Consider the following 49,592-nt stretch of genomic DNA (forward strand, 5'->3'; position numbering starts at 1 on the left):
GGTCGCGGCTGGCGGCCGTCATCAACTCCAGCAGCACCGGCTGGCCGATCAGCGACTTGAGCGAAATGGCGGCGTCGGTCGAGAGCGCGGCGATCCTGAAGCTGAAGCCGGTGCCGATACCTTCCTCGCCGCGCACGCACTCGGCCAGCAGCACGTCGGCGCCAAGCGGTGTCGTCAGCTTGAGCAGCCGCGTGCTTTGCGAGAAACCGGCGAGCAAAGCGAGCGGGTCGGACTCGCCTGACTGTGATGGAATCGATTCTGACATGTGACTCACACTCCGATGCATGGCGCTGGGAAACAGCGACTGACGTGATGCAATCCAAGCAAGATTACACCTTAGAATTTGCATCTTTACAAGTATGATTTGAATCGTGCTCAGCTGTACTTGTGCCGAAAACCGGTCGCCTCGGCTTGATATGGCGCAAGCCGCTTAGCGAACAGGATCGTTCAACCGAACGATCCACACGAGCGTGTTGCGTTTCCCGCCGTTGACTCCGGCACCTTGCGTCACCTCAAAAACACCCACCTTCCGGCGTGACATGATCGACATCCTGCGCAGTCCGTTCGTTGCCTTCAGGCATCGAAGTTGCGCACTCTGCGATGGATGCCGCGATGGAAAAACTACTGCCGTACTTCGAACGAGAACTGAGCCAACTGCGCCGCATGGGCGCCGAGTTCGCCGGCAGGTATCCCCAACTGGCCGGCAACCTGCAGATACGCGGCGAAACCTGCGCCGACCACCACGTCGAACGCCTGATCCAGTCCTGCGCCTTCCTCAACGCCAGCGTCGCCAAGCGGCTGGACGACGGCCACTCCGGCTTCACCGAAGCGCTGCTCGGCATGCTGTACCCGCACCATTTGCGGCCGATGCCATCGTGCTCGATCGCCCGCATCGACTACAGCGAAGCGCCGAAAAACTCGGTCAGCAGCGTCACCGTGCTGCCGCGCGGCGCCTCCCTGAAATCGCTGGCGCCCAACACTGTCAGCTGCGGCTTCCGCACCGTCTACGACGCCACGGTCGCCCCGGTCGCCATCGGTGCCGCGTGGTTCGAGCCGCACATCCAGGTGCCGTCGACGATCGCGCTGCCGCCCGACGCCAGCGCCGCGATCTGCATCACGATCGAAAGCACCGGCGTCGCGCGCGGCTTGGAGCTCCAGGGCCTGGGCACCATGCGCGTCTTCATCAACGCCGACGCCACGCTGCGCGCCACCTTGCGCGACGTGCTCTTCATGCGCACCGCCTGCGCCTGCGTGGAGGCCGGCGGCCAATGGCGCATGCTGGCCAAGCCACCGATCGCGCCGGTGGGCTTTGCCGACGACGAAGCGCTGCTGCCGGCCGCCCCGTCCGAACACCGCGCGTATCGCCTGCTGAGCGAATACTTCGCCTTCCCGGAAAAATTCGACTTCTTCGACATCGACCTGGGCGCGCTGATCGCCGCCAGTCCGGTCGACTGCACGCGGCTGACACTTCGCCTCGCGCTGGCCGATGTCCGTCCCGCCACGCCCGCCGCGCGCTTGCTGCGCACACTCACCGAAGCGAATCTGGTGCTCGGCTGCACACCCATCATCAACCTGTTCGAAAAAGCGGCCAAGCCCATGTTGATCCGCGCGGCTGCTGCGTGCCGCAGCTACCCGGTGGTGCTGGACGCGCTGCCACCCGGCGACTGCGAGATCTATAGCGTCGACGCGGTGCAGCTGGTGAGAAAGCAGCAGCAGGGCAGCAGCATCCAGGACTTCGCGCCTTATTACTCGCTGCGCCAGGGATCGTCCAGCGGGAAAGGCCACTACTGGCTTGAACACCGTGACGATCTTGGCGGCGCCACCGACCACGGAGTAGTGCTGACGCTAGTCGACCAGGAGCTATCGCCGCTGCGGATGGAGGACGGCACGGCATCGGTGCAGGTCACCTGCATCAACCGCAACCTGCCGCAAAACCTGCAGTACGGACGTCCCGACGGCGACCTGCGCGCGGTCAAATCCACCGGCAACTTCCCGATCCGCATGCTTCGCCGGCCGACCATGTCGCACCCGCAGGCGTTGCACGGCAACAGCCAATGGGGACTGATCGCCCATCTCGCGCCGAATCACCGCACGCTCACCCAGGAAGGCCTGCCCGCGCTGGCCGCGACGCTGCGGCTGTACGCGCAGCACGACAACGCCACCGCACAGCACCTGATCGAAGGCATCACCGGCTTGTCGCACCGCCCCGCCACGGCCTGGATGCGAACCGCCAGCGACAGCGCCTACCTGCGGGGGATCGAAGTGACAGTCACCCTGGACGAAGCGGCATACGCCGACACCGGCGTTCACGTCTTCGCCCAGGTGCTGGATCACCTGTTTAGCCTGACCGTCCACTTGAACAGCTACACCCAGGTGGTGATCGTCTCCCAAGCCAGCGGCAAGGAAGTGCTGCGATGCGCACCGCGCGGCGGCGCTTTGCCGCTGGCTTGACGATCCGCCACATCCGCCGCATACCAGAGGAGCAAACGTGGAAAGCGATAGCGATTTTTTCAGTTTCATGAGCATGCCCAAGGAGCTGGTCACCTTCAACCGGCCGATCCGGCTCAAGCTCGACCTGCCGGGTGGCATGAGTGACGACATGCTGCTGCCGCAGCGTGTATTCGGCACCGAGACGCTCTGCGGCGGCATCGACTACCGCGTTCTGTGCGTCTCGTCCAACGCCACGCTGCCATTGAAGCAGCTGATCGCCGTGCCGGCCGCGCTGCAATTCGTCACCGACCAGGGGGATTTGCGCAGCGTCTGCGGCATCGTCACCGAAGCCAGCTCCGGCGACAGCGACGGCGGACTGGCCAGCTACCAGCTGGTGCTGCGCGACGCCCTGGCGATCCTGGAAAAACGCATCAACACACGCGTGTTCCGCCAGATGGACGAAGTGGAGATCGTGCGGCAGATCCTGCTGGAATGGCGACACAAGAGCTCCACGCTCGGCGTCTGCTTCACGGACGAAGTGGACGAGGCGTTCCATCTGCAGGAATATCCCAAGCGCGAATTCACCATGCAGCACAACGAATCGGACGCCGCCTTCATCCGCCGCCTGCTCAAGCGCAGCGGCATCGGCTGGTACGTGCGCGCCGAGGCCAACGGCGACGTGCCGACGCACACGCTGGTGCTGTTCAATAGCGCCGACAGCCTGCGCCAGAACGTCGCCGGCACCATCCGCTACCACCGCGACGCCGGCACCGAGCAGCGCGACACCATCACCTCCTGGGGCGCGGTGCGCAGCCTGCAACCGGGCATGGTGACGCGGCACAGCTGGGACTACCGCTACTCGCAGGGGCCGGACTACATGATGGCGCAGGCCAGCAGCGGCGTCGATCAAGGCGTGAGCGGCAACGAGCTTGCCGCCAGCCTGGACGACTACCAGGTGATGATGCCGCACGCCGGCGACGACGTCGACGACTTGTGCCGCCTCGGCAAACTGCACATGACGCGCCACGATTTCGAATCGAAGTGCTTCCATGGGGAGGGCAGCGTGCGCGATCTGTGCGCCGGCGAATACTTCACCTTGAGCGGGCATCCGGAGGTGGACCAGCACCCGCGCGAGGAACGTGACTTCGTCGTCACGGCTTTGCAGGTGAACGCGCAGAACAACCTGCCCAAGGCGCTGGCCGAGCGCGTGGAGCGCCTGTTCTCGCGCAGCCGCTGGACGCAGGGCGCGCATGAGCCGCAAACGCAAAAGGAGGTCGCGGACAGGATGGCGTCGGGCGCGCTGCGGATGCATTTCCAGTTCACGGCGGTGCGGCGCGGCGTGAAGATCGTACCGGCGTACGACCCGTGCACCGACCTGCCGCAGGCGCTGATGCAAAGCGCGATCGTCGTCGGGCCGAAGGGCGAGGAGGTGTATTGCGATCAGATGGGGAGGGTGAAGATTCGCTTTCCGGGTACGCGGGCGGCGGATCACAAACATGCGGAAGGCTCCGGGGCGTCCAATGACGACAGCGACTCGGCCTGGGTGCGTGTGGCGTCGAACTGGGCGGGGAACGGGCCGGGTAGTGTGGATCAATGCGGAACTATCGGCCTGCCGCGCGTAGGGACTGAGGTGCTGGTCAATTTCTTGGGCGGTGATCCAGACAAGCCTGTGATCGTGGGGCAGCTATACAACCAGCAGGCGCAGCCGCCGGCGTTGGGCGATCAAGATGACTTGCCTGCCAACCGGTATCTCTCTGGGATCAAGAGCCGCGAGATAAAGGGTGATCGCGCCAATCAGCTACGGCTTGATGATACCAATGGAGAGATTAGCGCACAGCTTCGAAGTGATCATGGACGGAGCGAGCTGAATCTGGGTTTTCTGACTGAGCCGAGAAAGCACGGAGTTGGCGAAGCGCGGGGCGAGGGCGCAGAACTGCGGAGTGACGAGTCGATCGCTATCCGGGGCGCGAAAGGCTTGTTGTTAAGCGCTTGGAAGCGACTGAGCGGACCGGAACAACAGCTTGGTCGGGACGAATTCCTATCATTGTTGAATCAATGCGTCGAGCTAGCCCGCGCGCTTGGGGATTACGCAGAGACCCATCAAGCGCTCCCGACAGACACAGACGAACAATCCAAACTCGGCGATGCTTTCTATAAATGGAATAGCTCATCGACGGAAATAAAAGCGGCCGCGATAGCGATCACTGCCCCTACAGGGATCAGTTTCGCCACGCCGAAGGCTTGCGTTACTTACGCAGGTACCAGCTTAGACATGTTTGCGCGGAAGCATCTACATCTTGGTAGTGGAGAGAGAGTGGTCGTCAATGCAGGCAAAGGTGTATCGCTGTTTGCTGAAGACGGTGGGGTACGTGCGATCGCACATCGTGGACAACTTCTTCTGCAGAGCCAGCATGGCGCGACGGCTATCAATGCTTCCACAAATATAACCTTTACGGCGACCGAGGGGCGTCTCACCGGAATGGCAAAAGAGATTGTGCTTATTTCGGAGGACGGCTCGTACTTAAAGATTGGCGGCGGTATCGAGTTGGGTACGCGGGGGAAGATCAACTTTCATGGCGCGTCCTTCGAGTTCGCTGGTGGGAAGACATTAAGTACTTCGCTTCCGATTTTTTCGCAATCGGAGCGGAGGCAGAAAAAAGTAATGCAGATCGAAATGGTGGATGCGGATGGACAAGCTCCCAATCATGAACCACTTAGCATTATTTCACACGCCGATGCTTCACAGCAATCCGTGGTCTTGGAACGGGGGGCGTGCGCTATAAAAGATCTTCCGCCCGGGGGGGTCACGATATTTCAAGCTAAACGTCGAAATTAAATCTATTGGGTGAGGTATGGAAAGAAATAAGGTAAATAAAGATGGCACTGCTGCCGCAGCTGAAACAACGAAATCGGCTAAGCACTTAACTGTTCAGATTGACCTTCCAGGACAGCCAATACAGTGCTGGGGGCAAGATATTGACAAGGTCACTGTTTTACTTCGAAAGCACCGAGATGTCGTTTTTGACATCGACCTATGTGCAGGTAAAACCTATACCGTTTGGGCTGATAGAAGCGAAATGTATGATGCAAAAAACAAAAAACTGATACATCCGCGAGAAACACTAAATTTTAAGGACGGTGAGTTATTGCATATTTGGGTGTCGCGTGATTTTAAAGGAAAAATATTTCTTTATGAGAGCGCAAAATTAATTGGATCTTATAGTCTTCCAAAGGTGGATGTCGGCCTGGAAAGCTCGGATCCTGCCTATAAACCGCCACCAATAAATATTGCTTTAAAAGCAGAAGGTATTTGGTCAGATCAAAAAGCATTTAAGGTAATGCAGCCAGATGGAAGCTATTCCGTGCCTCGAGAATTGAAAAATAGCGAAGGCGATAAGTTTCTACATATAGTCGAGTTAAACGAAAAATCAGCCGACATACCAAAAGAAATACTGGATTTTTTCAAACACGGCGGCGAAAAAGAGGCATTTTTATCGGGCGGCGTGGCTACTCGCAACTGGATAATGAACCAGATAGCGTCGTTGGCTGGGTACGGGTTCGATAATCGATCGTGGATGAAAGAGCTGTTGGGTGAGAGCGTGACGCTAAAGGTAATTGATCATCAGGGCGGGCGGAAGATGTACGCATTTATTTCTGGCTCCGCACGTTTAAGACAGAATCTTACCGCACACAAATACAGTGCAATGAGTACAAAAGTTTTGGCTTTTACTTTTGGCGCGGGTTCTGTAACGGGGCTTCGCCACGCCGGTTGGGCGGCACTAAAAGGAAACTTTACGGGTGGCGGCCGCGCTGCAATTATTTTCACTATTGCTGTAGATGTAGCGGAGTGGTTAGGCGACTACTCTAATATCGATCCACTTACCGGAAAACCGAAACAAGATTTAACAGATTTATTTGTGAAGATCGGGATCGACGTCGGTAAGAATCTTCTTAACGGTCAGATAGTTAGCTGGCTGATAGGACTGACCCTCTTCACAGGAGGAACATTTGCGATCGCGTTTATTGTTGTTGGAACAGTAACGGTAACTTTAGCTGTGAATTTTGGCGTCGATTTCTTGGATAAAGAATTTGGTATTTCTGAAAAACTGGCGTCATCGATTCGAAGAGCGCCTGCATTATTGGAGGAAACATTAAGTAAAGATTACCAAGGATTTACTAATGCAATCTCACAGGCAATAAAATTTGGAGAGCGAAGCTATGATTCTTCATTGCGGCCCGTTAAGTAATCCATGGACTAGGGGCGCCATAATTTTTTTTATATATAACTCTTTCTCAATTTTTTTAACTTGGATGGTTTTTGATATAGCTGAAAAACCACAAAATTTCACTGGCCTGCTTTGGCTAGTTGTTGTAGGGATCTCAATTCTGCTCTATTTTCTAGGAGTGTTTTTTGAAGTTCGGGGGTTGAGATGCTCAATTCTGATTCTCGGGATCTTTGTTGCGCTTCCGGGTCTTATATTTTGCACTGTACCTTTATTTCTTTTTATGGAATTGGCTAAAATTCGGTCGGAAATAAAGATATCCATCCTTTTTTCATACACATTTTTATTGTGTGCATGGTGTTTATTTCAGGCGCGAAAGATAATTTATCTTGAAGGAAAGCACGAATATTTAAAAAAAAATGTGCGAGTAAGGGGGGCAATAGGATTTTTTTATCCATATTCTGCCGGAATGCTTTGTGAAGAAGGCGGTGGTAAAAGTGTAGGGAAGCGCAGAATCTTGCCGATTATTGTACCAATTATATTTTTTGGTTATCCGGCGCAGAGGTTAATAGCTGATGTGGGTGGGTCTGTCGGTTTCTTCGGGGTTATTGCAGTTCTAACCATACCCATGGCATTGTATCTTGCAGGGAAAATTTCTGCTGGTTACTTTCTATGGGTTTATTTAGTTGGAAATTTTGAGAAGAAGAGCAGCATAAAAATATTTTTGAGATACCGTTTTGCATTTCTGTGTGAGTGAAATCATGGGCGCATAGGTTGGTGAGTGCCCAATTGGATAGCCTTATAAGCTATCGAAACAGTTGAGAAACAGCCTAGAACAAAGGAAAGTAGATGCCTAACGTCATCCGCGTCGGCGACGAAACGTCACATGGGGGAAAGGTCCTTACCAGCGGCGCTGAGCATTTTGTTGTCGGAGGAAAGCCTGTAGTCGTGGTTGGAGACAAGTGCATGTGCCCCGTCAACGGTCATCAGAATTGTACTGTCGCCAGTGGAAGTGCAACCCACACTGTCAACGGTAAGGCCGTTGCCTACGATGGCGACAAAACATCTTGTGGGGCGACGCTAATCTCGTCGCTCGAAACCTTTTCAGAGAGCTGACAGGAGATCCCGATGGACGAACGAGTTTTTCTTGCAGAAGTCGGTGATCCGGTTCCTCCATGGGATGCTAAACACAGGCTTCCGATAAGCGGGGCGGTTGGCCCAGAAATCGCTGATAGTGGAACCATTTTTAGAGTCAATTCCACGTATATGGATGTCAGCGATCAACCCCACTTGATCAGGCAGTGGCATGTAGGAAGAACGATGGTAGGGTGTCTTTTGGGTCTCCTGTGCTCAGTTGTTGTATTTATCTTCTTCGCTTATCCACCTCCACGCATCGGAGCGTTGGGGGCTGTAGCGATAGGCGGAAGTCTGCTATGCGCGTTCTACGCTTTTGAGCTAGCCATACGTTTCGGTGGAGAAGAATTTTTCTGGCTACGACGTCGTCCGATTCGTTTCAATCGTGAGGCGGGTAAAATTTATGCAATTCGTCATCGGCGCTATCGAAATTCGGCCGTCGCCGGCGATATTTGCTGGGAAATTCCCTGGGATGAGAACTCGATATTTTGCGTGCACAAGAGCCCGTTGAAGTTTGAGGGAGGTGAGCGCTTCCATATTCGTTGCTACCAACTGGGTCCGAAAGGAAATGTTGCCCGGGCTTTTGCAATTGGCCGTACGTGGCAGGGGGGCGACGGCATGCGAGACTTGTTGGCGCAATGGAACTACTGGTGCGCCTACATGAACAGCGGTCCCAAGGACTTGCCCAAGCCTATGCTTTACTTGCCGGAACGCGAAACAGTTACCGAGAGCTTCTTATGTTGCATGTACGAGTTGGGCTTCTATCTCAAGCTGGGTCCATCGACACGGACCATCTTAAGTCCATTTGTTCTGCTGTTAGCGAGCTATCGTTTGATGTCGATGTGGACTTGCCGCGATCCGGTTTGGCCGCCGGAGGTTTTAGCCGTCAGTGAAATTACCCCATGGGATATCCATACTCAGCCTAGCTATGACACGCCGATTGGTTGGGCTGAAACTGAACGCGCGAGAGTTGAAGGCCGCTACCCACTGGCACCGCGCTGTAGCAATCCTGATTGGTCCGGGGAGGCCGATCCGATCGTCAACGCCAAGCGATGGATCGGAACGGGTGACCGCAAAGGATCTAGTCGTAATTCTTGAAAAGCGGCATCAACACCTAGCCACCGCGTATAACTTGCTGCCCAAGCGCACGCGATAGTAAGATCTCGAGAGAGGTCAGCAACTAACCGCTGATCAAACTCTCGATTCCATCGAGCCAGACGACCAAGCCCAAGGCACCCGATGGCAGCAAACAAGAAACAACCCTCCCCACTAGCCTCCCTGCTCGCCGAGCTGCGTACGCTCACCGACCGCATCGCCGCCGCCGAAGCCGGCGAAGACCCCCGCGCCGTCAAGAAACTGCGCCTCGGCCTCGAGCAAGTCACCGCCCAGCTGAAAAACGTCACACATAAGCTCGACCCGGTGCTGCGTCCTGAATCCATCTTCGACCCCACCGACCCCAACACCTCCGGCCGCGTTGTCGCGCTGACACTGGTCGCCCAAACCAAGCACCCGCTATCGAAGATCCCCGAATTCTACGGCGCCGGCGTCTACGCCATTTACTACCGCGGCAACTTCGGCCCCTACGCGTCGCTAAAGGGCATGGACCACCCGATCTACGTCGGCAAGGCCGATCCCGACAACCAAGCCGCCAAGGACGCGGTCAGCCAGGGCACCAAACTATCCGCCCGCCTCAACGAGCACGCAAAAAGCATCCGCAGCGCCGGCACCACCCTCGACATCAACGATTTCGACTGCCGCTTCCTGATCGTGCAAACGGGCTTCCAGAAATCGGCAGAGGACTACCTGATTAACTTCTTTAAGCCGATCTGGAATTCGGAAACGAAGATATGCTTCGGCCTGGGCAAGCACGGCGACAGCTCGGAAACCCGGGTCAACAAGCGCTCCCCGTGGGACACGATGCATCCCGGCCGGAAGTGGGCCGACGCCACCACGGAAAATCAAAAGGCGCCGGAAACGATCGTCGAACAGATCGGCGCCCACCTGGCCAAGCACCGGCCTTACGCCGACATCCACGAAATCTTTGAACGGTTCACCGAAGACATGCATCAGCTGAACTTGGACCACTTCTACACCCCGGCCCACGGCTCCGTCGAGCTGGAGGAGGCTGCGGCGCCGGCCGGCGACGCTACTTCCTGAGCAGCTCGCACACGCTCTCGGCGATCACCGACGCCAGCCGCACCGGCACGGCGTTGCCGAGCTGGCGCATGACCTCCGACCAGGTGCCCTCGAACAGGAACGTGTCCGGGAAGGTCTGGATGCGGGCCGACTCGCGCACGGTGAAATAGCGCATCGAGCCATCCGTGCGCCGCAGCATGTTCTCGCCGCCCGGCACGCCGTGGTCGCCCGCCTTCAACGCCTTCGCCGGCTCGTCCAGCGGACTGCCGGTGTGGCCGACATAGGCGCGCGCGCCCGGCTGGAAACGATGCGCCTGCACCTTGTTGGGGTGACGCTCCGGATCGGGCAGATCGCAAATGGCGTCGCGCACGGTTTTCCACGCCAGCAGGTTGGCACCGTAGTCGGCGTCGACAAGCGTGCGGATCTTCTTCTCGACGCCCTCGGGCCGGGGCGGCCGGTGACGCGTGGCCACCTTGTGCCGCTCCCAATATTCCCCGGACGCCCATTGCGACAACAACAGCGCGTCGGCGCTGTGCGTCTCGGCGGGCGGCGTCCATAGCTTGTCCTGGTCCGCGCGGAAGCCGACAAAGAACACGCGCATGCGCTTCTGCGGCACGCCGTAGTTGGCCGCGTTCACCAGCTTGAACGTCACCCGGTACTCGCTGACGGCGCCCGGCTTGTTCTTCCACTTGCGCAAGCGGGCCAGGTGGTCGCCCCACTGCTCCTTCGGCTTCGCGGTCAGTGACGGAAACTCCAGCTGCAGCAGGATATAGTCGAAGTAGTCGGCGAAGGCGGCGCGCGTGAGGCCCTGCACGTTCTCGAAGACGAACGCGCGCGGACGGGCCTCGCGCACGGCGCGCACCGCCTGCGGAAACATGTCGCGCTCGTCCAGGAAGCCGCCGTGCTTGCCGCCCATGGAAAAGGGCTGGCAAGGCGGACCGCCGGTGATCAGGTCGATGCCGTCGAAGGCGTCGTACTTGAAGTGCTTGACGTCGCCTTCCGTCACGTCCGGCCAATGGCTGATCGGCGCGACCTGGTGTTGCTTGTTGTGCCGGATAGTGTTGCAGGCGTGCGTGTTCCACTCGACCACCGCGCGATGGCGCACGTCGTTGCTGGAAAACCCGAGCGCCAGTCCGCCCGCGCCCGCGAACAGTTCGATCGATTCGAGGGGGCGCGGCGCCAGCACCAATGGTGGTTCCTGAAGCGCGGAGGTGAGAGGCTGCTTGTACATGGTTTTGAGAACGTCGGGTTGAATCGGTGCGGCAGCGGCCGGGCGCGTCACGGAGGCGGATTTCGCTACGTCGAGCGGCGAGACCTGTGTGAGCGTGCGGTCGGGTGGCGCGGTGCTGCTAAAACTGGCCGTAGATGCCGGCGGCGTGACTCGGCAGTATAAAGCAACGGGATGACTGCGGCCATATCAGCTTTCTTTGATTGACGGGTATGTCGCCTGTTTCCAATGCCCAGCAACTGCAAACACTATGCTGATTATACTGTGAATTCATACAGTATCCAATGCGCGTTCTTTGCTTATCCTCAAAATGCTCTTGAATATTTTGTGGCAGGTGCAATCCTCTTCTTGTTGTTGAAAAGGAGGTGAGCAGATGGTTGACTCGCTGGATCAAGCGGCGCGCAGTGCTGTCATGGCACGGGTGCGAGGTAAAAACACCAAGCCCGAGATGATTGTCAGAAAATTGGTGTTTGCTGCCGGCTATCGCTACCGGCTCCATGTGCGCAAGCTGCCGGGCTCGCCGGATCTGGTTTTCCCCTCTCGCAAGAAGGTGATTTTTGTTCATGGCTGCTTTTGGCATCGCCATGATAACTGCGCGGCGTCAAGAATACCGAAGTCGCGCGTGGACTTCTGGAGCGACAAGCTCAACGGCAATAAAGCTCGGGATCAGAGAAACCAGGAGGCGCTAATCCACGCGGGATGGCGGGTGCTAGTGGTTTGGGAATGCGAACTGGGCGATCTCATAGTGTTAGAGGATAGACTGAGGCTGTTTCTGGGACCGATCACAATGAAATCCGTGATCAACGGGCATTCGAAGTATTAGCGTTGGCGACGTGGCTAATTTATTATTAGATGACGAGAGTGACAGCCTCAAAGGATCAGAAAATCTCTGCTCTTCTCTAAGTTTTTCGAGGCAATAATAAAAGCCGATGTGCGGCACTGAACCAATAATTATAGTGCCGCTGACAGATTATCTTTCTAGCTCAAGTTATCGTGCTCATCGAGCTTGCCTGGCTTTTATTCCTGGTGAATTGAAGACTGCCCTTATATTTATAAAAAAGCTTTGCTTTTCCATCTGAGTTATGCAATATCTTAATATGATGAACCGCGTCCGGAAATTTACTTTTCTCGAGCTGATTATTGCCGATAAAACCCTTCGAACGAGAAATATTAACTTTGTCCGCAGAATTGTAGCCGTCTATAGATGCCGCCGTGTGGATCGCAAGCGTGCCTGCGTCATACGAAGATACGGTTTCAATAGAATTAATCAAAAATCTCGGCAAAGATTTTATGCCGATAATTTTTTGCAATTTTCGTAAAACTTTAATACTTTGTTGATCCTTTAGAACTAAAGTATCCAGATCATTAGAAAACTCAAACATTCCAAACGACATCTCTCCCCGGTCGATTGCCACGGTTGCCTTTTCAATGCTAGCGGATACAGCGATTGATATCCGTTTATCGCCTATCCATACTGGTGAGCCGATTTCTTCTACAGTCGCTAACGCCAATTTGTGAAAAACAAAACACCGGTGCCAGTCGGAATAAAGCTGTGACGGTATTGTTAATTCAAAATGTTCGAGATATTCCCCGCGCGCCCCAAACATACGAGCCCGCTGAATATAAGTGTCTTGCTGCAATCGATGGCGCACATTTCGTGTGAAAAACATTGACAATAAATTGGGGAATGTAACTCCACGGGAAATAATATTCCCACCAATAATTATGGAAAACGGCGAACTGGGCTCTGTGGCATTTTCTCCCGCAGCGATTCGATCTCGTTCGCTGTTAATCACAGTAAGGGTGGCACGAGAGGCATTTTCAACTACGTATGTCGTAATCTCGTCCGTATTTTTCGGAAATATCTTCTTTGCTGCAAGATAGATCTTTTTGACTAACTCGTCGAACTCCGTACTGTCGCTGTCGATTAAAGTATTAATTGAATGCTCTATGGCGACTCTATCTGTTTCATGGTGTTGATTTGCACCGAAAATTGACCCACTTTCCCCAGTAATTTGCAACTGAAACTGACCCACGTGAAGAGCACAATTCGACCTGTCTCATCGGCAGGAGAACGGAGTGATCGACGTGGCTTTACTAGGCATAATTCGACGCTGGCACATTCGTGACCAGATTCCCCTACGGGAGATTGCCCGACGCCTTGGCATCTCGCGCAATACCGTCCGACGTTATCTACGATCGGAAATGACTGAGCCCAGCTATGCCGAGCGGCGTATAGCTAGTGGGCTAGACAAATATTCTTTGCAATTATCAGGATGGCTTAAGGCCGAAGCGAGCAAGCCGCGCAAGCAGCGGCGCAGTTTGAAACAGATCCACGCGGACCTGAAAGAGCTGGGTTATGAGGGATCGTATGACCGCGTGGCAGCGTTTGCCAGGCAGTGGAAGGCGGGTCAAACTGAGTGGGTCAATTCATCGAGCAAACGAACACCCACAACCGGCCGCCCATACTGGAGCGGCAGATCTCTTTTTGGGGAAAATGCGATGTGCCACAGAGCTTTTAAGCCAGCCTCATCCATGGAGGCGCCATTATCCAGAATACACATGGAGGCATTTGGGCTTGTTAAGTTAGACGAGATTCTGACGTCTACATAGTCTGCTCCAGCATCCCAGCTATTAGAAATCAGCTCTTCGAAAGCTTTCTGCGGGGACGAATATAATTGTTCGCTAAAATGCTCTAGAAATCGGGTGCTGAGTTCAACTTTGATCGTACTTGACAGCTTCCCGATAGTCTCTAATGGAAGATTCGGAAAATTCACAGGGCTCCCGGAGAGATCTGTATTTGTACCAGAGATATCTTTGTCAATTTTCATGATGAGTCTTTCACACCTTAGCAAGATCTAGCATGGGGGAAATTAGCTTCTGATAATTATTTTACACGCAGTATTTCGGCCAAAAAATTTATTTATGCAGCTGTTTCTAAAATTTTTCAAGATGCGCGCGATCTTTTCATCGCAAGATGATAGTTACCAAATAAAAGGGCCAGCCTTATAAGGCTGGCCCTGCTGTCGTCAGGGAGGTTGGTACGCTGCGTTAAACGTCAATATTCCCCGCCCGCAGCGCATTATTCTCAATAAACGCCCGGCGCGGCTCCACGTCATCCCCCATCAGCGTTGTAAAGATCTGATCCGCAGCAATCGCGTCCTCGATCTGCACCTTCAGCAAGCGCCGCACGGTCGGATCCATGGTGGTCTCCCACAGCTGATCCGGATTCATCTCACCCAGACCTTTGTAGCGCTGCTTCGACACCACCCGTTCCGCCTCGTCGCGCAGCCACTGCATCGCGTGGTGGAAGTCGACCACGGCCGATTCCTTGGTCCGCTCGCCTTCGCCACGGCGCACGATCGCGCCTTCGCCGATCAAGCCCTTGAACGTGGCGGCGGCGCTGGCCAGCACGTTGTAGTCCGCGCCCTGCACGAAGTCGGCGTCGATCGCGCTGACCTTGACGTTACCGTGATGCATGCGCTCGATGCGCAGCGCGTGCTTCTCCGACAGCTCGTCCGAAATCACCGTCACCTTGACGGCGATGTCGTTGATCTCCTTCGACAGCGCGGCGGCCGACGCTTCCGCCAGCTCCTGCGTGCTCAGGTCCAGGGTCACGCCGGTCATGATGGCGGTCAGCGCGGCGCGGTCGATCACGCGCGTCAGGCGCATCATGATGACGTTGGCCAGGTTGAACTGACGCACCAGCTCGCCCAGCGGTTCGCCGACGATCGGGTCTGCGCCTTCGCGCGGGATCAGCACGGCGGTGTTGAGCGCGACGTTCATCATGTAGGTCGCTTCCTCGGCGTCATCCTTCAGATAACGCTCGTCGCGGCCGGCCTTGACCTTGTACAGCGGCGGTTGCGCGATGTAGATGTGGCCGCGCTCGACCAGTTGCGGCATCTGGCGGTAGAACAGGGTCAGCAGCAGCGTGCGGATGTGGGCGCCGTCGACGTCCGCATCGGTCATGATGATGATGCGGTGGTAGCGCAGCTTGTCGACGTTGAATTCGTCCGGGCCGATCGAGGTGCCCAGGGTGGCGATCAGCGTGGTGATCTGCTCCGACGACAGCATCTTTTCGAAGCGCGCCTTTTCCACGTTCAACACCTTACCGCGCAGCGGCAGGATCGCCTGGAACTTGCGGTCGCGGCCCTGCTTGGCGGAGCCGCCTGCGGAGTCACCCTCGACGATGTACAGTTCGCACAGCGCCGGGTCTTTTTCCTGGCAGTCGGCCAGCTTGGCCGACAGGCCCAGGCCGTCCATGATGCCTTTGCGGCGGGTCAGGTCGCGGGCCTTGCGGGCCGCTTCGCGCGCGCGCGCCGCTTCGACGATCTTGCCGCAGATGATTTTGGCGTCGTTCGGTTTTTCCTGCAGGTAGTCCGACAGGGTCTTGGCGACGATCTCCTCGACCGGGCCGCGCACTTCCGACGACACCAGCTTGTCCTTGGTCTGCGACGAGAATTTCGGCTCGGGCACCTTGACCGACAGCACGCAGGTCAGGCCTTCGCGCATGTCGTCGCCGGAGATTTCAACCTTGGCCTTCTTGGCGAATTCCTGCTCGTCGATGTATTTGTTGATGACGCGGGTCATCGCCGCGCGCAGGCCGGTCAGGTGGGTGCCGCCGTCGCGCTGCGGGATGTTGTTGGTGAAGCACAGCACCTGTTCGTTGTAGGCGTCGTTCCATTGCATCGAGACGTCGACCGAGATGTTGGTGTTCTGGTCCGACATGCGTTCGCCGGTGGCCTGGAACACGGTCGGGTGCAGCACCGTCTTGGCTTTGTTGATGTATTCGACGAAGCCTCGCGTGCCGCCTTCGAAGGCGAAGATTTCTTCCTTGCCGTTGCGCTGGTCGCTCAGGCGGATGTTGACGCCGTTATTGAGGAACGACAGCTCGCGGATGCGCTTGGCCAGGATTTCGTAGTGGAATTCGACGTTGCCGAAGATGGTTTCGTCGGCCCAGAAGTGGACGTCGGTGCCGCGCTTGTCGGTTTCGCCGATGACCTTGATCGGGGAGACGGCGAAGCCGTCCTTCATTTCCAGTTCGCGGTTGACCGGCACGCCGCGGGCGAATTCCATGAAGTGGACCTTGCCGTCGCGGCGGATGGTCAGCTTCAAGGTTTTCGACAGCGCGTTGACGCAGGACACGCCCACGCCGTGCAGGCCGCCGGAGACCTTGTACGAGTTCTGGTCGAACTTGCCGCCGGCGTGCAGTTCGGTCATGACGATCTCGGCGGCGGAGCGCTTCGGATCGTGCTTGTCGTCCATCTTCAGGCCGGTCGGCACGCCGCGGCCGTTGTCGGTGATCGAGATCGAGTTGTCCGAGTGGATGGTGACGTGGATTTCCGTGCAGTGCCCGGCCAGCGATTCGTCGATCGAGTTGTCCAGCACTTCGAACACCAGGTGGTGCAGGCCCGTGCCGTCCGAGGTGTCGCCGATGTACATGCCGGGACGTTTGCGTACTGCTTCCAGACCTTCGAGGATCTGGATCGATGCTGCGCCGTATTCTTCGGTCGGTACCACTGGGGCTGGTTTCTCTGCTGGGATGGCGGACATGTGCTGCTTTCTCTGATTATCGATTACTGGTGTTGACTGGCTGCTGCTGGAACTTAGATCCGCATCGGCATAACGACGTACTTGAAGTCGGTGTTATCCGGAATCGAGATCAGCGCCGACGAGTTCGAGTCGCCCAAGGCGACGTTGATCTGGTCGCACTTCAGGTTGTTCAGCACGTCGAGCAAATAGGTGACGTTGAAGCCGATGTCGACGCTGTCGCCGCCGTAGTCGATCTCCAGTTCCTCGACCGCTTCTTCCTGGTCGGCGTTGGTCGAGCTGATCTTCATGCTGCCTGGCGTGATAATGCAGCGCACGCCCTTGAACTTGTCGCTGGTCATGATCGCGGCGCGCTGCAGCGAACGCAGCAGCTCATCGCGGCCGATCGTGAACTCGTTCTTGTAACCCTTCGGGATCACGCGCGTGTAGTCGGGGAACTTGCCCTCGACCAGCTTCGAGATCAGCTCGATGTCGGCGAAGGTCAGCTTGACCTGGTTGGCGGCGATGTCCAGTTGAACGGTCTCGTCGTTTTCTTCCAGCAGGCGCTGCAGTTCGATGATGGTCTTGCGCGGGATGATCACTTCCTGGCGCTCGAACGTTTGCTCGGTCTCCACCTGGCAGAACGCCAGGCGGTGGCCGTCGGTGGCCACGGCGATGACGTTGTTGCCGTCGAGGACCAGCAGCAGGCCGTTCAGATAGTAGCGGATGTCCTGCTGCGCCATCGAGAAGTGCACCATGTTGAACAGGTGCTTCAGGGTTTTTTGCGGCAGGGTCACGCTGGCGCTGTAGCTGTCGGCTTGCTGGACGGTCGGGAATTCCTCGGCGGCCAGCGTTTGCAGCGCGAAGCGCGATTTGCCCGTTTGTACGGTCAGGCGCTTGTTCAGCAAGGTCATCGTGACGTCGCCCGATTCCGGCAGCGCGCGCAGGATGTCGAGCAGCTTGCGCGCGGCGACGGTGGTGCCGGCCACTTCGGCGCCGGAGCCGATCGCGGCGTTCGTGGTGATCTGCACTTCGGTGTCGGTCGACAGGAAGGATACGTTCTCGCCGTCTTTGCGGATGAGGATATTGGCCAGAATCGGCATAGTGTGCCGACGCTCGACAATACCACTCACGATCTGCAGTGGCCGGAGAAGGGTATCTCGGGTGGTTTTGACCAATTGCATAGATTATCCTCAGTAGTAAAGATTAACGGTATTTCAAGATTAACTTATGTGCAGCTCTGCAGTTCGACCAATCATAATGGCAAAACTAGCGTCCCGCTAGCCCTTCAGTGTTTGTTCCAGCACGTGCAGTTCGTGGTTGCATTCCGGGTTCTTGGTGCGGTCCAACGCGATCTTGCGCACCGCGTGCAGCACCGTCGTGTGGTCCCTTCCGCCGAACAGTTCGCCGATCTCCGGCAAGCTCTTTTGCGTCAGTTCCTTGGCCAGGTACATGGCGATCTGGCGCGGCCGGGCGATGTTGGCCGGGCGGCGCTTGGAGTACATGTCGGCGACCTTGATGTTGAAGAAGTCGGCCACGGTCTTCTGGATGTTTTCCACCGAGATCTGGCGGTTCTGCACCGACAGCAAGTCCTTCAGCGCTTCCTTGACGATGTCGATCGTGATGTCCTTGCCGTGGAAGCGCGAGTACGCCAGGATCTTGCGCAGCGCGCCTTCCAGCTCGCGCACGTTCGAGCGCAAATGCTTGGCGACGAAGAAGGCGACGTCGTCCGAGAAGGTCACGCCTTCCTGCTTGGCCTTCTTCAACAGAATGGCGACCCGCATTTCCAGCTCGGGCGGCTCGATCGCGACCGTCAGGCCGGAGTCGAAGCGCGAGATCAGGCGGTCGTCCATGCCGGTGATTTCCTTCGGATATGTGTCCGAGGTGATGATGATCTGTTTCTTGGCGGCGATCAGCGCTTCGAACGCGTAGAAGAACTCTTCCTGCGTGCGGCTTTTGCCGCCGAAGAATTGAATATCATCGATCAGCAGCATGTCGAGCGAGTGATAGTAATGCTTGAAGTCGTCGAAGCCCTTGCGCTGATAGGCGGTGACGACGTCGCGCACGTACTGCTCGGCGTGGATGTAGCGGATCTTGGCGCCCGGCTGGTCGGCCATGACCTGGTTGCCGATGGCGTGGATCAAGTGGGTCTTACCCAGGCCGACGCCGCCGTAGAAGAACAGCGGGTTGTACGACACGCCCGGGTTGTTGGCGACCTGGATGGCGGCGGCGCGCGCCAGCTGGTTGGCCTTACCGGTGACGAAACTGTCGAACGTCAGATCGGTGTTGATGCGGCTTTGCTCGCGGCGCGGCGCGGCCGAGGCCGGCAGCTCGGGCACCGAAGGCACCGGATCGGAATTGCGCGGGTGGTTGTTCGGGTTGCCGTCGTTGTAGTCCGGCGCCGGCACCACGGCGGCCGGCTTGCGCGGCATCGACAGGCGCGGGTCGAGCACGAACTGCACTTCGGTCGGCGCTTCCCAGTACTGGCTGGCCAGCGCGGTGATGCGGCTGGCGAATTGCGACTTGACCCAGTCCAGCTTGAAGCGGTTCGGTGCGGCCACACGCAACTTGCCCGCCTCGTAATCGAGTGGGATGAGCGGTTTTATCCACGCGCTAAATTGTTGCGGCGTCAGTTCCAACTCCAACTGTGCGGAGCAGGTCTGCCAGAAATTTTCCATGAATCTTATCTATTCTTTACTGCTGATGAGGGTGTGGACCGGGGCTGTTGCGCCGCGGGTTCGCCACACGTAACGCGCTATTCTACTCTCGCTCGCTAAAGTTATCCACAGGCACGCCGCTTATTTTCATACTTTCGGTGGGGCCGGAATCGCCGCCAAACCGGATCTGTTGTTGACAAGCAGGGCCGAAATGCTGATAATTCAGGGTTCCCCGCCCGTATTCCGTGTTTATTCACTTGAACGTCAATATGGAGTAAGCGTGGATTAGCGGGCGATGAGATGGACCCAGCTGTGCCGGTAGCGTTGGCATGGGTGCGCGAAGTGTCATTGGCACCAAAAATTGACGGGCGCTGGCCCGATTTTGTATTTTTTTCTGCTTTTAGCGAGACCAACATGAAACGTACTTACCAACCTTCCGTCGTGCGTCGTAAGCGCACCCACGGCTTCCGCGCTCGTATGGCTACCCGTGGTGGCCGTGATGTGCTCAACGCACGTCGCGCAAAAGGCCGCAAGCGTCTGGCTGTATAAGCCACCTGCTTGTTAGCTGATCGCGTGGAAAGCTGTATTTCAAGCGGCTCGACAGGCGAAGGTTCCCACGACTTCGCGCGCGTTCGGCGTATCGTTAAAACGGATGAATTTTCATCCGTTTTTCGTTTGCGCCCCACGCAAAAAAGCGCGCATTTCGTGCTCTACACCCGTCTGAACGAATTGCCGCATGCGCGGCTGGGCGTCGTGGTGGCCAAGCGCTTCGCGCCCAGGGCCGTCACGCGCAACACGATCAAGCGCGTCACCCGCGAGCTGTTCCGCGTGACCGGCCTGCCCGCCATCGATTGCGTGGTGCGCCTGGCCAAGCCGGTCAACAGCAAGGACGGTCCCGCCACCACCGCGACGCTCAAACGGACGCTGCGGGTGGAATTGGCGCGCCTGTTCGCCGCGCAGGCCAAGTTGTCCGGCCGGCAGGCGGCGCAGGCACAGGGGCAGACCTCCGCGCCCGCGCAGCCCGCCGTGGCATCGGCGCCGCCGGCGGCCTTGCCTTCGGCGGCCACGCCTCCACTTACGCCGTCATGACCACGTTGCTCCGCTTCCTGCTGCGCGCCTACCAGCTGACCATCAGTCCGCTGCTGGGGCCGCGTTGCCGCTTCTATCCGAGCTGCTCGAATTACGCGCTGGAAGCGTTGCAGGTGCATGGGGCGGGCAAGGGCAGCTGGCTGGCCGCCAAACGCGTGTGCCGCTGCCATCCGTTCAACGATGGCGGTTTCGATCCGGTGCCTCCCAAGGACGCGCCGGATGCCAAGAATTCCTCTTCAACGACCGCTTGCGGTTGCAACCACTCCTGATAAATACCCTAATGGATATCAATAAACGTACCATCCTGTGGATCGTGTTTGCCGTGTCGCTGGTAGTTCTATGGAACAACTGGATGGTCTCGACCGGCCAGCCTTCCATGTTCGCCCCGGCCCCGGCCCAAACCGCCAAGGCGCCCGAGGCGAAGAAATCGGAACTGCCGACCGCCGCCACAGCCGGAGCGACCGCCGGCGCCGCCGCCTTGCCGGGCGCGACCGCCGCGACCGGCGCGGACGCGCCGTTCAAGAGTGAGCGCATCACCGTAACGACCGACCTGTTCAAGGTCGACATCGACACCCTGGGCGGCACCATCCGCCGCCTGGAGCTGCTCAACTACAAAGACGGCGTCGACACCCACAAGAACCAGGTGCTGTTCGACATCGACAGCGCCACCGGCAAGACCTATCTGGGCCAGACCGGCCTGATCGGCGCGCCCGGCCTGCCGAACCACACCACCGGCTTCGTCGCCAAGCCAGGTCCGCGCACGCTCGACGGCGCCAACCAGGTGCAACTGGTGCTGGAATCGGAGCAGGGCGGCGTCAAGCTGACCAAGACCTTCACCTTCAAGCGCGGCGACTACGTCATCGACGTGCGCCACGACGTCACCAACGTCGGCACCGCGCCGGTCAAGCCCGAGCTGTACATGCAGCTGGTCCACGACGGCAACAAGCCGGCCGGCGACTCGTTCTTCAACAGCAGCTACACCGGCCCGACCCTGTACACGGCGGCCGACAAGTACCACAAGCTGAAGTTCGAAACGCTGGAGAAGGACGCCGAGTCCGCCGCCAAGTCCGGCAAGGACCTGATCCAGGAGCATCCGACCAAGGCCGACAACGGCTGGGTTGCGATCTCGCAGCACTTCTTCGTCTCGGCCTTCGTGCCGCAGGATAAGACGCCGCGCACCATCTTCACCAAGAAAGTGACGACCAATCAGTACGCGATCGGCACCATCCAGCCGCTGGGCACCCTGGCGCCGGGCGCCACCGTGTCGAACACCGCCAAGCTGTATTCCGGTCCGCAGGAAGAAAAGCTGCTGGAAAAAGTCACTCCCGGCCTGGAACTGGTCAAGGACTACGGCATGCTGACCGTGATCGCCAAGCCGATCTTCTGGGTCATGGTGCATATCCACCAGGTGCTGGGCAACTGGGGCTGGACCATCATCGTCTTCACGATCCTGATCAAGCTGCTGTTCTTCCCGCTGTCGGCCGCCGGTTACAAGAGCATGGCCAAGGTCAAGCTGGTCACGCCGAAGATGCAGGCCATCCGCGAGCGCTACAAGGGCGACCCGGCCAAGATGAACCAGGCCACGATGGAACTGTACAAGGCCGAGAAGATCAATCCGCTGGGCGGCTGTCTGCCGATCCTGGTGCAGATGCCGGTCTTCATCGCGCTGTACTGGGTGCTGCAAGCGTCGGTGGAAATCCGCGGCGCGCCGTGGATCGGCTGGATCACCAACCTGGCCGCGCCTGACCCATGGTTCATCCTGCCGGTGCTGTACGCGATTTCGATGTACATCACCACCAAGCTGAACCCGGCGCCGGCCGACCCGATGCAAGCGAAGATCATGCTGTTCATGCCGCTGGCGTTCTCGGTCATGTTCTTCTTCTTCCCGTCCGGCCTGGTGCTGTACTGGGTGGTCAACAACGTGCTGTCGATTGGTCAACAGTATGTGATCACCAAGAAGTATGCGACGCCCGAGCCCGCCAAGGCGTAATCCTTAGCGCTGAGTGTTGCCAGGAAGCCCGTGTTGATCGCGGGCTTTTTTTATATCCTCTACAATTAGCCCATGAATATCGACTCCTCCCCCATCGCCGCCATCGCCACCGCACCGGGACGCGGCGGTATCGGCGTCGTGCGCGCCTCCGGCAAGAATTTGCAACCGCTGATCGCCGCGCTGTTCGGCGCCACGGCCTTGAAGCCGCGCCACGCCACCTACATTCCGTTTACGCAGGCCGACGGCGGCATCATCGACCAGGGCATCGCCATCTGGTTCAAGGGACCGAACTCGTACACAGGCGAGGATGTGCTGGAGTTGCAGGGGCATGGCGGACCGATCGTGCTGCAACTGCTGCTGGCGCGGGTGCTGGAGGCTGGCGCCGAGCTGGGCCTGCGGCTGGCCGAACCGGGCGAATTCACGCGCCGCGCGTATCTGAACGACAAGCTCGACCTGGCGCAGGCGGAGGCGGTGGCCGATCTGATCGACGCCTCGACCGAGGCGGCGGCCAAGTCGGCGTCGCAATCGTTGTCGGGCGTGTTTTCGAAGACGGTCAACAAATTGGTCGAGGGCGTGACCGGGTTGCGCATGCTGGTCGAAGCGACGCTGGATTTCCCGGAAGAGGAGATCGACTTCCTGGAGAAATCGGATGCGCGCGGGCAGCTGGCGGGCATCGTCAGCGCGCTGGACCAGGTGTTCAAGCAGGCGGCGCAGGGCGCGCTATTGCGCGAGGGGCTGAGCGTGGTGCTGGTGGGCCAGCCGAACGTCGGCAAATCGTCGCTGCTCAATTCGTTGGCGGGCTCGGATGTCGCCATCGTCACGCCGATCGCCGGCACCACGCGCGACAAGGTCACGGAGACGATCCAAATCGAAGGCATCCCGCTCAACATCATCGACACCGCCGGCATCCGTCATGCGGACGAAACGGTGGACGTGGTCGAGCGCATCGGCATCGAACGCACCTGGGGCGAGGTCGGCAAGGCCGACGTGATCCTGCACTTGCTGGACGCCGACCACGGCCCGTCGCGCGCGGACGAAAACATCGTCGCCGCCTTCCCGGCCGGCGTGCCGGTGCTGCGCATCTGGAACAAGATCGACTTATCGGGCCACAAGCCGAGCGTCGACGTCATGCCGGATGCCACGCACGTCTATCTGTCGGCGCACGAGAACATCGGTATCGACCTGCTGCGCAAGGAATTACTGCGCATCGCCGGCTGGCAGCAGACGGGCGAGTCGCTGTACCTCGCGCGCGAGCGGCACCTGATCGCGCTGAAGAACGCCGGCGCGCATCTGGAGCGGGCCGGCGAGCACGCGGCGCAAAACGACCAGTCGCTGGATTTGTTCGCGGAGGAACTGCGCCTGGCGCAGGCGCAGCTGTCGAGCATCACGGGCGCGTTCTCGTCGGATGACTTGCTCGGCGTGATCTTCAGCCGCTTCTGCATCGGCAAATAACCGCCGGGGTCAAGTCTGACAATCGGACACGCTCTCAGCTATAAGTGATTACCGCCAAGCTCGTGTCCGAATGTCAGACTTGACCCCGGCGTGCCAAGTGATTACGGCCAAGCTCGTGTCCGAATGTCAGACTTGACCCCGGCGTGCCGCCTATCGGCCTACGTGTTTTAGATTTTGGTTCCGACTGCGGCCCCGGATGGCGAATCAGAATTAGTACGGCAAGCCGTTCACGTTCAGCGCGATCTTCCATACCGACCCGGCGCCGGTGATGAACAAGGTCTTGCCATCGGCGCCGCCGAACGCGGCGTTGGTGACATTCGCGTCCACCTTGATCGTGGCGATGTGCTTGCCCTGCGGCGTGAACACGCGGATGCGCTGGTCCGTGTGCTCGGTGACGTAGACGTTGCCAAGGCAGTCGACCGCCATGCCGTCCGGGATGCCCAGGCCGTTGACCAGGTCGCGTCCCTTGCCAGGCTTGCCGCCAACGATGGCGTACGCGCGCAGCACGCCTTTTTCGCCAACCATACCGTTCACATACAGTACGTCCCCTGCCGGCGACAGCGATACGCCGTTCGGATTGGTGAGCGTGTCGTCCACCACGGTGACCGCGCCGTCGGCCGCCACGCGATAGACGCGCGTCTTGTCCTGCCCGCCCGGCGCGGCGTCGCGCTGGAAGGCCGGGTCGCTGAAGTACAAGGTGCCGTCGGCGGCCAGCGCCATGTCGTTCGGCGAGTTGAAGACGTTGCCCTTGTACTTGCCCACGACATCGCTGCGCTTGCCATCCATCGTGTAGCGCGACACGCTCTTGTACTTGTGCGTGGCCGCCAGGATGTTGCCCTGCGCGTCGACCGCCAGGCCGTTGCTGCCGCTGTCGGCGATCACGGTGGTGACCTTGCCGCTCGAATCGAGTTTTTGTATGCGCGACGGGAAGCCCGGCCCGAACGTGAAGTCCGAGAAATACAGCGCGTCCTTGATCCATACCGGACCTTCATACAGCCCCGGTTCCGAACGCGTCGGGTTGGCGGCGACGATGCGCTGCGCGGTCAGTTCGCCGGACGGCGCGCTGCCGGTGCAGGCGGTGGGCGCGGCAAAGGCGAGCGGGGCGGCCAACGTGGCGACGGCGGCGGCGGACAGGATCGATGCGAAAGTGAAGGCAGGGCGAATTTTCATGCGTTGGTTTCTTCCAGTTTGTGAACGATGACGCAGTCGCGTCCGGCGTGTTTGGCGGCGTACAGGCAGTTGTCGGCGGCGGCCAGCATGGTTTCGGCGGTGCACAGCCGGTCCTTGGCGAAGCTGGCCACGCCGATGCTCATTGTCACATACGGACGCTTCGCGGCGGGCGCGTGCGTGACCTCCAGTGCGGCGATGCGCGCGCGGATGGTCTCGGCCACCAGCGCCGCCTGCTCCGGTCCGGTGTCCGGCAGCACGGCGCCGAATTCCTCGCCGCCGTAGCGCGCCGCCAGGTCGGCCGGCCGCTGCAGCATGGCGGCGAACGCTTCCGCGACCAAGGTCAGGCAGGCGTCGCCCTGCTGATGGCCGAAGTGGTCGTTGTACGCCTTGAACGAGTCGATATCCATCAACAGCAGCGACAGCTGGCCGCCGTTGCGCTGGGCGCGCCGCAGTTCGCGGTCGAGCGCGACGTCGAAGTGGCGCCGGTTGGCGATGCCGGTCAGCCCGTCCACATACGATTGCGCGCGCAGCGCTTCGGCCTGGCCGCGCAACTGGCGCTCGCGCCCGACGGTGCTGCTGATGTCGCTCACCTGGATCAGGCAATACCGTTCCTTGCCTTCGGTGAACGGCGTCACCGACACCGCCTGCTCGATGCGCTCGCCGCCCCAGGTGCCGGCCGGGAACAGCGGGAAGGGCGAGCGGTTCAGCCCCGGCGAGAGCTGCTGCGGCGTCTTGCTCTGCATCGCGCTATGCACGGCCTGCTCCAGCCGCTGGCCGCGCAACTCCGGAAACACGTCGAACAGGTCGCCGCCGAGCACGCGGTGCGCGGATTGGCCCGAGTGGCTGGCCATCCATTGGTTCCATAAAACGATGCGCTGTCCGGCGTCGAGCACGATCAGGCCGAGGTCGGCGAGCGCCAGCGCGCGGGTGGACAAGTGGGCGTGGCCGGCCGTCGCAGGCGGGGTGGCATGAACAGTTTCAGACATTCGAACTTTCCAGGCGGGAATGATAATGGTGTAATGATTATAATCCGCTGGGCACGCCGTGGGGCCGCCGGCGATGCCCTGAAGCCACAAATTCAGCGCGGCGGGCTATCATTTTCGACTTTTCAATTAAAAAATATTTGTCCCCTATGAGCGCCGTCGCGGGCCCGGTGCGCGTCGCTGGAGAAGTGTCGCATGGACGCATTTTTTGCCGATCCGGCCGCTGTGGCCGCTTCTCCGAACCTGCTATGATTGATTCGTCGCAGATGAGTGTTCGGTTTCCAACACATGGCTCGAAACCGGCACGGCCTTGAGAATTCTCATGCTTGAGATATTCCGCTGAAGTAACCTTGCAACGTTGACTTGGGCACTGCCTGGAACGGAGGGGATCGTGGAACCGACACAAGAAAGCGTACCGGACGACGGCGCCGGCGCGGCGCCCCCGGCGATGGCGGCGCCCGTCTCGCCGGCCCGCACGCGGCAGATGCTGCCGCCCAAGGGCTCGTGCTGGTATTGCGAAAAGCCGCTCGACAACGTCAAACGTTTCTGCGACAAGGAATGCGCCGACGCCTTCGACGAAGAGAAGGAATTTACGCGCTGAGGACTAGCTCTTCGCCGCCTGCAGCACCGCCAGCGCCGCCTCGAAGTCGAACTGATGCGCCGCCTCGGTCACCTCCTGGAACACCGCCACTCCCAAGCTTGCCGCGAGCACCGTCGCCGAGTGTTCCAGCACATCGATCGCCGCGCCGTCGCCTTCCTCCAGCAACCTGGCCAGATGCTGCACCAGCATGCGCGTCTCCGGGGGATGCCGGCCGGCCGACGCCGACGCGACCGGCGGTTGCTCGTCGGCCGCGTCGAGCTCGGCGTCGATGGCGTTCATCAGGCAGCGCAGCGCGTGCTCCAGCTGCGCCAGCGGTCCCATGCACCATGCCGCCGGCCCCACGCAGGCCGGCTCCAGGTCGGCCGCCAACAGATAGACCTGCCGGGCGCCGATCATGCCGGCCGCCCCCTTGAGCGTATGGATGATGCGCTGCGCGCCGGCGGCGTCGCCGGCCGTCAGCTCGTTGCGCGCCTGGTTGGCGCTGTCCTGGTAGCGCTGCCGGAAGCGGCGCAGGATTTGCAGATACAGGGCGCGGTCGCCCATCAGCTGCTGCAAGCCGGTTTCCACTTGCAGGATATGGCCCCCGGCGTGAACCGGCGAGGCTGGCGTGCTGGAAAGTGTCATGGGCGGTACGATGTCGCGGATCGGTGGTTGGTCGGAAGCCGTACCATAGCAGACCTTACCGGCCGCAACAACGCATCGGCCGCCCCGCCCCGGCGCTCACTGCCGGGTGGTGAACGACCACGTGCGCGGCGCCGCCACCCCGTTCACCGAGCCGTCGAAGCTGACATCGTAGACGGTGCCGCGGCGAAGCGGCGACAGCGGGATGATCGCGGCGCCCGCGGGCGAGGTGCGCGAATCGGTCGCGGCGCTGAGCAAAAGCGTGTTCAGCGCGCTGCCGCCGCGCGGCGTGATGGTAAAGCTGCGCACCACCACGCCGGCCCCGCCCCGGCCGCTGTCGGCGTGGACGCTGACCGGGTAGCCGACCTCGTTCTGGTTGGCCACCGGGTCGGGGGATTCGGTATCGCTGAAGAAATTGATCGGGACGTTGGTCTGGTTGTTGACCGGATAATTGACCAGCCTGCCCGCGCCGATGCCCGCGCCCAGGCCGTTGGTCGCCGTCAGGTCGGCGGTGAAGTAGGTGTAGCCGCCGGAGACGGTGGCGGCGCCGGTGCCGACTTCCTTGAAGACCGGTTCGAACATCACGAAGCGGTGGTAGATCGCGGTGATCAGTTCTTCCGCCTGGTAGAAGCCGGAGGTGTCCGTCGTCGCGGAGATCACTTCGCCGGTGGCGAAGCCGCCGCCGAGTGCATAGCCGGCGGCGGTGAGCCGGTTGGCCAGCGTGGCGCCGGTGAAGCCGGGCGCGCCCGGGGTCTGATCGTGACTGACGGTGTTGTTCAGGCGCAGGTAGTTGGAATGCCCCAGCGCCGCCGCGTCGACCCGGCTGTTACGCGCCAGAACCGACAAGCCCAGCTGCGAGCGCCGGTAGTTGAGCCAATTGTAGCCGTCCAGGGCGGTGTCGCCGGTCAGCGTGGGCGCGCCGGGTTCCGGCAATGGCGGAGTGGTCGGGGCGGTCGACGTGTTCGGCGTTGTCTGGCTGCTGTTTCCGCCGCCGCCGCCGCCACAGCCCGCGAGCAGCGCGGCGATCAGCAGCATCGCGGCCGGCAACGGGGAGCGGGAGGGTTGCCGGTGCTTATGGTTTGCCATGTTGAAAACTCCTGTGCGTATGGGCTTGCGCCCGGACTGGCTATAGCGATTCTAAGCCAGATTGTGCGGTCGCGGCACGCAATCTGCTTGCCGTACCGCTTCGTACGGGACGGCTTGCGTAAAATGGTAAGCTAGCCGTTCAGCCAGCCGCCGTTGGCGAGGCATGCTTAACCTGGAAGTCATTTGAAACCTATCAATCAAGCGCGCGTCCGGCGCGCCAAGTTCGCCCTGCCCAGCATGGTCACGTTGATGTCGATCGCCTGCGGCTTCGGCAGCATCGTCATCTCGGTCGACAACGCCCTGGTCGGGTCCGCCGAGGACTACCGGCTGGCCGCCATCTTGCTGGTGCTGGCCGGCGTCTTCGACGCGCTCGACGGCCTGGTCGCGCGCGCCACCAACACCTCTTCCGAGTTCGGCATGCAGCTCGACTCGATCGCCGACGTGATGAACTTCGGCTGCGCGCCGGGGCTGCTGCTGTACTGCTATGGCTTCGTGCAACTTGGCGTGGACCATCCGACCCTGCTGCGGGCCGGCGGCATCGCCAGCTTCTTCTTTGTCGCCTGCGGCGCGCTGCGGCTGGCGCGCTTCAATGTCAGCGTCGGCCGGACCGATCCGCGCTATTTCGTCGGCATGCCGATCACGGCGGGGGCAGCCTGCGTGGCGTCGGTGGTGGTGGCGTGGCCGGACCCGGCGGCGACCACCTGGCACGCGATTCTCGTCGTGCTGCTGTTGTTTGTGGTGGGCACGCTGATGGTGTCGACGGTGCGCTTCCCGAGCTCCAAGCAGAAAAAGAGCTGGGGCGCGTTGGCGTTGCTGGTGGTAAACCTTGCGTTGCTGGCCTGGTTGCAGGCGGCTTACTTCGTGCTGTTCTTCGTGGTGTACATCGCCTTCACGCTGGCGCTGAACCTGGCCTGGAAAAACGGCTGGAAGGGGATCGCGCCGCCGGTCGTGTACGACGACATCTGAGGCGGCGCGCGATGAGGGTTACGCGACTTCGTGGCCGCGCGCGGCGCGCAGGATCTCGAACCACTGGCTGCGGCTCAACGTGAACTGCGTCGCCTCGACCGCCTCCGCCACCGCCTGAATCCGCCCCGATCCGGTCAGCGGAATCGGGCGGCTCGGCAACTGCATAATCCACGCGAACACCACGCTGCCGAACGGACGGCCCACGTCATCGGCGATCTTCTGGATCACGGCGCTTACCCGCACGCCTGCCGCATCGTCCTTGCTGAACAAGCGGCCACCGGCCAGCGGCGACCAGATCATCGGCGACACCCCCACATCCTGCAATCCGTCGAAGGTCTCGTCGAACATCGGCGCCACGCACAGCGGCGAGAACTCCACCTGGTTGGTGGCCAGCGCGATGCGGCGGTTGAGGCTCTCGAACTGGTGGCGGCTGAAATTGGACACGCCGAAATGGCGCACCTTGCCCTCCCGGCGCAGACGTCCGAAGGCGTCGGCGATCTCGTCGAAATTCATCAGCGGATCGGGGCGGTGGATCAACAACAGATCGAGGTGATCGGTGCCCAGCTGGCGCAGCGAATTTTCCGCCGACGCGACGATGTGGCTGGCGCTGGTGTCATAGTGCTGGATGGTGTGGTCCGGGCGCGCCCCGTTGATCAGCTTGATGCCGCATTTGCTCACCAGCTGCAAGCGCGCGCGCAATGAAGGTTGCAGCGCCAGCGCCTCGCCGAACACCGCCTCCACGCCGTAGCCGCCGTAGATGTCGGCGTGGTCGAAACTGGTCACGCCCATGTCCAGGCATTGCTCGATGAACGACAGCCGTTGCTGCGGCGTCAGGTTCCATTCGTTCATGCGCCACATGCCGGCGACGATGCGCGACAAGCTCGGGCCACCGTTGCTGGTGGCGATGGACGGGCAGGACAGGTTGGCGTTCATGGAGTGCTTTCGATAGGAGGAGGATAGGGAGAGATAGGGAAAAGATAGGAAAAGATAGCGGCGGGCGACGCCGGGCCACGCGGGGCGGATCAGGCTGCGCCAATCCGCCCCACGGGGATTAACTTAATTCATCCAGAGGCGGATCGAATCCCAGGCGCGGCCGAAGATCGACGCTTCGTCGACGTTTTCCAGCGCCACCACCGGCAGTTCCAGCAGCGGTTTGCCGTCGACCATCATCTTCAGCGAGCCGACGCGGGTGTTCAGCGGCAACGGCGCGACCAGCGGGTCCTTACGCTCGAGCACCGGCTTCATCTTGGCGGCGACACCCTTCGGCACCGTCACCATCACATCGCTGGTGAAGCCGATCTTGACCGCGCTCTGCGAGCCCTTCCAGATTTCCGGCGTGGCGATGGCCTGGCCCTTGGAGTACAGCTTGACCGTGTCGAAGTTCTGGAAGCCCCAGTTCAGCAGCTTCTGGCTTTCCTGCGTGCGCGTGTTGTCGGAGTTGGTGCCCAGCACCACCGAGATCAGGCGGCGCTCGCTGGCGCCGTTCGGACGGCGCGCCGAGGCGATCATGCAATAGCCGGCCGCTTCGGTGTGGCCGGTCTTCATGCCGTCGACGGTCGGGTCCAGCCACAGCAGGCGGTTGCGGTTCGGCTGCGTGATCTTGTTGTAGGTGAAGCTCTTGACCGAATCGATCTTGTAGAACTGCGGGAAGTCCAGGATCACGCGCTTGGCCAGCACCGACAAATCCTGCGCGGTGGAGAAGTTGTCCGGGCTCGGCAGGCCGTGCGGATTGGCGAAGCGGGTCGACTTCAAGCCCATGCGCTCGGCTTCCTTGTTCATCATGACAACGAAGGCCGATTCGTCGCCGGCGACGGCTTCGGCCAGCGCGACGGCGGCGTCGTTACCGGATTGAATCATCAGGCCGTGCAGCAGGTCGTCGATGCTGACCGGCGTGGCCGGGTCGATGAACATCTTCGAGCTGCTGGCGTCGACCTTCCACGCCTTGGTCGAGACGTTGACCATCTGGTTCAGCGTGACCTTTTTGTCGCGCAGCGCGCCGAAGACGACGTAGGCCGTCATGATCTTGGTCAGCGAGGCCGGCTCGACGCGGGCGTTGGGATCTTGCGAGGCGATCACCTGGCCGCTGGTGGCGTCCAGCAGCAGCCAGGATTTGGCGGCGATGGTAGGGGGCGGCAGGGTTTGGGCCACAGCGGCGGACATCAACATCACACTGGTGGCCAGTGCCGCGATCAATTTTTTCATGGGCTAGTTGTTCGGTGAATAGGGTGAAAATTAAAAAAACAGCGGGAATTATAGAGCGTTACTCCGCTGCGGAGGTGTCCGTTTCGGTGCCGGCGACGTCGCCGGGACGGCGCCACAGCTGGGTTACCCAGCTTTTGATGTGTTGCAACTTACGGTGGAAGAAGTGGTCGGCGCCGGGGATGACGATCACCGGGATTTCCTGCGGACGCAGCCAGTCGAGCACGTCGATCAGCGGGATGGTGTCGTCGTTTTCGCCGTGGATCAGGATGGTGTCTGCCGGGATGTCGGCCATCTCCCATTTCTTGGCGGCGCTGCCGACCAGCACCAGGCGCTCGGCCGGCGTGCCGGCGGCGGCCAGGCGCTGCGCCAGTTTCGACTGCACGAAGGTGCCGAACGAGAAACCGCCCAGCGCCACCGGCAGGCCCGGATATTTCTCGGTCATCCAGGCGTGCAGGATGGCCATGTCGTCGGTCTCGCCGTGGCCGTGGTCGTGCACGCCCTCGGAGGCGCCGACGCCGCGGAAGTTGATGCGCGCCACCACGTAGCCGAGGCTGGCGAAGGTGCGCGCCAGCGTGACGGCCACCTTGTTGTCCATCGTGCCGCCGTACAGCGGGTGCGGATGGGCGACAAGCGCGACGCCGACCGGCGCGTCCTGCTTCGGATAGTCGATCTGGCCTTCCATCAGGCCGGCGTTGCCGGCCAGGGTGAATTTTTCGTTCTTGTTCATAGCTCTTTAGATTTTAAGACGGTCAACAATCTTGCCCTGCACCAGGTGGCTGTCGATGATTTCATCGATGTCGCTGGTGTCGACGTAGGTGTACCAGACGCCTTCCGGGTAGACCACCAATACCGGGCCTTCCTCGCAACGGTCCAGGCAGCCGGCCTGGTTGATGCGCACGCCGCCGTGGCCGTTGATGTCGAGCTGCTTGCAGCGCTTCTTGGCGTGCTTTTGCGCGGTTTCGGCGCCGTGGTCGCCGCAGCTGTTGCGGCCGTCGTCACGCTTGTTCATGCAGAAGAAGACGTGGTGTTTGAAATACGGAGTGTCGCTCATGGCTATCTCTCTCGGAAAAAGTTGTCGGCCGGCGAGGCCAACGCTTGAGGCGCTATGATACCCGCCCTTGGCCGGCGCCGGTGTTCGGGTCTCTGGGCTCCTTCGGCTCCTTGTTGAGCTTGTGCGAGGGCAACCACAGGAACCACACCGCGAAGAACGGCCACAGCAGCGACAGGAATTGCGCCGCGCCATTGAAGTTGAGGAACTTGCCCTGCACCCATGTTTGCAGAGTGGCCACGAAATACGGGTTGGCCGGGGTGGTGTTGATGATCACCAGGCTCAACAGCAAGGTGACCGCGCCCAGCCGCCGCTGCGCCACCTGGGGCGCGAAGGTCAGGCCGGCGAGCATGATGGCGCCGATCAGGAAGCCGCCCTCGGCGCCCGGCGTCACCCAGGCGAAGGCGTTCTCCGGCGAAAACAGCAGCGCCGTCGCCAGCGCCTTGACGACGATCGCCGAGCCGATCATGGCCGCCACCAGCAGCGCGCGCGGGGCCGGCTTGCGCAGCAGGCACAGCAACGTCAGCGCCGCGCCGACCATGCCGCAGGCGGTGATGATGGTTTCCGACAGCCAGTATTGTTCGACCGTCAGCACCATGTCCGGCCGCACGTAGCTGGCCAGGTCGATATCCATGTCGAGCAGCTGCGACAGCCAGTCCGACAGGATCGGCAGCAGCTGGCCCAGGCCGAACAGGAAGCTTTGCGGATAGATCTGCGCCAGCGGCCACAGCGCCAGCAGCACCAGGCCCTGGCTGGCGTGCGGCGCGAACCAGGCGCGCCGCAGCCGCTGCAGCGGGCTTTCGTCGAGCAGCCGCCGCACCGTCAGCGCGCCGACCAGGCCACCGGCCGCGCAGCCGGCGGCGTTGGTGTAGAAATCCAGGTTGGACGAGACGCGGCTGGGCAGGTAGGTTTGCACCGCCTCCATCGTGCCCGACACCAGCAGTCCGCACACGGCGGCCAGCAGCAAGGCGAAGATGCCGCGGACGCGCGGGTACAGCGAGTAGACGATCAGCGCGCCCAGCGGCACGTAGCCGACCACGTTGATGATGGCGTCGAACTTGGTCCAGTAGCGCGGCATGCTCGAGGTTTCGAGGAAGATCAGCGGCGACAGGCCCTGGTTTTGCCAGCCGGAGAACGGGAACCAGCTGGCGTAGATGATCAGCAGCAGATAGGCCAGCAGCGCCGCGCGCGACAGCGGCGAGCCTTTGCGGACGTGCGCCGGAATGGGCGGCGCCGATGCAGCCGGTTGCGTCATTGCCCCTGTGGCGGCAGCGCCGCCAGCCACACCAGCACGTCGGCGGCCAGCGCGTCGGCGGCGTCGGCCAGCGCGCGCGCGCCGCCGGCGGCGTCCGCGCTCGGCGCCGGCGCGCTGCGGCTGAAGGTCTTCTGGTCCACCAGGCGGTGGCTGCGGAACACCGAGGCGCGCAGGCTGATATTGCCGCTGCTTTGCGTGGCGCTCTCGAAGTTCTGGGCGAAGTCGTCGACCTCGAGCCGCAGCAGGTTGACGCTGGCGGCGGAGTCGGTGGTCGACAGCACCTTCACGCCGGCCTGCGCGATGCGCGCCTTCATGCGCTGCGTGACCAGCTGCAGCGGGGTGCTGGTCCACTGGTTGTAGGCGTAGGGGCGCGACTGGCGCGCGTCCGCGTACAGCAGGCGGTATTGCATGCGTTCCGAATCGAGCGACGCCGGACCGGTGGCGTCGGCGACGATGATGGCGCCGATGCTGTTCGCGCCAACGGTCTGCGTCGGCGGCGGCAGCGGGCCGAAGTCGTAGTTGGCGCTGGTCGGGCCTTTGCTGGCACAGGCGCTCAGCAAAACGGCGGCGGCGATGAGGGCGGCGATGAGTGAGGCGCGCGGGCGCAGGGTCGTGGTCATCGGTGTTCCTTATTTGGTCGGAGCGGTAAAGCCTTCTTCGCCGGGGCCGGGCGGGGTGCCGGGGGCGCCGAAGATCAGGCTTTGCGGACGATCGTTAATCTTGTTCATGGTCTTGCGCAGCGCGCGCATCGACGAGCGGGTGTCGTCGGCCAGCGAGTTCACTTGCGGCAGCGTGTCCAGTTCAAGGCCGCCGGCCACCGATTCGACCGACAGGCCGATACGGTCGACGGTGCCGCTGACGCGCGCGATCGGCCCGTCCGGCGCCTGCAGGCCGGTGGTCAGGCGATTGACGTCGGTGGCCAGCGCGTTGACCGACACCAGCGTTCTTTGCACCTCGTTGGCCAGCGCCGGCAGCTTGGCGATGGTCGGCTCCAGCTTGGCCGGCAGGTCGCGGTATTTGTTGGCGGTTTCGCTGACGTCGGCGAACGCCGCCAGCATGATCTTCTGGTTCTCGGGGCTGAGCAGCGTGTTGAGGCGCTTGGTCACTTCCTCGGTCTGCGTCAGGATCTCCTTGCCGCGTTTTTCCACCTGGTCCAGGAAGCCCTGGCGCAGCGGGATGACGGCCGGCGCCTCGCTGCTGGTGGCCAGCAGCGGCGAGCCGGTTTGCTCGTCGTCGAGCTGGATGAAGGCGATGCCGGTCACGCCCTGGTAGCCCAGCGTGGCGTAGGTGGTCTTGGTGATCGGCGCGTCGGTGTTGATGTTGAGCGTGACGAGGATCTGGCCGGCCATCTTCGGATTGAAGGCGATGCCGCCGACCTTGCCCACTTCCAGGCCGCGGTAGCGCACCGGCGCCTGCGGGTTCAGTCCCGGCACCGATTGCGTGGTGGCGATCACGTACGGCGCCCGTTCCACGCGGTCGCGGTTGAACCAGATGCCGAACAGGATCGCAGCGATCAGCAGCGTGATCGTGAAAAAGCCGGTGGTGAGTGCGTGTGATCTGTTTTCCATCAGTGATCCTTGTTGGTTTTGTCGTCCAGCGCCTTTTCGTCCAGCGCCTCCAGCGCGCGGCGTCCCCGGTCGCCCAGGAAGAACTCCTTGATGAACGGGTGGTCGACCTTCAGCACGTCCTGCAACGGGCCGAGGGCGATCACGTGTTTTTCCGCCAGCACCGCGATGCGCGTCGACAGCGCGAACAGCGTATCCAGATCGTGCGTGACCATGACGACCGTCAGCCCCAGCTCCCGGTGCAGCGATTTGATCAGCGATACAAACGCTTCCGACAGGTCGGGATCGAGGCCGGCGGTCGGCTCGTCGAGGAATAGCAGCTTCGGTTCCAGCGCCAGCGCGCGCGCCAGCGCCACCCGCTTGACCATGCCGCCGGACAGGTCGGACGGCATCTTGTTCGCATGTTCCGGTCCCAGGCCGACCATGTTCATTTTCAGCAGAACGGCGTCGCGCACCAGGTCTTCCGGCAGCACCTGCAGTTCGCGCATCGGCTGGGCGATGTTTTCCAGCACCGTCAGCGCCGAATACAGCGCGCCCTGCTGGAACAGCATACCCCAATGGTTGCGCAGCTGCTGGAGCTGCGCCGGGCCGATCTCGCTGATATCTTCGCCGAACACGCGCACGCAGCCGCGCGCGGGACGCTCGAGGCCCAGCATCTGGCGCAGCAGCGTGGTCTTGCCGGTGCCGGAGCCGCCGACGATGGACATGATCTCGCCCTGTTCGATTTCCAGGTTCAAGTCCTGGTGCACGACGGTGCGGCCGTACTTGGTCCACAGGCCGGTGATGTCGACGATCGGCACGCTGCCGTCGAGCGTCAGCTCGCCGTTGCCACTGTCGTTGCCGGTTCGCGGGCCGCAGGCTTTGTCGGGGACGAGCGCTTGGTCGGCCATCAGAACCCCACGCCGTTGAACAGGATGGCGAACACCGCGTCGGCCAGGATGACGACGGTGATGGCGGTGACCACCGAGGTGGTGGTGCCGCGCCCGAGGCTTTCGGTGTTCGGCTTGATGCGCAGGCCGAAGTGGCACGACACCAGCGCGATCAACATCCCGAACACCACGCCCTTGCCAAGGCCGATCATGTAGTTCGCCAACGGCACCGCGTCCGGCAGCTTGGAAATGAAGTACTGCGGCGACAGGCCCAGTTCCACCTGCGCCGACAGCATGCCGCCGATCAGCGCCATCGAATCGGTCCAGATCACCAGCAGCGGCATCGAGATCGCCAGTGCCAGCACCTTCGGCATCACCAGGCGGAAGCCGTGCGAAATCCCCATCACCAGCATCGCGTCGAGTTCCTCGGTCACCCGCATCACGCCCAGTTGCGCCGTGATCGAGGAGCCGGAGCGGCCGGCCACCAGGATCGCCGCCAGCAGCGGGCCCAGTTCGCGGATGATGCTCATGCCGAGCAGGTTGACCAGATAGATGTCGCCGCCGAAGGCGCGCAGCTGTTGCGCCGACAGGAACGACAGCACCACGCCGATCAGGAACCCGACCAGCGCCGTGATGCCCAGCGCCTGGAAGCCGGCGTGGAAGATATTGGCCGAGATTTCCTTCCACGGCCCGCGTTGCGGCGCGCGGACGAAGCGCCACAGGTCCAGGGTCAGCTGGCCGATCAAGGTGATGAAGCCGGTCATGTGCTCGAAGAACAGCAGCATCGCGAAGCCGAGCTTCATCACCCACGTCAGGCGCTGCTGGCGCGGGCGCGGCAGTTCCAGTTTGCCGGTGGTCTCGAGCCGGTTGAAGAATTCTTCCTGCCCGGGCGCCAGCTGCAGGTCGGGCGGGCGGGTTTTGCCCCAGGCGTTCCAGAACAGCTGGGCGCCGATGTGGTCCATGCTGTCGATCGCCGACAGGTCCCAGCTCACTTTATCGGCCTTGAGGGATTTCAGCAGCCCGGTGATGGTGGCCATGGCCTTGCCCTGCGCCAGAGCGTGCACTTGCCAGGTGCCGCCCGCCGCCACCGACGGGCCGTTGGCGGCGCCAGGATTGAGGGTGAGGGTGGGCTCTTGGGCTGTAGGCATTACGTCAGTTTAAGGGAGTTTGGCGCGGTCCGCCATAGGAGTTCGCGGCGGCGGTGCGCTGCCACCCTCTGGCAAATGGCGGAGGTGGCGGCATCAGGCGGCCAACCTGCGGGCCTGCCGCTTGGGCGCCGGCGTCTCGGCCGGTTTCGGCTTGGCCCCGGCGTAGTCGCTGGCCAGCAGCGCGTCGGCGTCCGCCTTGTCCATGCCGCGCTCCTGCAAATAGCGCGACACCATCGCCACCAGCCGCTCCAGGGCGATGCGGTGGGTGGCGTCGGTGTTCGCGTACAGCCAGTCCGAGAAGGCCATGAAGTGTTCGAACGCCGCGTCCCCCAGCAGCACCGGCAGGGTGTTCCCAAAGCGTCCCGAGTTGGCCACCAGGTCCCAGTAGCGGGCGAAACGCACCAGACGCTGCATGGTCGGGAAGTCGATATCGCGGTTGGCCAGGATGGTGTACGGCGCATACGGTTCGAACACCAGCCCGAATTCCTGCGTGTGGCGGATGATCGGCGTGCCGCGCAGGCGTTTGAGGATGCCGAACTGGATCTCGTGCGGATCGAGCGCCCATAGCTTGTTGAAGCCTTCGGCGAAGCTCTCCACCGTCTCGCCGGGCAGGCCGGCGATCAGGTCCACGTGCATGTGGGCGTTGGAGTGGTCGGTCAGCCAGCGGATATTGTCGGCGGCCTTCTGGTTGTCCTGTTTGCGGCTGACCAGCGTCTGCACCGCCGGATTGAAGCTCTGGATGCCGATCTCGAACTGCAGCGCGCCGGGCGGGAACTTGCTGATGCCCTCTTTCAGTGCGTCGGGCAGGTGGTCCGGCACCAGCTCGAAGTGGGCGTAGACCGGATCGTCCGGGTTGGCCTCCAGCTTGTCGAGAAAGAACTGCATGATCTTCAAACTGGTCTTGATATTCAGGTTGAAGGTGCGGTCGACGAACTTGAACAGCCGCGCGCCGCGCGCGTGCAGCGATTCCATCTCCGCCAGGAATCCCTCGAGCGCGAACGGCCAGGCCGTCTTGTCCAGCGCCGACAGGCAGAATTCGCACTTGAACGGGCAGCCGCGCGACGCTTCCACGTAGATCGTGCGGTTTTTGATGTCGTCGTCGGTGTACAGGGAGTACGGCAGCTTGATCTCGGCCATCGGCGGTTGCACGCCGGCGTGCACCTTCATCAGCGGCTTCGGGCCGTTGAGGATCTCGCCGCACAGCTTGGGGAAGGTGACGTCGCCCCAGCCGGTGATCAGGTAGTCGGCCAGCTTGACGATTTCCTGCTCGTTCGACTCGTACGACACTTCCGGCCCGCCCAGCACCACCATCACGTGCGGCGCCACCCGCTTGAGCATGGCGATGACCTTGGTCGATTCCTCGACGTTCCATATATATATGCCGAAACCGACGATCCTGGGCGCATGCGCCAGGATGCGCTCGACGATCTCGGTGGTTTTGGCGCCGATGACGAATTCCTGCAGGCGCGTCCGCTCCTGCAGCTCCCCCATGTTCGCTAATAAATAGCGCAATCCCAGCGAGGCGTGGGTGTAGCGGGCGTTGAGGGTGGTCAGCAGGATGGACATGACGGGGGCGGATAGCGGCGAAACGCCTATTTTACGCTGTCGTTGATGCCGCTCTATCGTGTGTGCTGCGCAACATGTTACTATTTGCCAATTATTACTAACTTGGCAATGCAAGAACATGAATAAAAAAGTGCTGTTCAGGTCTCTTGCCGGCGTGGCCGTCGTCGGCGCCGCGCTGATCGCGTACCGGGCCTTCGGCTGGGGCCACATGGGACCGGTCAACGACTTGCAGCTGGACCTGTCGCGGCCGGATGCGCTGGTGATGACCCAAAGCCTGTCCACGCTGCCGCGCGACCTGCTGACCGTGCCGCTGGCGCGCGACGTGCTGCGCGAGGAGTTCCTGTTTTATTACGAGCAAACCGAGGATCGGCTGGGCCTCAAGGGCAGCCTGCGCCGCATCGCCTACGAGCATGAGCTCGGCTGGGGCGACCAGTTGCTGCGCATGGTGCTGGACCAGCCGGCGGAGGTGGCGCTGTGGCGCGACGCCGACGGCTCGCTGAAGCACTACGCGATCGCGGTTTCTCGCAGTCAACTTACCAAGGTGCTGGAGGAGGCCGGCAAGATCGCCCTCAAGGACACGCAGATGACGGTCGCCGGCGCCTTGCGCGTCGACGGCGACAGTGTCCCGGTGTATGCGCTGAACTATGCCTACAAGCGCACCTTGCTGTTCGCGGCCCACGGCCAGCGCCTGGTCATCCTGTCGCACCCGGGCATGCTGTATGGCGGCTCGGACGGCAAGGACGGCGACGGCACCGCCGAAAAGACCTTGGCCGGCCTGTTGTCCGGCGACCGCGCCAAACAAACCGTGTTCCATCCGCAGTTCCATCTGGACCAGGCGGCGCCGCAGGGACACAGCATCGCCGTCAAGGCGGACTTCCTGTCGTTCGGCTACCAGCCGTTCTTCGGCGCGCTCGAGGCGGTGCGCTTCGATTTCAGCAAGGGCGCGTGGAAATCCGGGGTGCTGATCAACGCGGCAAAGCTGCGCAAGGGCGGCTACGACAGCGCCGCCTTGTGGCCGGCGCTGCCGCACAGCCCGAGCGCCTGCTTCACGGTGCCGGTGGATTGGGCGGCGATGCAGCCGGTGCTCAAGCGCCTCGGCGGCAAGACCTCCGAGCCGGTGCTGCCGCTGGCCGACCAGCTGCAAGGGCCGGCCGCGGCCTGCTGGTATGGCGGCTCGCGGCTGCATACCCCGGTGTTCGTGGCCACCCGCGCGCCGCAGGCCACCGGCGATAATTTGTACGACAGCCTGTTCACGGCGGCCATCGGCGGCAAGGACGCGGTGCGCAAGACCAGCGCCGCCGGCGGCGTCACGCGCTGGGAGCGCACCGTTGCCACATCGATGGGCGAGGCGAAACCGGCGCTGGCGGTGATGGGTAACACGGTGGTCTTCTCGGCCGACGGCACGCTGGTGGACCAGGTGCTGGCGGTGCGCCGCAAGCAGGCGCCGGCGGCGTCGGACCTGCTGCCGGACGCCGGCCACACCGTCGGGCTGATCGCGCCGGCCGCGCTGGCGCAACTGATCCAGCGTGAAGCGTTCGACACGCTGCCCGCCAATAACGAGCCGGTGCTGCGCGCGGCGGCCAACGAACATCTGGTGCCGCGCCTGGACGCGCTGAAAAAATATCCGCCGTTCCGCATGGTGCTCAAGACGCTGCCGTCGAGCGGCACCGCGTGGCAACCGCTGGAGTGGCAGGCGGTGCCGCGATGAGCGGACGCCGTCGCTGTTTGCGGCTGCTGGGCGGTTGCGCGGTGGCGATGGCCGCGCCGCCGGTACTGGCCTTGCGCGAGGCCGCCGACGCGCAGATCCGGCTGTCGCAGGCGCAGAGCCGCGCCTTTCAGGCGTGGATGCTGCGCATCGTCAGCGCGCAGATCGAACGCGGGCCGTCGCCGCGCTGGACGCACCGCGATTGCGCGGGCCTGGTGCGCTTCGCCGTGAACGAGGCGCTGTCCGTGCATGACGCCAAGTGGCTGCGCGCCAATGGCATTGCCAGCGACCGGCGCCTGCCGCCCGAGCTGGAACTGGACGCGCGCCAGGCCACGCTGCGCAACCGCTGGGTGCAAACCGGCGGCACCGTCGGCCACTTCGTCACGGCGGTGGCGCTGGTCCAGCACAACAGCCGCTTCGTCGCCCGCGAGATCAGCCAGGCGCTGCCCGGCGACCTGCTGTTTTTCGACCAGGGCGACGAACAACATCTGATGGTCTGGATGGGGGCGCGCATCGCCTACCACACCGGCACCGTCACCCCACAAGACAACGGCCTGCGGGTCGTCGACATCAAACAACTCACTACCTGGAAGGACACGCGGTGGCAACCAGCGTCCAACAATCCCAATTTCGCCGGCGTGTTCCGGCTCTCTTTTCTATCATGAAGCTGCTGCTGACCAGTGTATTGACGTTGGCGCTGGCGCTGCTCGGCGGCGCCTCCGCCGGCGCGCAAGAGCGCCAGCCGAGCAACTACACGCAGTTCAAGGGCGAGCCGTTCTTCCTGCTGTCGGACGCCAGTTACGGCAGCGCCGACCAGGCGCGCGTGCGCCTGGAGGTGCCGGGCCGCGACATGGGACGCATGAACCTCGAAGCGTATTCCGGCGCCGACATCGTGGTCTACCGCGTGCCGGCGCCGATGGAGTTTTTGAAGAAGCAGCGCAACCTGCACCGCATCCAGGTGGAGGGCAATTACCAGGGCGAGGGCCTGGCCAACACCCTCAGCTTCCTGTGGGACAGCTGGTGGAAGCAATCGCGCCTGGCCTGGCGCAAGCTGTTTTCGCCGGAGGCGCGCGTCGCCGTCACCAGCGAACAACCCGGGCTGGCGACCAACGCGGCGATCCGCCGCCCGACCGTGTTCGCCAACCATCCCCAGTACAAGCCGATCAAGGGCATGGAGATGGTCGACAGCTTCCGCTATCCGATCTGGCAGGCCAAGCCGATCGAGCCGCCCAAGGGCGTCAAGCTCGATGGATCGAGCAGTGAATTCATCGCCACCGGCGCCGGCAACGTGATGATCCCGATCGGCAAGCGCAAGCCCGGCCTGTATCTGATCGAGGCGATCATCGGCGAGCACCGCGCCACCACCCTGGTGTTCGTGTCCGATACGATGGCCGTCACCAAGGTGTCGTCGAACCAGATGCTGGTGTGGACCGCGCGGCGCGACAACGGCGCCGCCGTCGCCGGCGCCAACGTGGCCTGGACCGACGGCACCGGCGTGCTGCAATCGGCGACCACCGGCGCCGACGGCGTGGCCTCGCTGGAGCGCGGCAGCCCGGAACACACCTATGTGCTGGGCGAGGACCGCGCCGGCGGCGTGTTCGTCTCGGAGAACTTCTACTACGACAGCGAGATCTATAACACCAAGATCTACGCCGTCACCGACCGCCCGCTGTACCGGCCGGGCGACGAGGTCAATGTCAAATTCCTGGGGCGCGAATTCAAATCGGCGCGCGAGTCGCAGGCCGCCGCCGCCGCGCCGCTGGGCCTGACCGTGTTCGACCCGAACGGCACGCCGCTGCTGACGCAGACCTTGCAGCTGTCCGGCGAGACCGGCGCCGAAACGCGCTTCCGCCTGCCGCCGCAGGCCACCGCCGGCGGCTATGAGCTGCGCTTCAGCTACAAGGACGGCGTCTACGGCGCCGCCTTCCGCGTGGCCGAATATGTCAAGCCGCACTTCGAGATCAACGTGCAGCCTTCCAAGCCGGAGTTCAAGACCGGCGAGGCGGTCGGCGGCAGCATCGCGCTGCGCTACCCGGACGGCAAGCCTGTCAAGAACGCCAGGATGACGCTGTCCCTGCGCAGCCAGCAGAACACCATGGTCGACGGCGAGTTGCGCTACAGCGGCTTGTTCCCGGTGGCGCTGAAGACCGAGGAGGTGACCAGCGACGGTAGCGGCAACGTCAGTTTCTCGCTGCCGGCGGCCGCCGATCCCTCGCGCTACATCCTGACTGTGCTCGCCACCGACGGCGCGGCCTACCGCGTGCGCGCCACGCGCGAGCTGATGATCGAGCGTTCCAGCACCACTTATCAGCTCAAACCCGCGCGCCAGTTTTCCGATCCCGGCCAGTCGGTGCATTTCGACCTGGTGGCCGACGGCGCGGGCGCGGTGCGGCCGGTGCGCTGGGAGATGGTGCAGCTGGAGAAGCAGACCAAGACCGGCGGCGCCTTCGATCCGGCCGCCAAGGGCTGGGACGTGACGTTCCCCGCGTCGGGCTCCTACCAGCTGTCGCTGCGCGACGAGCGCGGCAACCTGCTGGCCGCCGCCAGCCACTGGGTGACCGGCGACGGCGTGCAGGCCACGCCGGGCAGCATCGAGATCGTGCTCGATAAGGTGCGCTATCGTCCGGGCGACGTCGCCGAGGCGCTGATCACCTTCTCCGATAAGGTCGACCAGGCGCTGCTGACACTGGAACGCGACAAGGTCGAGCAGTACGGCTTGATGTCCGGCGCCGCCGACTGGTACAAGGCGCAGCGCGTGGCGGGCAATCAGTGGCGCGTGCGCATCCCGGTCAAACAGGAGCATGGACCGAACATGACCTTCTCGGTGGCCTACACCCGCAACGGCGATTTCGTGTTCGAGAACGCCGGCCTGCAGGTGATCGAGCCGCGCATCGCGCTGCAGTTCAAGACCGACAAGGAGGTCTACCAGCCGGGCGAGAAGGTCACGCTGGACGTCAAGGCCAGCCTGGACGGCAAGCCGGTGAGCACCCTGGTGGCGCTGGGCGTGGTCGACGAAATGATCTACGTGCTGCAACCGGAGATCGCGCCGGAGATCGGCGACTTCTTCTACCACCCGCGCCGCAACAACGTGCGCACCACGGCCAGCCTGTCGTTCATCAGCTACGACATGGCGCAGGCGCGCAGCGGCGGGGTGCCGGCGCGTCACAACTACAATGAGCGCGGCGTCAAGGTGCTGGAACGGCCGCGCCGCGACAACGTCGATACCGCCTACTGGGCGCCGTCGCTGAAAACCGACGCCGAGGGCAATGCGCGCGTCAGCTTCACCATGCCGGACGCGCTGACGCGCTGGCGCATCACCGGCCGCGCGATGGATGCGCAGGGCCGCGTGGGCCAGCGCACCGGCTATCTGCGTTCGGACAAGAGCTTCTACGCCAAGTGGACGGCGCCGGATTGGATGCGCGCCGGCGACGCGCCGCGCGCCTCGGTCGCGGTGTTCAACCAGACCGGCGCCGCGCAGGCGCTGGAGGTCACCTTGTCGGGCGGCGCCCAGGCCAAGACCGAGAAACTGTCGGCCAAGCCGGGCGTCAACTACGTCGAGTTTCCGCTGGCGGGCAGCACCGGGACGCTGCGCCTGGAGGTCAAACAAAACGGCAAACTGGTGGACGCGCTGGACACGGGCATGCAAACGCTGCCCGCGGCATGGAGCAGCCCGCGCACGCTCATGCTGCCGCTGGCCGGCGCCGAGACGCCGTTCAAGCTGCCGGCCGACGCCCGCAATATACGCGTCTCGTTCGCGCAGGGCGCCACCAGCCACTTCGCCCGCATCGCCGACGATCTGATCGAGTATCCGTACGGCTGCGTCGAGCAGACCGCCAGCCGCCTGATTCCGCTGACATTGGCGCAGCAAAGCCTGGGTCCGGACGCCGGCGCGTTGCGCGAACGCCTGGGCGCCGTGCTTACCGCGCAGCGTCTGCGCCTGGTGTCGATGGCCGGTCCGAACGCGGTCTTCGGCTGGTGGGGCAACGCCACCGCCGGCAGCGCGCTGATGACCGGCTACGCCTACTACGCGGACTGGCACGCGGCGCGCGCGCTGGGCATCTCGCTGCCGCCCGAGCACTGGAACAACCTGCTGGCGGTATACGGCGACAAGGGTTTGAAGGACGCCCTGATCGACCGCGCGTTGGTGCTGTGGATGGCGCATGAAATGGGCCTGCCGACTAAAACGCTGGCCGCCGGCCTGGTCGACGATGCCGTCGCCAGGCTGGCGCCGCTCGATGGCAAGCCGCGCCAGCCTGGCGACGGCAGCCTGCTGCTTGGCGCGGCGGACGACCGCGAGGCGCAGGCCATGGCGCTGGGACTGATGTCGGTGGTGGCGAGCCAGAACGGCGTCGCCTTGCCGCCCGCGCTGCAGCAGCAGGTCGGGGCGGCATGGGCGGTGCTGCGCGCGGCGAAGGCGCCGGTGTCGCAGGCTTTGCTGATGCTTGCCGGCGAACTGCCGGCGACGCAGGCCGACGCGGTGTTGTCCGGCGTGCGCGCCGAGATGCCGACGTTGGACCGCGCGATGACGCTGGTGTGGGTGCAGAAGAAGCTGGGCGGCGCATCGTTCGGCAAAGCGCCGGCCGTGGCGCTCGATGGCGCATGGCAGAAACAGGAAAGCCGCAGCGGCCAGCCGGTCTGGCGCTGGGCCGACGGCAAAGGCGTTCCGGATATGCTGCGGCTGGCGGCGGCATCGGGCGCCGCGCCGGCGGGCACCGTCGCGGTGGTGCAGTACGAAAGCCGCGCCGCCGAGGCGCAGGCGCTGCCGGTCGCCATCGAACGCCGCATCTTGCGGATGAAGCAGGGCAAGGGCGGCTACACCACGGAGCTGGTCAAACCGGGCGAGGCGCTCAGCACCGACGAACTGTATCTGGACGAGATCACGCTCAAGGCGGCGCCGGGCGCCAGACATCGCTTTGGTTTGCTGGAGGTGGCGCTGCCGCCCGGCGCCATGGTCGAACAAAGCACCTGGGGCATGGTCATGGCGGGCGACAAGCCGGAGCCGCTGGAACGCGCGCGCCATACCGAGCGGCGTGACGGCTACGCGGTGCCGGTCGAGCCGCTGGAAGGCAGTCTCACCGTGCGCCATCTGCTGCGCTTCGCGCAGAAAGGCAGTTATGTGCTGCCGCCGGCGCGTTTCCACCGCATGTATCAGCCGGAGCAGAAGGCCTTCGAGGGCGGCGGCAAGACCACTCGCACGCTGAAGGTGGAGTGATGCACGCACGTGCGCTCCCTCGCCGCTGGCGTCGGGCGACCGCGCTGGCCATCCTGCCGCTGCTGGCGGCGCCGTCATGGGCGGCCTCGCTGGACGTGGCCTGGTGGCGCGACGGCCGGATCGAGGTGAGGCAATTGCATCAGGGACGGGCGGCGTCCAAGCCGTTCGACGGCGCCCGGCAAGTGCCGCTGGCGAGCTTGTGGAAGCTGTTCGTCTACGTCTATGCGGATGACAGCAAGGTGCCGATGCCGGACTACCGCTGTGGCGGACGCGATCCGGACGAAGTCTATTGCTGCGACGCGGGACAGAGCATCGGCCACGACGCCGCGCTGGCACAGTCCTGCGGCCCGTTTTTTTCGCCCACGCGCTTGATGATCGAGACGGCGGCATGGCGCCGCTACTGGACCGGGCGCCTTGGCACGCCTCCCGTGGGCGACTTCGCCTGGCTGGCCGATCCTGCGCAACTGAAACCGGAGCGGCTGGTGCGCCTCGACAGCCTGCTGCGCGCGCTGGACGCGATCCCGGCCGCCAGCCGGTCGGATGCCGGGGCGGCGTTGTTGCGCGTGGTGCTCGATGGCCGTGGCGCTGGCTCGGCGCGCTGGTTCGGCAGCCAATTGCGCGTCAAGACCTATTCCTGGCACGAGTACACGCGTGACGGCGGCAAGGGCGAACGCCTGGGTGGCGCCGCCGGCTGGCTGGCCGACGGCACGCCGGTGTGGTTCGGCGGCGCCGGCGGCAGCAGCAACGTGTTTCAGCAATGGGCGCCGCGCCTGTCGGCGGCTTTGCCGTCGATGCGGGCGGCCGAAGACAGCGGCTGCGTGGTGGTCGACTATTTCAAACGCTATCCGGTCCGCAGCGTGCGGGGCGAGCAGGGGCCTGCCAAACCGGGCCCGCTGAATGGGCGCTACCACGTGCAATTCGAAAATGGCCAAAACCTGGCGCTGCGCAGCGCCGGCGAAATGACGCTGTCGCAGGACGCCGCCGGGCGTCCGCACTTACGCGGCCGCTTCGGCGTCAACGAATATGTGGCGCGGGTGCTGGACCGCGAGGCCAGCGCCGACGAGCCGGAGGCCGCGAAGGCGCTGGCGATCGCCGCGCGCAGCTATCTTCGGCAGAACGCGGTGACCGTCGCCGGGTGCCAGCAGATCACCGACAGCAGCGCGACCCAGCGCGTGAGTCCAAGTCCGGCCACGCCGGCGGCGCTGGCCGTCGCCCGCTGGACCGATCAGCTGATCGTCGATGGCGTCACCGTGCGCTACCACCGCGACCAGGCATCCGCAGGAACGCTGTCGTGGACCGACGCGGTGCGGCAGTCCAGACAAGGCAAGCATTACGACGAACTGCTGGCCGCCGCCTATCCCACCGGGTCGCTCGGCACCGCAGGCAATAGCGGCGTGCGTTGCCAGCGCCTGGGGCAAAACGAAGCATGGCTGGCGCGCGCGTTGCCGCGCTGGCAGCGCGTGCTGCTCGGTGAAATGGGCTACGAGGCGCCGGCGCAGCCGCCACTGGTGTGCGCGCTTGCCACCGGCGCGCCGTATTCCGAGCAGTCGCGCAACCGCATCTTTATGCGGCCGCTGGCCACGCGCGAGGACCGCATCACGCTGGCACACGAATACCTGCATCTCGGCTTGCGCGGTCATCCGCGCGGCCAGGACGAGGAATACGTCGAACGACTGGCCCGCAGGCTGGTCGACCTGAACCTGGAGGCGCTGTGAATTACCGTATCTTGTTTGTGGGCGCCGCGCTGTCGGCATTGGCCGGCCAATGCGCGCAGGCGCAGGACAGGAGCATGACCACGCCGGTGGGCGGCTGGAACCGCGCCGGTTTGACCGACCGTTCGGAGGAACTGGCGGTCAATTATCCGTATGCGCTGGTCGACCGCGGCGCGCAGCGCGGCCGGCGTATGATTCAGGGCGACCTTGAGAAGGCGGCGGGTGGACGGTCTGGTTATAAGCTGGCGGTAAACGGCAATCCGACGCCACTCTACACCGATGAAAATGGCCGTTATGCGCGCGCTTATTCGTTCGGCTCGGGCTCCAACAGCGTCGAGATCCGGTCGCCCGACGGCAAACCGGTCAAGCGTGTGCAGTTCTACGAGGCCGACAAGACCAAGCCGCAGCCAATGATCCGCATCATCGCCGGTTGGGACGACAGCCAGGCGGAGGTCGACCTGCATATTGTCACGCCGGATGGCCAGCACGCATTTTGGGCGCGTCCCGCGATGAGCAATGGCGGCGGCCTGGATGCGGACACCGTCGACGGGCCGGGGCCGGAAAACTTCACAATGACGTCGCCGGTGCGCGGCTTGTACCAGGTCTGGATCAACTACTGGGGCAACTTCGGCGGCGATGGCTACCACTTCGACGAGAAAACGCGCCAGCGGCCTGTCATCACCAGTCGCATCACGCTGGTATTTAACGAAAACACGCCGCGCGAGCGGCGCGAGGAGTTCGTCGTCCCTTTGCGAAGCGTCGGAGAGCTCACCCTTGTCAAAACTTTCAGGTATTGAACACATGAACGCGCGTTGGCTCTCACTCTTGTTATTACCAGTTTGGGCGCAGGCCCAGGTCACCATCGATGCGCCCAAGGGCGGTTGGCGCAATTCCGCCGGGGCGCGGGAGGAATATACACAGACCGTCAACTATCCCGCTTCGTCCGTCAGTCTGCAGCCCGGCCAGGGCGAGACGGCGCAGATACGCGGCCGGATCGCTGGCGCCGGCAAAGGCAAGCCCGCCACGCTGGTGGTCAATGGCGCGGCCATGCCGCTCGAGGTCGCGGAAGATGGCACGTTCGGGCGTCCTTATGGATTCGGCAGCGGCGCCAATAGCGTGGAAGTGCGTTCGCCGGATGGCAAGAGCCGCGCGCGCACGCAGTTCGTCGACAACAATCCGGGCAAGACCCAGGCGCGGTTGCGTGTCGTACTGTCCTGGGACAGTGCGGGCACCGATCTCGATCTGCATGTGGTGACGCCGGATGGCGGCCACGCCTGGTACGGCAACCGTGTACTGAAGGATGGCGGGGCGTTGGATGTCGACGTGACCACCGGCTACGGCCCGGAAATCTTCTCCAGCGCGGCGCCGCCGAAGGGTAATTATCACGTCTACGTTAATTACTACGGCAGCGGCTCGGACGCGTCGGCGCTGACCGTGGCCCGTGTCACGCTGATCACCAACGAGGGCACGCCGCGCGAAAAGCAGCAGAGCTTCCAGGTGCCGATGCGCGCCCCGGGCGAACTGACGTTGGTGAAATCGTTCGTTTTCCCCTAATTGCCCTTGCGCATCCTCTGCCCCTTTGCTATAGTTCGCCTCCCCGCAAAACGGTGTGCACAAAACAGCGTGTTGCAGAATGAAGCGGGGGAAAAAGAAGTGGTTGACGAGATGTTCGAAACACTTCATAATCTTGCCTCTTCGCTGATGAACACAACGCTTCTTCAGCAAGCAGTAACAAGCAGTACCGAACAAAGTTCTTTAAAAATTAACAGTCGATAAGTGTGGACGTTTGATGAAAGTGCACGCGGAACTTAGTCCCGCGATACTTAAAATATCAAATGTTCACAAGAAGTAATGAAATAGGCGCTACGAAAGTAGTGGCCTGTCAGTATTTTGAGTGAGCGACCTCTTAGCAATAAGAGAGCCGGTAAAACGGCAAAAGTAACAGAGATTAAACTGAAGAGTTTGATCCTGGCTCAGATTGAACGCTGGCGGCATGCCTTACACATGCAAGTCGA

At 62.3% G+C, this 49,592-nt stretch carries 42 protein-coding genes, 1 rRNA gene and 1 pseudogene; 23 read left to right on the forward strand and 21 right to left on the reverse strand.

The window, feature by feature from the left end; genetic code table 11:
* Positions 1-265: hypothetical protein (locus tag BMX85_RS29140; protein ID WP_177196908.1), on the reverse strand; the 265-nt coding region annotated here is incomplete at its 3' end.
* 347 nt (positions 266-612) lie between these two features.
* Here BMX85_RS29140 and tssF point away from each other — a divergent pair.
* From tssF to BMX85_RS29160, 7 genes are all read left to right on the forward strand, one after another.
* Complete coding sequence (tssF, locus tag BMX85_RS29145; protein WP_090328194.1) at positions 613-2,451, forward strand: type VI secretion system baseplate subunit TssF; 1,839 nt, start codon at positions 613-615, stop codon at positions 2,449-2,451.
* A 37-nt stretch (positions 2,452-2,488) separates the two neighbouring features.
* On the forward strand, positions 2,489-5,266 hold the full coding sequence (locus tag BMX85_RS29150; RefSeq protein ID WP_229210726.1) for a type VI secretion system Vgr family protein: 2,778 nt from the start codon (positions 2,489-2,491) through the stop codon (positions 5,264-5,266).
* Between the two features lie 16 nt (positions 5,267-5,282).
* The gene (locus BMX85_RS30295; protein WP_143068097.1) at positions 5,283-6,677 is read left to right on the forward strand and encodes a hypothetical protein; all 1,395 of its coding nucleotides are present in this window, start codon (positions 5,283-5,285) and stop codon (positions 6,675-6,677) included.
* A gap of 64 nt (positions 6,678-6,741) precedes the next feature.
* Complete coding sequence (locus tag BMX85_RS30300; RefSeq protein ID WP_177196909.1) at positions 6,742-7,410, forward strand: hypothetical protein; 669 nt, start codon at positions 6,742-6,744, stop codon at positions 7,408-7,410.
* Positions 7,411-7,502: 92 nt separating this feature from the next.
* The gene (locus tag BMX85_RS29155; RefSeq protein ID WP_090328060.1) at positions 7,503-7,769 is read left to right on the forward strand and encodes a PAAR domain-containing protein; all 267 of its coding nucleotides are present in this window, start codon (positions 7,503-7,505) and stop codon (positions 7,767-7,769) included.
* 12 nt (positions 7,770-7,781) lie between these two features.
* On the forward strand, positions 7,782-8,885 hold the full coding sequence (locus tag BMX85_RS30305; RefSeq protein ID WP_143068099.1) for a DUF6708 domain-containing protein: 1,104 nt from the start codon (positions 7,782-7,784) through the stop codon (positions 8,883-8,885).
* A gap of 141 nt (positions 8,886-9,026) precedes the next feature.
* Positions 9,027-9,944: an Eco29kI family restriction endonuclease gene (locus tag BMX85_RS29160; protein WP_090328064.1), complete on the forward strand. Its 918-nt coding sequence runs from the start codon at positions 9,027-9,029 to the stop codon at positions 9,942-9,944.
* Here BMX85_RS29160 and BMX85_RS29165 read toward each other — a convergent pair.
* Complete coding sequence (locus BMX85_RS29165; protein WP_090328069.1) at positions 9,934-11,154, reverse strand: DNA cytosine methyltransferase; 1,221 nt, start codon at positions 11,152-11,154, stop codon at positions 9,934-9,936. The two genes, BMX85_RS29160 and BMX85_RS29165, sit on opposite strands and share 11 nt — an antisense overlap.
* A 370-nt stretch (positions 11,155-11,524) precedes the next feature.
* Between BMX85_RS29165 and BMX85_RS29170 the strand changes: the two genes are divergently transcribed.
* Positions 11,525-11,974 carry a very short patch repair endonuclease gene (locus tag BMX85_RS29170; RefSeq protein ID WP_090328073.1) on the forward strand — a complete coding sequence of 150 codons (450 nt, stop codon included), beginning with the start codon at positions 11,525-11,527 and terminating at the stop codon, positions 11,972-11,974.
* A 160-nt stretch (positions 11,975-12,134) separates the two neighbouring features.
* Here BMX85_RS29170 and BMX85_RS29175 read toward each other — a convergent pair whose 3' ends face one another.
* A complete protein-coding gene (locus BMX85_RS29175) occupies positions 12,135-13,187 on the reverse strand; it encodes a Z1 domain-containing protein (RefSeq protein WP_090328077.1) in 1,053 nt (350 codons plus the stop codon).
* A 43-nt stretch (positions 13,188-13,230) separates the two neighbouring features.
* On the opposite strand from BMX85_RS29175, the pseudogene BMX85_RS29180 reads away from it, so the two are divergent.
* Positions 13,231-13,557: pseudogene (locus tag BMX85_RS29180) on the forward strand (helix-turn-helix domain-containing protein); the annotation flags it as partial.
* Positions 13,558-13,562: 5 nt separating this feature from the next.
* On the opposite strand, the gene BMX85_RS29185 reads toward BMX85_RS29180, so the two are convergent.
* The 4 genes from BMX85_RS29185 to dnaA form a co-directional block, all read right to left on the reverse strand.
* Positions 13,563-13,982, reverse strand: a complete 420-nt coding sequence (locus BMX85_RS29185; protein ID WP_090328198.1) for an ATP-binding protein — start codon at positions 13,980-13,982, stop codon at positions 13,563-13,565.
* A 220-nt stretch (positions 13,983-14,202) separates the two neighbouring features.
* Positions 14,203-16,704, reverse strand: a complete 2,502-nt coding sequence (gene gyrB / locus BMX85_RS29190; RefSeq protein ID WP_090328081.1) for a DNA topoisomerase (ATP-hydrolyzing) subunit B — start codon at positions 16,702-16,704, stop codon at positions 14,203-14,205.
* Positions 16,705-16,757: 53 nt separating this feature from the next.
* Positions 16,758-17,864 carry a DNA polymerase III subunit beta gene (gene dnaN, locus BMX85_RS29195; RefSeq protein WP_090328085.1) on the reverse strand — a complete coding sequence of 369 codons (1,107 nt, stop codon included), beginning with the start codon at positions 17,862-17,864 and terminating at the stop codon, positions 16,758-16,760.
* 96 nt (positions 17,865-17,960) lie between these two features.
* Positions 17,961-19,358, reverse strand: a complete 1,398-nt coding sequence (gene dnaA, locus BMX85_RS29200) for a chromosomal replication initiator protein DnaA (RefSeq protein WP_090328089.1) — start codon at positions 19,356-19,358, stop codon at positions 17,961-17,963.
* A gap of 393 nt (positions 19,359-19,751) precedes the next feature.
* Here dnaA and rpmH point away from each other — a divergent pair, with 393 nt between their 5' ends.
* The 5 genes from rpmH to mnmE all read left to right on the forward strand — a co-directional run bounded on the left by rpmH (position 19,752) and on the right by mnmE (position 23,868).
* The gene (gene rpmH, locus BMX85_RS29205) at positions 19,752-19,886 is read left to right on the forward strand and encodes a 50S ribosomal protein L34 (RefSeq protein WP_010401996.1); all 135 of its coding nucleotides are present in this window, start codon (positions 19,752-19,754) and stop codon (positions 19,884-19,886) included.
* A 24-nt stretch (positions 19,887-19,910) separates the two neighbouring features.
* Positions 19,911-20,426: a ribonuclease P protein component gene (rnpA, locus tag BMX85_RS31260; protein ID WP_373924325.1), complete on the forward strand. Its 516-nt coding sequence runs from the start codon at positions 19,911-19,913 to the stop codon at positions 20,424-20,426.
* Entirely contained in the window at positions 20,423-20,695 is a 273-nt protein-coding gene (yidD, locus tag BMX85_RS29215; RefSeq protein ID WP_090328093.1) for a membrane protein insertion efficiency factor YidD, read from the forward strand. The genes rnpA and yidD overlap by 4 nt, the downstream gene beginning before the upstream one ends.
* Positions 20,696-20,706: 11 nt before the next feature.
* The gene (gene yidC, locus BMX85_RS29220) at positions 20,707-22,416 is read left to right on the forward strand and encodes a membrane protein insertase YidC (protein WP_090328101.1); all 1,710 of its coding nucleotides are present in this window, start codon (positions 20,707-20,709) and stop codon (positions 22,414-22,416) included.
* A gap of 72 nt (positions 22,417-22,488) precedes the next feature.
* Positions 22,489-23,868: a tRNA uridine-5-carboxymethylaminomethyl(34) synthesis GTPase MnmE gene (gene mnmE / locus BMX85_RS29225; protein WP_090328105.1), complete on the forward strand. Its 1,380-nt coding sequence runs from the start codon at positions 22,489-22,491 to the stop codon at positions 23,866-23,868.
* 210 nt (positions 23,869-24,078) lie between these two features.
* On the opposite strand, the gene BMX85_RS29230 is transcribed toward mnmE, so the two are convergent.
* Both BMX85_RS29230 and BMX85_RS29235 read right to left on the reverse strand, forming a co-directional pair.
* Entirely contained in the window at positions 24,079-25,038 is a 960-nt protein-coding gene (locus BMX85_RS29230) for an SMP-30/gluconolactonase/LRE family protein (protein WP_090328112.1), read from the reverse strand.
* Positions 25,035-26,024 carry a sensor domain-containing diguanylate cyclase gene (locus BMX85_RS29235; RefSeq protein WP_090328117.1) on the reverse strand — a complete coding sequence of 330 codons (990 nt, stop codon included), beginning with the start codon at positions 26,022-26,024 and terminating at the stop codon, positions 25,035-25,037. The genes BMX85_RS29230 and BMX85_RS29235 overlap by 4 nt, the downstream gene beginning before the upstream one ends.
* Before the next feature lie 388 nt (positions 26,025-26,412).
* On the opposite strand from BMX85_RS29235, the gene BMX85_RS29240 reads away from it, so the two are divergent.
* Positions 26,413-26,622, forward strand: a complete 210-nt coding sequence (locus BMX85_RS29240; RefSeq protein ID WP_090328121.1) for a hypothetical protein — start codon at positions 26,413-26,415, stop codon at positions 26,620-26,622.
* A 3-nt stretch (positions 26,623-26,625) separates the two neighbouring features.
* Here BMX85_RS29240 and BMX85_RS29245 read toward each other — a convergent pair whose 3' ends face one another.
* Positions 26,626-27,246 (reverse strand): Hpt domain-containing protein, encoded by a 621-nt coding sequence (locus BMX85_RS29245; protein WP_090328124.1) that lies wholly within the window; start codon positions 27,244-27,246, stop codon positions 26,626-26,628.
* A gap of 96 nt (positions 27,247-27,342) precedes the next feature.
* Complete coding sequence (locus BMX85_RS29250) at positions 27,343-28,329, reverse strand: CAP domain-containing protein (protein WP_090328129.1); 987 nt, start codon at positions 28,327-28,329, stop codon at positions 27,343-27,345.
* Positions 28,330-28,512: 183 nt separating this feature from the next.
* Here BMX85_RS29250 and pssA point away from each other — a divergent pair, with 183 nt between their 5' ends.
* Positions 28,513-29,295: a CDP-diacylglycerol--serine O-phosphatidyltransferase gene (gene pssA / locus BMX85_RS29255; RefSeq protein ID WP_229210727.1), complete on the forward strand. Its 783-nt coding sequence runs from the start codon at positions 28,513-28,515 to the stop codon at positions 29,293-29,295.
* Between the two features lie 18 nt (positions 29,296-29,313).
* Here pssA and BMX85_RS29260 read toward each other — a convergent pair whose 3' ends face one another.
* The 10 genes from BMX85_RS29260 to BMX85_RS29305 all read right to left on the reverse strand — a co-directional run bounded on the left by BMX85_RS29260 (position 29,314) and on the right by BMX85_RS29305 (position 38,948).
* Positions 29,314-30,228 carry an aldo/keto reductase gene (locus tag BMX85_RS29260; protein ID WP_090328134.1) on the reverse strand — a complete coding sequence of 305 codons (915 nt, stop codon included), beginning with the start codon at positions 30,226-30,228 and terminating at the stop codon, positions 29,314-29,316.
* A gap of 123 nt (positions 30,229-30,351) precedes the next feature.
* Positions 30,352-31,497: a D-alanyl-D-alanine carboxypeptidase family protein gene (locus BMX85_RS29265; RefSeq protein WP_090328137.1), complete on the reverse strand. Its 1,146-nt coding sequence runs from the start codon at positions 31,495-31,497 to the stop codon at positions 30,352-30,354.
* Positions 31,498-31,555: 58 nt separating this feature from the next.
* A complete protein-coding gene (locus BMX85_RS29270; protein ID WP_090328141.1) occupies positions 31,556-32,224 on the reverse strand; it encodes an alpha/beta hydrolase in 669 nt (222 codons plus the stop codon).
* Positions 32,225-32,230: 6 nt separating this feature from the next.
* Positions 32,231-32,548: a (2Fe-2S) ferredoxin domain-containing protein gene (locus BMX85_RS29275; RefSeq protein ID WP_090328145.1), complete on the reverse strand. Its 318-nt coding sequence runs from the start codon at positions 32,546-32,548 to the stop codon at positions 32,231-32,233.
* A 52-nt stretch (positions 32,549-32,600) separates the two neighbouring features.
* A complete protein-coding gene (locus tag BMX85_RS29280) occupies positions 32,601-33,800 on the reverse strand; it encodes a VanZ family protein (RefSeq protein WP_090328149.1) in 1,200 nt (399 codons plus the stop codon).
* Positions 33,797-34,420 carry an ABC-type transport auxiliary lipoprotein family protein gene (locus tag BMX85_RS29285; RefSeq protein WP_090328154.1) on the reverse strand — a complete coding sequence of 208 codons (624 nt, stop codon included), beginning with the start codon at positions 34,418-34,420 and terminating at the stop codon, positions 33,797-33,799. The genes BMX85_RS29280 and BMX85_RS29285 overlap by 4 nt, the downstream gene beginning before the upstream one ends.
* 9 nt (positions 34,421-34,429) lie before the next feature.
* Positions 34,430-35,368 carry an MlaD family protein gene (locus BMX85_RS29290; RefSeq protein ID WP_090328159.1) on the reverse strand — a complete coding sequence of 313 codons (939 nt, stop codon included), beginning with the start codon at positions 35,366-35,368 and terminating at the stop codon, positions 34,430-34,432.
* Complete coding sequence (locus tag BMX85_RS29295; protein WP_090328163.1) at positions 35,368-36,255, reverse strand: ABC transporter ATP-binding protein; 888 nt, start codon at positions 36,253-36,255, stop codon at positions 35,368-35,370. Before BMX85_RS29295 ends, BMX85_RS29290 begins: the two co-directional genes overlap by 1 nt.
* Positions 36,255-37,382: an MlaE family ABC transporter permease gene (locus BMX85_RS29300; protein WP_090328166.1), complete on the reverse strand. Its 1,128-nt coding sequence runs from the start codon at positions 37,380-37,382 to the stop codon at positions 36,255-36,257. Before BMX85_RS29300 ends, BMX85_RS29295 begins: the two co-directional genes overlap by 1 nt.
* 93 nt (positions 37,383-37,475) lie before the next feature.
* The gene (locus BMX85_RS29305) at positions 37,476-38,948 is read right to left on the reverse strand and encodes a B12-binding domain-containing radical SAM protein (RefSeq protein ID WP_090328171.1); all 1,473 of its coding nucleotides are present in this window, start codon (positions 38,946-38,948) and stop codon (positions 37,476-37,478) included.
* A 118-nt stretch (positions 38,949-39,066) separates the two neighbouring features.
* On the opposite strand from BMX85_RS29305, the gene BMX85_RS29310 reads away from it, so the two are divergent.
* The 7 genes from BMX85_RS29310 to BMX85_RS29340 form a co-directional block, all read left to right on the forward strand.
* Positions 39,067-40,656, forward strand: a complete 1,590-nt coding sequence (locus tag BMX85_RS29310) for a DUF2138 family protein (RefSeq protein ID WP_090328175.1) — start codon at positions 39,067-39,069, stop codon at positions 40,654-40,656.
* Positions 40,653-41,318 (forward strand): DUF1175 family protein, encoded by a 666-nt coding sequence (locus BMX85_RS29315; RefSeq protein ID WP_090328179.1) that lies wholly within the window; start codon positions 40,653-40,655, stop codon positions 41,316-41,318. Before BMX85_RS29310 ends, BMX85_RS29315 begins: the two co-directional genes overlap by 4 nt.
* Positions 41,315-45,865, forward strand: a complete 4,551-nt coding sequence (locus tag BMX85_RS29320; protein WP_090328184.1) for an alpha-2-macroglobulin family protein — start codon at positions 41,315-41,317, stop codon at positions 45,863-45,865. The genes BMX85_RS29315 and BMX85_RS29320 overlap by 4 nt, the downstream gene beginning before the upstream one ends.
* Positions 45,865-47,580, forward strand: coding sequence for a DUF2300 domain-containing protein (locus BMX85_RS29325; RefSeq protein ID WP_090328188.1), 1,716 nt, complete (start codon positions 45,865-45,867; stop codon positions 47,578-47,580). Before BMX85_RS29320 ends, BMX85_RS29325 begins: the two co-directional genes overlap by 1 nt.
* A 74-nt stretch (positions 47,581-47,654) precedes the next feature.
* Positions 47,655-48,374: a YfaP family protein gene (locus BMX85_RS29330; protein ID WP_090328209.1), complete on the forward strand. Its 720-nt coding sequence runs from the start codon at positions 47,655-47,657 to the stop codon at positions 48,372-48,374.
* 4 nt (positions 48,375-48,378) lie between these two features.
* The gene (locus BMX85_RS29335) at positions 48,379-49,131 is read left to right on the forward strand and encodes a DUF2135 domain-containing protein (protein ID WP_090328192.1); all 753 of its coding nucleotides are present in this window, start codon (positions 48,379-48,381) and stop codon (positions 49,129-49,131) included.
* A 396-nt stretch (positions 49,132-49,527) separates the two neighbouring features.
* A 16S ribosomal RNA gene (locus BMX85_RS29340) occupies positions 49,528-49,592 on the forward strand; the annotation flags it as partial.

Source organism: Duganella sp. CF517 (assembly GCF_900110275.1).
GTDB lineage: Bacteria > Pseudomonadota > Gammaproteobacteria > Burkholderiales > Burkholderiaceae_D > Rugamonas.

Bases quoted from the DNA above. Each gene is read 5' to 3' on its own strand.
- BMX85_RS30300 (WP_177196909.1), top strand. From the start codon at position 6,742: ATGGTTTTTGATATAGCTGAAAAACCACAAAATTTCACTGGCCTGCTT.
- BMX85_RS29305 (WP_090328171.1), bottom strand. From the start codon at position 38,948: ATGTCCATCCTGCTGACCACCCTCAACGCCCGCTACACCCACGCCTCG.
- BMX85_RS29270 (WP_090328141.1), bottom strand. From the start codon at position 32,224: ATGAACAAGAACGAAAAATTCACCCTGGCCGGCAACGCCGGCCTGATG.
- BMX85_RS29235 (WP_090328117.1), bottom strand. From the start codon at position 26,024: ATGTCTGAAACTGTTCATGCCACCCCGCCTGCGACGGCCGGCCACGCC.
- gyrB (WP_090328081.1), bottom strand. From the start codon at position 16,704: ATGTCCGCCATCCCAGCAGAGAAACCAGCCCCAGTGGTACCGACCGAA.
- dnaN (WP_090328085.1), bottom strand. From the start codon at position 17,864: ATGCAATTGGTCAAAACCACCCGAGATACCCTTCTCCGGCCACTGCAG.
- BMX85_RS29300 (WP_090328166.1), bottom strand. From the start codon at position 37,382: ATGCCTACAGCCCAAGAGCCCACCCTCACCCTCAATCCTGGCGCCGCC.
- BMX85_RS29275 (WP_090328145.1), bottom strand. From the start codon at position 32,548: ATGAGCGACACTCCGTATTTCAAACACCACGTCTTCTTCTGCATGAAC.
- BMX85_RS29185 (WP_090328198.1), bottom strand. From the start codon at position 13,982: ATGAAAATTGACAAAGATATCTCTGGTACAAATACAGATCTCTCCGGG.
- mnmE (WP_090328105.1), top strand. From the start codon at position 22,489: ATGAATATCGACTCCTCCCCCATCGCCGCCATCGCCACCGCACCGGGA.
- BMX85_RS29155 (WP_090328060.1), top strand. From the start codon at position 7,503: ATGCCTAACGTCATCCGCGTCGGCGACGAAACGTCACATGGGGGAAAG.
- yidD (WP_090328093.1), top strand. From the start codon at position 20,423: ATGACCACGTTGCTCCGCTTCCTGCTGCGCGCCTACCAGCTGACCATC.
- BMX85_RS29170 (WP_090328073.1), top strand. From the start codon at position 11,525: ATGGTTGACTCGCTGGATCAAGCGGCGCGCAGTGCTGTCATGGCACGG.
- yidC (WP_090328101.1), top strand. From the start codon at position 20,707: ATGGATATCAATAAACGTACCATCCTGTGGATCGTGTTTGCCGTGTCG.
- BMX85_RS29290 (WP_090328159.1), bottom strand. From the start codon at position 35,368: ATGGAAAACAGATCACACGCACTCACCACCGGCTTTTTCACGATCACG.
- tssF (WP_090328194.1), top strand. From the start codon at position 613: ATGGAAAAACTACTGCCGTACTTCGAACGAGAACTGAGCCAACTGCGC.
- BMX85_RS29295 (WP_090328163.1), bottom strand. From the start codon at position 36,255: ATGGCCGACCAAGCGCTCGTCCCCGACAAAGCCTGCGGCCCGCGAACC.
- BMX85_RS29325 (WP_090328188.1), top strand. From the start codon at position 45,865: ATGCACGCACGTGCGCTCCCTCGCCGCTGGCGTCGGGCGACCGCGCTG.
- BMX85_RS30305 (WP_143068099.1), top strand. From the start codon at position 7,782: ATGGACGAACGAGTTTTTCTTGCAGAAGTCGGTGATCCGGTTCCTCCA.
- BMX85_RS29310 (WP_090328175.1), top strand. From the start codon at position 39,067: ATGAATAAAAAAGTGCTGTTCAGGTCTCTTGCCGGCGTGGCCGTCGTC.
- BMX85_RS29230 (WP_090328112.1), bottom strand. From the start codon at position 25,038: ATGAAAATTCGCCCTGCCTTCACTTTCGCATCGATCCTGTCCGCCGCC.
- BMX85_RS29335 (WP_090328192.1), top strand. From the start codon at position 48,379: ATGAACGCGCGTTGGCTCTCACTCTTGTTATTACCAGTTTGGGCGCAG.
- BMX85_RS30295 (WP_143068097.1), top strand. From the start codon at position 5,283: ATGGAAAGAAATAAGGTAAATAAAGATGGCACTGCTGCCGCAGCTGAA.
- BMX85_RS29320 (WP_090328184.1), top strand. From the start codon at position 41,315: ATGAAGCTGCTGCTGACCAGTGTATTGACGTTGGCGCTGGCGCTGCTC.
- BMX85_RS29245 (WP_090328124.1), bottom strand. From the start codon at position 27,246: ATGACACTTTCCAGCACGCCAGCCTCGCCGGTTCACGCCGGGGGCCAT.
- BMX85_RS29160 (WP_090328064.1), top strand. From the start codon at position 9,027: ATGGCAGCAAACAAGAAACAACCCTCCCCACTAGCCTCCCTGCTCGCC.
- BMX85_RS29285 (WP_090328154.1), bottom strand. From the start codon at position 34,420: ATGACCACGACCCTGCGCCCGCGCGCCTCACTCATCGCCGCCCTCATC.
- BMX85_RS29280 (WP_090328149.1), bottom strand. From the start codon at position 33,800: ATGACGCAACCGGCTGCATCGGCGCCGCCCATTCCGGCGCACGTCCGC.
- BMX85_RS29315 (WP_090328179.1), top strand. From the start codon at position 40,653: ATGAGCGGACGCCGTCGCTGTTTGCGGCTGCTGGGCGGTTGCGCGGTG.
- BMX85_RS29165 (WP_090328069.1), bottom strand. From the start codon at position 11,154: ATGTACAAGCAGCCTCTCACCTCCGCGCTTCAGGAACCACCATTGGTG.
- BMX85_RS29260 (WP_090328134.1), bottom strand. From the start codon at position 30,228: ATGAACGCCAACCTGTCCTGCCCGTCCATCGCCACCAGCAACGGTGGC.
- BMX85_RS29330 (WP_090328209.1), top strand. From the start codon at position 47,655: ATGACCACGCCGGTGGGCGGCTGGAACCGCGCCGGTTTGACCGACCGT.
- dnaA (WP_090328089.1), bottom strand. From the start codon at position 19,358: ATGGAAAATTTCTGGCAGACCTGCTCCGCACAGTTGGAGTTGGAACTG.
- BMX85_RS29250 (WP_090328129.1), bottom strand. From the start codon at position 28,329: ATGGCAAACCATAAGCACCGGCAACCCTCCCGCTCCCCGTTGCCGGCC.
- rpmH (WP_010401996.1), top strand. From the start codon at position 19,752: ATGAAACGTACTTACCAACCTTCCGTCGTGCGTCGTAAGCGCACCCAC.
- BMX85_RS29265 (WP_090328137.1), bottom strand. From the start codon at position 31,497: ATGAAAAAATTGATCGCGGCACTGGCCACCAGTGTGATGTTGATGTCC.